The organism is Sphingomonas sp., assembly GCF_035490575.1.
Taxonomy (GTDB): Bacteria; Pseudomonadota; Alphaproteobacteria; order Sphingomonadales; family Sphingomonadaceae; genus Sphingomonas.
The window spans coordinates 1-56,751 of the sequence record NZ_DATJLI010000105.1; the positions used below are offsets into that span (position 1 = coordinate 1).

The window sequence follows — 56,751 nt, forward strand, 5'->3', positions numbered from 1 at the left end:
CCCTGGGCCTGGGCGCGGCGCTGATCCTGGCGCTGGCACTGTGGTGGACGGGCAGGCGGCAGGGGCGGGGCCGGGCGGGCGCGTTCGTGCCGGGGCTGCTGGGTGCGATGCTGGCGCTGGGATCGCTGGCGCTGGTCGGGCGGAGCGACGCCGCCGCAAAGCAAAGCGATAGCGCCGCCGTGCTGGACGCCGAACCATTCAGCGAGGCGACGCTGATGCGGTTGCGGGGCGAAAACCGCCCGGTTTTTGCCTATTTTACCGCCGACTGGTGCGTGACGTGCAAGGTGAATGAGAAAGCGGTGCTCGACACGCAAGCGGTTGCCGCTGCGTTTGACAAGGGCGGCGTGCAGGTGCTGGTCGGCGACTGGACCGATGGTGACCCGGCGCTCGGCCGCTTCATCGAACAGCATAACCGTGCGGGCGTGCCGCTGTATCTGTGGTATGCTCCGGGCGCGGCGGCACCGCGTGTGTTGCCGCAGATACTGACCCCTTCGATGCTGACCGAATTGCCGGCGGACGGCGCCGGCGCTTGAGTGGGAGCGCGACGATGAAGGCGATGATTCTGGGACTGGCGGTCGCGGCGCTGGCGCTGCCCGCCGCCGCGCAACAGACCAATGGCCGACCGGCGGGCGATTTCCGGCTGACCGACATGAACGGCCGCAATGTCCAACTGTCCGACTATCGCGGCAAAACGGTGGTGCTGGAATGGCACAACCCCGGCTGTCCGTTTGTGCGGAAGCATTACAACAGCGGCAATATGCAGCGCACGCAGGCGGCGGCTGTCGATGGCGGCGCAGTGTGGCTGACGATCAATTCGGGCGCGCCCGGCAAGCAGGGCCACATGGCCTCGGCCGAGGCGAGGGCGCAATTCGCCAAGGACGCGTCAAAGGCGACTCATTACCTGCTCGATCCGCGCGGCGTTGTCGGCAAGGGTTACGCCGCAAAGACCACGCCGCACCTTTACATCATCGATTCCAAAGGCACGCTGGTCTATCAGGGCGGGATCGATGACAAGCCGACCGCCGATCCCGCCGACATTGCCACCGCGCGCAATCATGTAACGGCTGCGCTGGCGGAGATGAAGGCGGGCAAGCCGGTGTCGGTGGCCGAAAGCCGCCCCTATGGCTGTTCGGTAAAATATTCGGACAGTTAAAGCCGCCAGTCCCAGCCCAGCGGATCGCCGTCCATCACCTCAATGCCCAGCGCGGCAAGTTCGTCACGCAGCGCGTCGGATCGAGCGAAATCCTTGTCGGCGCGCGCCTGTCGCCGATCGACAAGCCGCGCCTCGATCATGTCGGGGTCGATCGCCGCATCGGCGGGCCGGGTGCGAAGATCGGCGCGCGTGATGGTGGCGAGGTCGAGGCCCAGCACCGCATCGAAATCCGCCGCCGCCGCCAGCCGGTCGGCGGGCGACAGTGTCTTGTCGGCCAGCAATTCGTCGAGCACGGGCAGCGCGCGCGGCGTGTTCAGATCGTCCGACACCGCCGCGTCGAATCGCTCGCGATAATTGTCCACGGTCCCGCGTGACGGCTTGTCAGGGGCGGCGCGAAGCTTTTCTACCGTCTGCAGCAGCCGCTTCAGCCGGGTCTGGGCGGCGATCACATTGTCCCAGGTGAACTCAAGCTCGCTGCGGTAATGCGCCGACAGGCACATCAGGCGATAGGACAGCGGGTGGATGCCGCGATCGACCAGCGTTTGCAGGCGCAGGAACGCGCCGCTCGATTTCGACATCTTGCCACCGCGATCGACCAGGAAATTGTTGTGCATCCAGATGCGCGCGCCGGTGAAGCCGGGGTCGGCGGCGTCGCAGCCGCATTTGGCCTGGTTCTGGGCGATCTCGTTCGGGTGATGGATTTCGCGGTGGTCGATGCCCCCGGTGTGGATGTCGAACGGGTGGCCAAGCTCCGCCAGGCTCATCACCGAACATTCCAGATGCCAGCCGGGCGCGCCGCGGCCCCAGGGCGAGTCCCATTCCATCTGCCGCTGCTCGCCCGGCGGCGAGGTGCGCCAGATGGCGAAATCCTGCTGATTGCGCTTGCCGTCGACGGGGTCGAGGCGGCTTTCGCCAGCTTCCGTCGTCGCGCGGGCGAGGCGGCCGTAATCGGGCACGGTCGAAACATCGAAATACAGGCCGCTGTCGAGGCGGTAGCAATGCTTTGCCTCGATCCCTTGCGCGAACTCGATCATCGCGCCGACATAATCGGTGGCGACGGTCCATTTGGCAGGCGGTGTGATGTTCAGCCGCTGGACATCCAGCTTGAACGCGTCGGTATAATGCGCGGCAATGTCCCAGATCGATTTCTGTTGGACGCGCGCCGCCTTTTCCATCTTGTCGTCGCCTGCATCGGCGTCGCTGGTCAGATGGCCGACATCGGTGATGTTGATGATATGGCGCAGCGCATGGCCCTTCCAGCGCATGACCCGCCCCAGCGTGTCGGCAAACAGGAACGCCCGCATATTGCCGATATGCTGGTAATTATAAACCGTCGGGCCACAGGTATAGATGCGGACCTGATCCGGGTCGATCGGACGGAAATCCTCGATCGCGCGGGACAGCGAATTATATAGCCTGAGGGGTGCGCCGTTCATGTCCCGCCCCCTAGCGCGGCGGCGGGCGCATCAACAAGTGCGTTCAGGCGGCCAATGGAACGCCCTTTGCACCATGCGAGCGGAACAGGCCCGTGCCCGACATGCGGCCCGTGCGGATCGGCAGCGCGGTGCCGCAATAGGCACATTCCGCCGTCATGCGACCGACCAGCCAATGCGAGCGGGTGCAGCCGGGGCAATGGTTGGACTCGCCGATATGATAGGCCAGGCGAAATCCCGGCGTGCCGGCGGTAGCGGGGAATGCGTCGATACGCATGTTGGAGACTCCCTGAAGAAATTGTTGAATTATGAAACTTCAGAGAATGTCGATTGGTTCCGCCAGCGTTTCGACCTGCGATCGGAACGCTTGACCGCGAAAACCCGATCTAACGCGACCAGTTGCGATAACCGGCCACCATTGCGCGAACATCGACTCGGGCTTTCATGCGGGCGGCCAGCAGCGCCGTGCCGCTGATCTTGCGCTGAACGAACAGCGTTTCCGCCGGAGGCAGGTGCCAGGAAGCGCGGTCCTGTGCGACGGCCATCCCCTGTTCGCGCACCGCCCCGACAAAGGACCGGTCGCCGAAATCGAAAGGTCCCTCGCGACCCAGATTGTCGAGGATGATGGCGATCATCGAATCGATGGCCGCGCCGTGGCGTTCGGCGGCAAGCGTGCCGATAAAGCCGACCTCGATCGCCGCCTGCCGCACGCGCGCGCCGTCGCCATCCAGCCCGGCCATGAGCAGGCGATGATAGCCACGCGCGGTTTCCGGCGTCACCGCCTGTGTCGCGCCGAAATCGAGCAGCACCAGTCGGGCGTCATCGCCGCGCCAGCGATAGTTGGCGAAATTGGGATCGGTCTGCATCAGGCCCCAATCGAACAATTCGCGCAGGACCAGTGCAATCAGCCGCGCCAGCACGTCGTCGCGCACCGCTTGGGGTTCATGTTCCAGCGCGTCGATCGGGCGACCGTCGACATATTCCATGGCGAGGATGTGGGGCGTGCTGAACGCGGGTTCGGGCGTGGGCACGACGAACCCGGCATCGTCGCCCACCAGGTCGCGAAAGCGCGCCAGCATCGTTGCTTCTCGCAGATAGTCGGCTTCCTCGCGCAACTGCGTCTTGGCCTTTGCCAGCAGATCGCCGATCGGCAGGTCGCGCGGCAAGAGGCCCGACAGACGCAGCAGCGTCGCGACATTGTCGACATCCGAATCGATGCTGTCGGCGACGCCGGGATATTGCACCTTGATCGCCAGCACCCGGCCATCGGGCAGTTCGGCGCGATGCACCTGTCCGATCGAGGCGGCGGCGATCGGATGCGCCTGAAAATGCCGGAAGCGAGTCCGCCAGGCCCTGCCCCATTCGTGCGCCAGCACCTGATCGAGCTGGCGCGGCGGCATATGATGCGCCTGATCGCGCAGCCGCGCGAGGATCGCTGTCAGTTCGGGCGGCAGCAGGTCGCCGGCGTCCATCGACACCATCTGCCCCAGCTTCATCGCCGCGCCGCGCAGGCCTGCCAGTTCGTCGGCCACTCGACCGGCATTGGCGGGCGTGAGCATCAGGTCACTCAGGCGCGGCCGCTCTCCCGCCGCGAACCGGCGCGCGCCTTCGCCCAACACGTTACCAGCAACGCCGCCGGCCAGACGCCCGAAAGCACCCAGCCGCGACACTCGGCCGCGCGGAATCGCACGGCCTTTTTGGCGATCATCGGTCATGGAACATCAATGCACGACGCGGGCGAGACGTTGCCTACGGGCTTTAGGGCCTACGGGCTTTGGGGCGGGCGCGTGTCGAAATGGAGGCCCGAGCCGGAATCGAACCGGCGTGCAAGGATTTGCAGTCCTCTGCGTAACCACTCCGCCATCGGGCCTCGACGCGGTGAGCGAGGGCTGATGAAGCGGACGACGCCCGCTGTCAACACTTCAGCGTCTGCGTGACAGTTCGCGCATCGCGTCGTCGAGGCCGGAAAGCGTCAGCGTATACATGCGATCGCGCATCGCCTGACGCACCAGTCCCACCGAGTGGGTATAGCCCCAATGCGCCTGGGGCACCGGGTTCAACCAGGCTGCCGCCGGATAGGTGTCGGTCAGGCGCGAAAGCCAAGCGATACCCGCTTCCTCGTTATGATGTTCGACCGAACCACCGGGATGCGTCAGTTCATAGGGACTCATCGACGCATCGCCGACCAGGATCAGTTTGTAATCGGGTCCGAAGCGATGAAGCACCTCGGTCGTCGGTGTCCGGTCGGTGAAGCGGCGGTGATTGTCCTTCCACACGCCCTCGTAAATGCAATTGTGGAAATAGAAGAACTCCAGGTGCTTGAACTCGGCGGTGGCGGCGGAGAACAGGTTTTCGACCAGCCGGATGAACGGGTCCATCGAACCGCCGACGTCGAGGAACAGCAGCAGCTTGACCGCATTGTGCCGTTCGGGCCGCATCCGCACATCCAGCCAGCCCTGCCGCGCGGTCCCGGCGATGGTGGCGTCGAGATCGAGTTCGTCCGCCGCGCCCTCTCGCGCGAACCGCCTGAGGCGTCGCAGAGCAACCTTGATATTGCGGGTGCCGAGTTCGCGGTTGCTGTCCAGATTGGCGAATTCGCGCCTGCCCCACACCTTGATCGCGCGCTTGTGCTGGCCGGAGCCGCCGATCCGTATGCCTTCGGGATTATAGCCCGAATGGCCATAAGGACTGGTGCCGCCGGTGCCGATCCATTTGCTGCCGCCCTGATGCCGGCCCTGTTGTTCCTCCAGGCGCTTTTTCAGCGTCTCCATGATCTCGTCCCAGGAGCCGAGCGAATCGATCTTCGCCATTTCCTCCGGCGACAGATATTTCCGTGCGACGGCGCGCAGCCAGTCCTCCGGGATCGCCGCGCGTTCGTCGGTGGACGCCTCCAGACCGCGAAAGACGTGCGAGAACACACGGTCGTAACGGTCGATCAGCGTCTCGTCCTTCACGAAGATCGCGCGGGCGAGGTAGTAGAATTGTTCGGGCGTGCGCTCGATCACTTCGGCATCGAGCGCCTCAAGCAGCAGCAGATGCTCTTTCAGGCTGGCCGGGATACCGGCGGTCCGCAGTGCTTCGACAAAGCCGTGAAACATGATCCCGATCTGGCCGACCTACCGCGCCGGCGCAAGCGCCGAGCCGCGTCAGCGGGCGTAAGCGTCGATCAGCGACCCCACATAATCCGGCGCGCGGCTGGTCAATTCGGGCAGTGGTCGCGCCGCCGGCGCTTCGCCGCCCGCCGGATAGATGAAGCCATAGGTGGGATAGGTGCTGCCCCCAAGACCCTTGCTGTCGCGATACCAGACGCGAACCTGGCTCCAGTCGCCGCGCGGCGACACGTCGAACAGCGTCACATCCTGTTCGGCGCGACCGCGCTCGCCATCGAAACGGGACCAGTTGGCGTGGGTGAGCATCAGCACGCGGTCCTCGACAATGCGGCTGACGACGGCGACATGGCCAAGCTTGAGCTGCTGCGTTTTGGAAAAGACCAGGACCGACCCGATGCGCGGCTTGCGTCCGCGGTCGTAACGCTCGCGCGCCTGATCCCACCAGGTCCAGGCATCGCCCCAGATGTTGATGCCCGATACCGCCCGCGCGAACGGCACGCACTGACCGCTATATTGCTCGATGATGTTCGCGGCTGCCACGCCGGGGGCGCACATTGCCCCGATGACGCAGGCCGCACTTGCGAAAATACGCATCGCCAACCGTCCCAAGTCCCTGATGCAGGCAGCCTAGAGCGGGGAGGTAGGCATTAGGTTGATCGGAATGGTTAACGAAATCAGCGTTTCAACGCTCACGACGCGCCATGAAGGCAAGCCGTTCGAACAGCATCAGATCGGCCTCGTTCTTGATAAGCGCCCCGTGCAGCGGCGGGATGGCCGAGCGGGTGTCGCGCGATTGCAGCACGTCGAGCGGCATATCCTCGGCCAGCAACAGCTTGAGCCAGTCGATCAATTCGCTGGTCGAAGGCTTTTTCTTGAGGCCCGGCACATCGCGCACTTCATAAAAGAGGTCGAGCGCCCGGTTGACCAGAACACGCTGGATACCCGGAAAATGCACGTCGACGATCGCCTGCATCGTGTCTCGATCGGGGAAGCGGATATAGTGGAAGAAACAGCGGCGCAGGAACGCGTCGGGCAGTTCCTTCTCATTGTTCGACGTGATGACGACGATCGGCCGTTCGCGCGCTTCAACCCGCTCACCGGTTTCGTAAACGTCGAAGCTCATCCGGTCGAGTTCCTGAAGCAGGTCGTTCGGAAACTCGATATCGGCCTTGTCGATCTCGTCGATCAGCAGGACGGGCAGGGTCGGGCTGGTGAACGCATCCCACAATTTGCCGCGGCGGATGTAATTGCCGATGTCGTGCACGCGCGGATCGCCGAGCTGACCGTCGCGCAGCCGCGCCACGGCATCATATTCATACAGCCCCTGCTGCGCCCTGGTTGTCGATTTGACGTGCCATTCGATCAGCGGCGCGTCGGCGGCGCGCGCGATTTCATGCGCCAGCACGGTCTTGCCGGTGCCCGGCTCCCCCTTGACCAGCAACGGACGGCGCAGGCGCACGGCGGCATTCACCGCCACCTTCAGATCGTCGGTCGCAATATAATCGCTGGTGCCTTCGAAACGCATCGGTCGCTATCCCTGCTCGGTCTGATGGGGATATGGCCCGAACGCCGTGGCGGCAAGGTCGCGGCGCGCCCTCAGCCGTCGTTGCGCGCGCTGGCCCGTGCCTCCAGCAGGTCCCACATGCAGTGATGTTGCGCCAGCAATTGCTGCGCGCCGAACCGGGTCGCGCGTTGCACCGACGCACTGGCGGCGAAATCATCAAGCGCGATCGCGGTTTCAATTGCCGATGGCAGGGTCGCGGGATGTATCGCCATGCCCAGCCGGACGGCGGCGCCGTTGAGCAGTTCGCGAAAGCTCGTCCAGTCAAGCGCCAACGCCGCCGCCGCGCCGACCGCGCAGCCGATCCGGTCGGACTGGACCAGCGTGTCGAGCGCATGGCGCTGCGCCGATACGGCGGCCTCGCTCTCGGCCTGACCGGGGGTGCTGGGCAGCGGGCCGACGGCGGCCACCAGCGTCGTCAGCCAGTGGCGCTCGCCGGCAAATCCCTGTGCCGCCGCCGTCAGCCAGGGAATGACCGCATCGGGTTGGCCATGGGCCAGTGCGTGGTCGAACAGGCCGGGATGGCGGCCATGCAGCATCCCGATGAGATGAAGCGCGTCGGCCAGATCGCGTATCTGGGCATCGGGCCGCGTCAGCAGAATCGCATGGCGGTGCGAACGGGTGCCGTCGGTATGCAACAGGCCGACGATGGCGGCGGTCGCGCCAACGTTCCCGTTCATCCCCAGACTCGTCGTTGCCATCGAAATCCCCTTGGACCCGTGCGGCCCGATCATGATGGATCGTGCTCGATGCGGCGGCTTACACCCGCAGTTGTAAAGAGGTGGTTGACCGATGATTCATTCCATACGGCTTTTCAGCGGCGTTCGGGCGGGGCGGCGGGGGCGAGCAGCGCGATGAGGAACCGGACGCCCGGCCCGGCCTGTTCGGGCGCAAGCGACAGGCGCACCGCCCGTTCGCTGCCGTCGCGCAGGGTCAGGTGAACGTCCAGCCGCCGGGCCTTGCCATCGGTGACAACGGCGTCGATCGCATCGCCGACCGCGCTTCGGTCCCCTGCTGACAGAAACGACACGAACCGCACCGTGGCCAGAATGGCGCGTTCGACGCCGGCCATACGTTCGAACGCGGCGCTCGCCGAGGCCACATAGCCGCGCGCGTCGATCAACGCCCAGGCCAGGTCGCCCATCAGGTCGATCGCGCGATCGATTGCGACAATGCGCGCATGGGCGGTGAGGGCATCCTCTTCGCTGGTCGAATCCTCCGCCACCAGCAGGGCGCCGGCGGCGACCGGCACGACCGCGACCCGGTATCGGCGCTCGCCGATCGCCAATTCGGTGTTGCGCGGCGCGCCCGCGCGTCGGACGCGACCGCAAAGTTCGCTTAGGAAACGCGCCGACGCTTCCGGCAACAGGCCCGACAGCGAATCGTGCCGCCGCGGTTCACCAAATGCCAGGCGAGCGGCGCGGTTGATCCGGTCGACCTGTCCGTGGGAGTCGGTGACGATCACGGGCGAGGGCATGGCGTCGAGCAGCCGCTCAAGCAGGTCGTCGTCGGCGGCCCCATGCGGCGCGCACAGGCGACGCATCAGGTCGATCGACGTCAGGACCAGGCTGGGTCGGCCGCGCCGCATGATGAACACCGGCTGTTGCAGCGCACGCTCCTGCCACGGCCCGAATTGCCGGACCAGTTCGGACGCGGTGACACACGCCTCGGAATTGAGAGCGAAAGGTTCGGTCTCACGCATGGATGCAGCATGTCGCGACATGGCGGTTAGGGGAATGCGATTACACGACAATGGATCAAGTCATGCTGGGTCGAGGGCGCCGTGCCGCCGCACAACCTTCGTCGCGCCGATAAAAATGTCATAAATTGGTCACATCCATACGACAGGGCGCGGACATGGCCACCGCCGCACTTGACCCCGCCGACCCCCTCAGTTCGAGCGGCGACGGCCCCGACCTTTCCCAACGCCATCACCCGTTCGCCAAGCTGATCTTCCTGCTGCTGCTGGCGGGCGGTTTCGTCTATGCCTGCGCCAGCGTGCTGATCGACACGCAGCAGGTCGGTGAAGAGTTGGCGATGGGTGTGTTCGCCTTCCTCGCGCTGGCGCTGGTGATCGCGCTGGGCTTCGAGTTCGTGAACGGCTTTCACGATACGGCCAATGCGGTGGCGACGGTCATCTACACCAACTCGATGCCCGCACATTTCGCCGTCGTGTGGTCCGGCTTCTTCAACTTCCTGGGCGTGATGTTTTCATCGGGCGCGGTTGCCTATGCAATCATCACATTGTTGCCGGTCGAACTGATCCTGAACGTCGGATCGAATGCCGGTTACGCGATGATCTTTGCGCTGTTGCTGGCGGCGGTCCTGTGGAATCTCGCCACCTGGTATGTCGGCCTGCCCAATTCCTCCAGCCACACACTGATCGGATCGGTGCTGGGCGTCGGTGTCGCCAACCAGTTGATGGCGGCGGGATCGACGGCGGGCACGGCCGGTGTCGACTGGAGCCAGGCGCAAAAGGTGCTGACGGGACTGGCGATGGCGCCGGTGATCGGCTTTTTCGCGGCGTTCCTGCTGCTGACGGTGATGCGTCGTATCCTTCGCAATCCAAAGCTCTATTCACCGCCGGAGCGCAATGCGCCGCCGCCGCGCGGCATTCGCGCATTGCTGATCTTCACCTGCACTGCCGTTTCGTTCAGCCATGGGTCGAATGACGGGCAAAAGGGCATGGGCCTCATCATGCTCATCCTGATCGGCTGTGCGCCCACCGCCTATGCCCTCAACCGCACCATGCCCGAAAGCACGACGCCGGCCTTCGTCCAGTCGGCCGAACGTGCGGCGACAGTGCTGGGCGCGCGGGGCGGTCCCGCGCCGCTGCCGGTCGACAATGCCCGCACGATCCTGACCGGTGCACTGCAGTCGCGCCGGGTCGATACGCCCGACAGCTATGCCGCGATGGCGACCCTGTCGCGCGATATCAGCACCCGCGTCAGTGAATATGGCGCGCTGGCCAAGGTGCCGGCGGCGGCCACGCCCAACCTTCGCGCCGACATGTATCTGGTGCTCGATTCGACCAAGCTGGTGATGAAGAGCGACGGCGCGGATCGACGGTTCAGCCCGGCCGAACTGGGCGCGCTGAACGCGTATCAGACACAGCTCGAATCGGGCACACGCTATATTCCGCTATGGGTGAAGATTACCGTCGCGCTGGCACTGGGCCTTGGCACCATGGTCGGCTGGCGGCGCATCGTCATCACTGTGGGTGAGAAGATCGGCAAGCAGCACCTGACCTATGGCATGGGCGCTTCGGCCGAACTGGTGGCGGCGGTCACGATCCTGGCCGCCGACCGCTTCGGTTTGCCGGTATCGACCACGCACATCCTGTCATCGGGTGTCGCGGGTGCGGCGGTCGCGAACGGGCAGGGTCTGCAGCCGCGCACGTTGCGGAACATGGCGCTGGCGTGGGTGCTGACCCTGCCGGTCGCGATGACGCTGTCGGGCGGACTTTACTGGTTTCTGCTGACGATCGTGCGGGCGACCGGCAACAACTGATCCAGCCGGGCGCGGGTGTCGGATGCAATGTCGGCACTGGCGCCGCGGACCAGTTGCGCGATTTCACGGCGCATCGCCTCGGACGAACGCTGATCGGGTTCGGCCCATGCGGTCAGCAATCCGGCCAGCATCGCCGCAGCGACGGCCAGCGTGAGGCGATGTTGGGTGCGACGGTCGCGCATCTTCTCTCTCCCGTGAACGCTGTCTGGTTCACCGGGCTATGAATCGTCGGCTGACTCCGCGATGAACGATGTTGCCGGTTCGCGGCGCAACAAGGTGAGCCGCGCCTTGCCGTGGACACGCGACACATTGACCGCGAAGCCCTTGACCGCCACGACTTCGTCGCGGGCGGTTTCAATGCTGATCCAGGTCGCGTCATTGACCCAGCCCAGCCGCGCCATCCGCTCCAGCGCCACCGATCCCGCGCTGGTGCCGTAAGGCGGGTCCATCAGAATGAGGTCGAGGGCGGCGGTCGTAGGGCCGAGCGCCAGCACCGATTGCGCGCGCACGTCGATCCTGCGTCCGAGTTTGGCGGCATTGGCGCGCAGTGCGTCGAGCGCGGCGCGGTCCTGTTCGACGAACAGGCAGGTTGCGGCCCCGCGCGACAGCGCCTCGAAACCCAGCGCGCCCGAACCGGCGAACAGGTCGGCGACGGCCAGCCCGTCGAAACTGCCGATGCGGCTGGCAAGCATCGAGAACAATGCCTCGCGCACGCGGTCGGCGGTGGGGCGGGTGGCGTCACCCTTGGGCGCGATCAGGGGGCGCCCGCGATCGGTGCCGGCAATGATCCGCATCAGCGCGGCCCTTTCCGCGGGGCTGGGCGTCCGCCGGGGCGGGGGCGTTGCGGCCTGGACGTATCGCGAGGCGCTTCGGGCTTGCCACCGGAACGGGCCGGGCGGGGACCTGCACCGGGCTGGGTTGATATTGCGGCGCCGGAGCGTCCGGGCTTTGCAGCGCCGGGGCGGGCCGGTTTGGTCGCGCCAGGCCGAGCGGGTCCGGCCGCGCCAGGCCGCGCAGGTCTGGCGGTCAGGCGCTTGCGGTCGGTTTCCAGCACTTCGCGCACTTCATGCTTGCGGACGGCGGCTTTCTTTGGGGCGCCGCCGGGTGTTCTGGCCGGTGCGTGCGATGGGGACGCGCTTGGCCGTCGGGTGCGCTCCGACTGTTCCTCGGTCGCTTTTGGCACGGATCGCGGCGTGCTGGGGCGCGTGACCAGCGGCGTTTCGCTGCGCCTGTCGGCGGGCAGACGCAACTCGCGCCGGAACTGGATCAGGTCGTGCTGGCGCACTTCATCCACGCCGCCGACGGGCATGTCGGAAAGCGGAATGGGGCCATAGCTGGTGCGGATCAGGCGGCTGACGGTCATTCCCAGATGTTCGAGCACACGGCGAACCTCGCGATTCTTGCCTTCGGTCAGCGTCAGTTCGATCCACACATTGGCGCCGGTGCGGCGCTCCATATTGGCGTCGATCGAGCCATAGCGCACGCCGTCGATCTCGATTCCCTCAATCAGATCCTCAAGCTGAGCCTGGCTGACTTCGCCAAAGGCGCGGGCGCGATAGGTTCGCTTGACCTGTGTTGCCGGCAATTCGAGCTGACGCTTCAATTCGCCATCGGTGGTGAGCAGCAACAGCCCCTCGGTATTCAGGTCAAGGCGACCGACGGGGATCACGCGCGGCAAATCAGCCGGCAGCACGTCATAGATCGTCCGCCGCCCCTTGGGATCGCGCTCCGCCGTCAGCACGCCCGCAGGCTTGTGAAAACGGAACAGGCGCGCGGGCGCGGGGGCGGCCACAGGCTTTCCGTCGACGGTCACGCCGCGCAGGCTGGCCAGCAGCGTGGCGGGCGTTTCAAGGGCAACGCCGTCAATGGCGATGCGGCGTTCGGCGATCATGCGCTCAATCTCTCGCCGCGACGCGATTCCGGCACGGGCGAGCAGCTTTGCGATGCGCTGCGTTTCTGGGGGCTTGGACACAGTGTCGGCTGATAGTGCAACCATTGCGATCCCGCAAAAAAATCTCGCGGCGGGATCGACCGCGCAGCGTAGAGGGTTTTGCGGACGCGCGGATCGTTTCGCGAGTCGAACAGGGAAGTCGAACGTCACCATGTTGTTCGCACGAAAGAAGCGGCGCATCACCCGCATCCTCATCGTCGAGGACGAGCCGCTTGTCGCGTTCGACACCGAACATTTCCTGACCGAATCGGGGTTCGAGGTGATCGCGACGCTGGACCGGGTGGACGACGCGGTGGCGTTGCTGGCCGGGGATGCGGAGATCGACCTGGTGCTGGTCGATGTCCAGCTTGCCGATGGCAGCGGCATCGATGTCGCGCGCGCCGCAAGCCTGCGGAACACCCGCGTATTGTTCGTGACCGGCAATTGTCCCGGCGATGCGCGCTCACTGGCGGTCGGATGTCTTGCCAAGCCCTATCCGCAGCGCGACCTGCTCGCCGCGATCGACACACTGGAGACGGTGCTCGACGGCCGCGCGCCCAAGCGGCTGCCGCAAAGTTTCAGCCTGTTCGATCAGGCGTCCTGAACCCGCGGTGCGGCCGGTTCAGCTTCGATAATCGGCGTTGATCGCGATGTAACCATGCGTCAGGTCGCACGTCCACACGGTCGCGCGTCCTTCGCCCAGGTTCAGGTTGACGGCGATATCGACCTCATCGCCCTTCAGATGCGCGGCGACGGGCGCTTCGTCATAACCGTCCACCACCATCCCATTGCGGGCGACCTCGATCCCGCCAAATGCGATCGACAGCCGGTCGCGATCCGCCGGTTCGCCGGCTTTGCCCACGGCCATGACGACGCGGCCCCAATTGGCATCCTCCCCCGCGATTGCGGTTTTGACGAGGGGCGAGTTGGCGATGCTCATTGCCACACGGTGGGCGCTCGAATCGCTGTCGGCGCCCTCGACGTCGATACGAATGAATTTTGACGCGCCCTCGCCGTCGCGGACCACCAGATGGGCCAGTTGACGGCACATATCGGCCAGTGCCGCGCGGAAGGCGTCGGCCCCGGCATCGTCCTCACGCGACAGCACCCGGTTGCCCGCGCGCCCGGTAGCAAAGGCGAGCACGGTGTCGCTGGTCGAGGTATCGCCATCGACGGTGATGCACGAGAACGTCGTGTCGTTGGCGTCGGCCAGCGCCTTTTGCAGAAAAGCCGGATCGACGGCGGCGTCGGTAAAGATGAAGCCCAGCATCGTCGCCATGTCGGGTGCGATCATGCCTGAGCCCTTGACGATGCCGTTTATCGTGATGGTGCGGCCATCGACCACGGCGGTCGCCGACGCGCCCTTGGCAAAGGTGTCGGTGGTGGCGATGGCGTTGGCGGCATCCTCCCAGCCCGCGACGGGGGCGGCGAAGGCGGCGTCCAGCCCGGCTTCGGCGCGGTCGATGGGCAGCGGCACGCCGATGACGCCGGTCGATGCGACGAACACGTCGGAGGGCTGGCAGCCCATCTGGCCCGCCACCCGCGCGGCAATCGCCTCGACCGCCGCGCGCCCGCGATTGCCGGTGAAGGCATTGGCGTTGCCCGCATTGACGACCAGCGCGCGCGCCCGGCCCAGCACCAGCGCGCGCCGGCACCATTCGACTTCCGGCGAAGGGCATTTGCTGCGCGTCGTCACGCCCGCGACCACGGTGCCCTCGTCCAGCAGCGCGAGCGTCAGGTCGGCGCGGTCCCATGCCTTGTAACCGGCACGCGCGACATGAAGCGTCACGCCATCAACCGGGGGCAGGGCGGGAAAGGCGGCGGGCGCGAGCGGGGAGCGGTTCATGGCTGTGCGATAGCGCGGCGATCGCGGCATTTCCATGGGGGAGGCAATCGTATTCGTGCCGCTATGTGCGGTGCATCGACGCTACAACGTTGCGCCCCGCCGACTTTCGCGATTATAGGCCGCGGTCAAGGCTTAAAGCTCCCCCCAGGAACGAGGTTTCATCATCGTGGCCAAGGCACCGGCGCGCACCGCCCAGAGCGACCCCGCAATCCCCAATCGCGAACGGCCGGCCGAGCCGACGCGGTATGAGGCCTCGAAAGAGGAACTGCTCGACTTCTACAAGCAGATGCTGCTGATCCGCCGGTTCGAGGAAAAGGCCGGTCAGCTTTACGGCCTGGGCCTGATCGGCGGTTTCTGTCACCTGTATATCGGTCAGGAAGCGGTTGCGGTCGGGCTTCAGTCGGCGCTGGAGGTCGGCAAGGATTCGGTCATCACCGGATACCGCGACCATGGCCACATGCTCGCCTATGGCATCGATCCCAAGATCATCATGGCCGAGCTGACCGGCCGCGGCGCCGGCATCAGCAAGGGCAAGGGCGGGTCGATGCACATGTTTTCGACCGAGCACCGTTTCTATGGCGGCCACGGCATCGTCGGCGCACAGGTTTCGCTGGGTGCGGGCCTGGCGTTCAAGCACAAATATGCCGAGGACGGCGGCGTCTGCATGACCTATTTCGGCGACGGCGCCGCCAATCAGGGTCAGGTATACGAAGCGTTCAACATGGCCGAGCTGTGGAAGCTGCCGGTCATCTTCGTGATCGAGAACAATCAATATGCGATGGGCACCAGCGTCAATCGCGCCTCATCGGAAGATCAGCTCTACAAGCGCGGCGAGAGCTTCCGCATTCCGGGCATCCAGGTCGACGGCATGGACGTGCTGGCGTGCCGCGGCGCCGCGGAGGAAGCGATCGCATGGGTCCGCGCGGGCAAGGGTCCGATCATCCTCGAGATGAAGACCTATCGCTATCGCGGCCATTCAATGTCCGACCCGGCCAAGTATCGCAGCCGTGACGAAGTGCAGGCGGTTCGCGACAAGTCCGACCCGATCGAGGCGGTGAAGCGCGAGCTGGAAAAGCAGGGCGTCACCGAAGCCGATCTGAAGTCGCTGGATCAGGACATCCGCAAGGTAGTGAACGAGGCGGCCGACTTCGCCGAAAATGCGCCGGAACCGGAACCCGCCGAACTATACACCGAAGTGCTGGTGGAGAGCTATTGAGATGGCAATTGAACTGAAGATGCCGGCACTTTCGCCCACGATGGAAGAAGGCACGCTGGCCAAATGGCTGGTGAGCGAGGGCGATACCGTCAAGTCGGGCGACATCCTTGCCGAAATCGAAACCGACAAGGCGACGATGGAGTTTGAAGCCGTCGACGAGGGCACGATCGCCAAGATCGTCATTTCCGAGGGCACCGACAATGTGAAGGTCGGCACCGTGATCGCCATGCTTGCCGAAGAGGGTGAGGACGCCGGTTCGATCGACGCGCCCGCCGGTGCCGCCGCGACCAAGGAAGACACGGCCAAGGCCGATGCTGCTGCTGACGACAAGAAGTCGGACAAGGTCGAGGATTCGGCCCACCCGGCGCAGGAAAAGGTCGACACTGGCGCGCGCAAGCTGTTCGACGCCGCCGATAACGAAGGCGAAACCGCGCCCGAGATTCCCGAGGGCACCGAGATGGTCAAGACGACCGTCCGCGAAGCGCTGCGCGATGCGATGGCCGAGGAAATGCGCGCCGACGACCGCGTGTTCGTGATGGGCGAGGAAGTCGCCGAATATCAGGGCGCCTACAAGGTTACGCAGGGCCTGCTTGAGGAGTTCGGGGCGAAGCGCGTCATCGACACGCCGATCACCGAATATGGCTTTGCCGGTGTCGGCACGGGCGCGGCGATGGGCGGCCTCAAGCCCATCGTCGAGTTCATGACGTTCAACTTCGCCATGCAGGCGATTGACCACATCATCAATTCGGCAGCCAAGACCAACTACATGTCGGGCGGCCAGATGCGCTGCCCGATCGTGTTCCGTGGTCCCAATGGTGCGGCCAGCCGCGTCGGCGCGCAGCACAGCCAGAATTATGGTCCCTGGTATGCCAGCGTCCCCGGCCTGATCGTCATCGCGCCTTATGACGCGGCCGATGCCAAGGGTCTGTTGAAAGCCGCGATTCGCAGCGAAGACCCGGTCGTCTTCCTCGAAAACGAGCTGATGTATGGCCGCAGCTTCGACGTGCCCAAGCTGGACGATTTCGTGCTGCCGATCGGCAAGGCGCGGATCATGCGTTCGGGCACGGACGTGACGATCGTGTCCTATTCGATCGGCGTCGGCGTCGCACTGGAAGCGGCCGACAAGCTGGCGGCTGACGGTGTGGAGGCAGAGGTCATCGACCTTCGCACGCTGCGCCCGCTCGATACGGCGACGGTGCTGAAAAGCCTGAAAAAAACCAACCGCATGGTCGTGGTCGAGGAAGGTTGGCCGACCTGCTCGATCGCCAGCGAGCTTGCGGCGGTCGCGATGGAGAAGGGCTTTGACGACCTCGACGCGCCAGTGCTGCGCGTGACGAACGAGGATGTGCCGCTGCCCTATGCCGCCAATCTCGAAAAGCTTGCGCTGGTCGATGTCGCGCGCGTGATCAAGGCGGTCAAGAAGGTGACCTACAAGGCGTGATTGACGGGGCGGGCGGCGTTTCGGCGCGGCCCGCCCCGTTTTCTCAGGCGGTAAAGCGCTTGGTAAAGCCCTTGGCGCTGCGTTCTTCGTTGTCGGGGCGGGCATCGACCGTATCGACCCGCGCCAGTGGCGGCCCGGAGCGGCATGCCTCTACAAACTGCGCCAGCGCTTCCTCTTCGCCGGACGCCAGCATTTCCACCCGCCCGTCGCGGGTGTTGCGAACCCAGCCAGTGACGCCAAGTGTCCGTGCCTGTCGGGTCGCATAGTCGCGATAGCCGACGCCTTGAACCCGACCCGATACGAACAGCCGCTGCGTCGTCATTACCGTCATTCAATCTTTCCTGCGCGTGAAACCCGCCGCATTCGCGACCGTCACGATCCTAGCACCCATGCGCCGCGGCGGATCGGGCAATCATCACCGCTCGCCGCACGCACGGGCGCTTCGGTCGCAGCCTAATCAGCCTCCGCGCGCCTTGTCGACCTCGTAACGTTCGCCGTGCCGCGTCGCATCGGCCTTGTTCACGCCCGTGCTGCCATCCGGATCGTCTATCCGCGCCTGTTCGGCCTGGGTCGCAACGTCACGGGCCAGGTTGCCGCCCGACCGGCCGGCGGTGTCGGGCGCGTTGGCCGCCGCGTCGATGATATCGCGATCGTCATGGTCGCGCGCGCTGGTGGTGCGGGGATTTTCCATTTTCGCTCTCCTTCACGCGATCAAGCGTGTGAAGCGCGGCACCGTTCCATCAGGCCTCGGGATAAGTGATTGCCAGCACTTCATATTCGCGCGCGCCACCCGGCAGTTGAACGGTGCGGAGATCGCCAACCGATGCCCCTTTCAGCGCGCGCGCAAACGGGGCGTGCCAACCGATGCGGCCGCTGGCGGCGTCGGTCTCGTCATCGCCGACCAGCGTGACGACGCGCCGCTCGTCATCCTCGTCCGCGACGGTCACGGTGGCGCCGAAGAACACGCGGCTTCGATCCTCCGCCCGCGCCGGATCGATCACGCGCGCGGCCTTCATCCGCCGCGCGAGAAAGTTCAGCCGCCGGTCGATTTCCCGCATCCGTTTTCGACCATAAAGATAGTCGCCATTTTCGGATCGGTCGCCATTGCCCGCGGCCCACGACACGATCTCGACGATCGCCGGGCGCTCGGTGCCGAGCAGCTGGTCATATTCGGCCTTCAACGCCGCATAGCCCACGGGCGTGATGTAATTCGGACGATCCATGATGGTGCGCTCAGCCGGGGCGCGATTTGCCGAGGTAGAAGGACAGGTTCGCCGGTCCGCGCGACCGGGCGCGATCCGGATAGAGCAGGTCATAGACGACCGCATTCTCCAGCACGCGCTGAACATAGTTCTTGGTCTCGAAAATCGGAATATCCTCGACCCATTCGAGCACGTCGACACCCTGTCGCGGGTCGCCATTGGCACGCAGCCATTTGTTCACATTGCCCGGCCCGGCATTATAGGCAGCCACCGCCAACGGATAGCTGCCGCCATAATAATCGAGCATCCGCTGGAAATAGGCCGAACCAAGCTGGACGTTGTAACCGGGATCGCCGGTCAGCGAGGCGAGGTTATAGCCCAGCCCCAGCTTGCCCGACTGTTCGCGCGCGGTGCCGGGCATCAATTGCATCAGCCCACGTGCGCCCGCCCGGCTGACCGCATTGCGGTCGAACTGGCTTTCCTGCCGCGTGATCGCATGGATCATCGTGAAATTGGCCGAAGCCGCGCCCGTCGTCGGCAACGTGGGAAAGCCCGTCGACACCAGCGCCCGGTGCCCGTTCAGCGACGCGCTGCGCCCGATCATCACGCGCAGGTCGGGGCGGACGATCTGGTTCGCGAACTCGGCCGCCAGCGCGTGGTCGGCATCGCTCTTGGCGTCATTGGCGATCTGTCGGACGAACAGGCTCTGATCCTGCGTCCGGCCCATCTGCCCCAGCAGGCGCGCGGCGCGCACCACTTCGCGCTTGAAAAAGGCGTCGCGGATCGCGGGGTCGAGCGCGGGCGGCGCGGCCTGTGCCACGCGCGGGACAGCGCGCCCCATCCGTTCAATGGCGAGTTGCCCATAATAAAGATCGGGCCACGCGGCGGCGCGTTCGTAATGCGATCGCGCGGTCGCCTGATCGCCTGCCGCCTCCGCCGCGCGGCCCGCCCAGTAATAGCCCTTGGACTGCGTCTGCGGCGTGCGCGAACCGCCGGCATAGCGCGCATACATGCCAACCGCGTCCTGCGGCCGCCCCAGATCGCGCCTTGCAACCTGTCCCGCCAGCCAGGCAAGCGAGGTATAATCGTCGCGCTCGCCATAAGGGCGCGTTGAAACGTCGGTGCCCGCGGGATATGCATCGTCAAGCTGCCGCGCGATATCGAAGGCGAGCTGATACTGCCGATCCGCCTCAGCCGCGCGGGCGTTGGTCAGCAGGACTTCATACCATTCCTCGACATCGCCCGGCCGGTTCAGGCCCGATCGCGCCTGCGCCAGATAGGCGCGTGCCGCCGGGCTTTGGCCCCCGTTCCGCAGCCATTGCGCGCGGTCGGCGATATAGCCGGCATCGGCGCGGTCCGATGGCGGCACCGAGGCGTCGAGGGTCGCGGCATCGGCGGCACGCGTGCGGAACGCCAGTCGCGCCGCGAACAGGGCGCGCTTTGCCGGGGAGGTCAGGGCAAGCTGTCGCTGCGCGGCGCTGGTCGCCCCCGCCCACAGCAATGCGTCCATTCGCGCGTCATGGTCGGCGGGTCCGATGGCGCTCGCAAAGCCCGTCATCAGCCGCGCTTCATCAGCGGGACGCAACACGCCGCGCCGCCACGCATCACGCGCCTGTTCCAGCGCTTCATTCCGGCGGCCGCTGACTTGCAGCGCCTCGGCAAAGCGCACGCGGCCTGCGGCTGACACTGGCGGAAAACGCTCGAAAAAGCGCAGCACCAGTGCGGGGTTGCTGGTGCCGCTGTCCAGCGTCGCTTCCGCCGCCTGACGCCGCCCGGCCTCGCCCGGCCAGCCGGGATGGGCGAGGAGGAAATTGGCGTAATCGGTGAAGGCGAAGCTGTCCGATTGCTGCAGCCGTTTCCACTGCTCGATCGTCGCGACCAGCGGATCGCCATAATAATCGGGCAGCGGCTGAACGGTGGCTGATTGCGGCTGCGCCGGCTGAACGCGATCCAGGCCGCGCGGCGGCCATGTCTGGCGCTGCTGCTGCGATGATGGCAGCGGCTGCACCATCGTCTGCGCGGCAAAGGCGGCACCCGATACGCTGGCACCGATAAGGACGAACTTGGAAATCATACCCGACATGCTGGACAGGATATGCTTGGCCGCCCTATCTGTCGCCCCCGAAAATCCTCTTGACGGGCAGTTTTCATCGCATGTTCTCGGGTTCGATTCCGGCGCTTCCCACGCCGTTCCATGATGGCCGTTTCGACGAGCCGACTTACCGCGCGCTCATCGACTGGCAGATTGCGGAAGGATCGTCGGGTCTGGTCCCGTGCGGCACCACGGGCGAAGCGGCAACGATGTCGATCGCCGAGCATAATCATGTGCTGGCGGTATGCATCGACCAGGCGGCGGGTCGGGTGCCCGTGATCGCCGGATGTGGATCGAACGACACATCGGTGGCGCTGGAACATATGCACGCCGCGCGCGAAGCGGGCGCGACGGCGGCGTTGCTGGTCCCGCCTTATTACAACCGTCCCAACCAGGAAGGGGTGTTCCGGCATTTCGAGCGGCTGGCGGGCGAGGGCGGCTTGCCGATCATCCTGTATAATGTCCCCGCGCGCACCGTCACCGATATCGCGGTCGAGACGATGGGTCGTCTGGTCGCCGCCTTTCCGGGCAAGTTCGTGGGCGTGAAGGATGCAACGGGCGTGCTGACGCGCGTGTCGATGCAGCGCGCGACGTGCGGCACCGATTTCTGTCAGTTGTCGGGCAATGACGACACCGCGCTGGGTTTCATGGCGATGGGCGGGCGCGGCTGTATTTCGGTTACGGCCAATGTCGCGCCGCGATTGTGCGCCGAGTTTCAGGCGGCATGTGCCGCTGGGGACTACACAACCGCGCTGTCGCTTCAGGACCGGCTGTTTCCGCTGCACGCGGCGCTGTTCAGCGACGCGTCGCCCGGCCCGGTCAAATATGCGCTGTCAAAGCTGCGGCCCGGTTTTTCGCCAGAACTTCGTTTGCCGATGACCGAGCCGTGCGAGGCTTCGCGAACACTGGTCGATGCGGCGCTCGCACATGCCGGGCTGATCTGACCCGGCCTGTGCGAGCGTCCTGCGATCAGGGCATCAGCACCGTGTCGATGACATGAATCACGCCGTTCTTCTGACGGACATCGGCGATGGTAATGTTCGCCGCGTTGCCCTTGGCGTCGGTCACGGTGTAGCCCGATCCGGCCTTGGCAAAGGTCAGGTCGCCGCCAGCGACGGTCGGATAGGTCGCGGTGCCACGGGAAGCGACCTTGGCCGCGATGTCGGCGGCCATGATGGTGCCGGGCACGACATGATAGGTCAGGATGCCCGTCAGCATCTGCTTGTTCTCAGGCTTGACCAGCGTGTCGACGGTCCCGGCGGGCAGCTTGGCAAAGGCGGCATTGGTGGGTGCAAAGACGGTGAAGGGACCATCGCCGCTCAGCGTCTCGACCAGGCCCGCTGCCTTGACGGCGGCGACCAGCGTCGTGTGATCCTTTGAATTTACGGCGTTTTCAACGATCGTGCGATTGGCATACATTGCAGCGCCGCCGACCTGGGGATTGTCCTGTGCAACGGCGGTGCCGCCAATCGCGACGGCGGCCGACATCATCAGAATGCGAAACTTGGCGTGCATGATCTGGCTCTCCTCGATACGATCCGGGCCGGATCGTCGGCAGCAACTACGATAGAGCCGCGGCGATAGTTTCGGCAGTGGACCAAAGCAGGTGCACGGCCTTTAGCCCATGCGTGGTCCTTTCCTTTCGTCGCGATCGAGCCTATCTCGCGCCTCCCATGTCACGCCCGCGCCCCACAACATTCGACAAGAAGAAGGTCGTCGCCGAGAACCGGCGCGCGCGCTTCGAATATTTCATCGACGATGTGTATGAGGCGGGGCTCGCCCTGACCGGCACCGAGGTGAAGTCGCTACGTTTCGGCGAGGGTTCGATCGCGGAAAGCTATGCTGAGGTGAAGGGCGAGGAAGTGTGGCTGGTCAACGCCAACATTCCCGAGTTCAGCCATGGCAACCGGCACAATCACGTGCCCAAGCGGCCGCGTAAACTGCTCCTTCACGCGCGTGAGATAGGCAAGCTGCACGGCGCGGTCGCGCGGGAGGGCATGACCCTTGTGCCGCTGAGCATCTATTTCAACGGACGCGGGCGGGCCAAGGTCGAGCTGGCGCTGGCCAAGGGCAAGAAGGCGCATGACAAGCGCGAAACGATCAAGGAACGGGACTGGAAGCGTGAGCAGCAGCGGCTGCTTCGCGACCGCGGCTGAAATGAAGCGTCCGCCCAGGGACTGGCTGGCCCGGTTCATCGCCGCCAATGTGCCGACCCGCGAGCAACTGGAGCAGGTCAGGATCCTGCGACCGGTCGCGCACCGGGTGCTGGCACCCGAATTGTGGCGTTTCACGCGCCGGTCGGTGCCGCGCGGCGCGGCGCTGGGCCTGCTGGTCGGTATATTCCTGATGATACCGGGGCTGCAGATCGCGGGCGCGGCGCTGCTGGCGCTGCCGTTCCGCGCGAATATTCCGATCGCGGCCGGGATGACGTTCCTCAGCAATCCGGCGACGACGCCGTTCATCCTCTACGCCTCGGTCTGGCTCGGTAATTTCCTGCTGGGGCGCACGGCGGATGCGTCGGGCTTCATGGCGCTGGTCAATTCGCACGCCGGTGTCAGCGAATGGGCGGCATGGCTGTTTTCAGAAGCGGCACCGGCGATGCTGGTCGGGCTGGCGGTCATCTCGATCGCCGCCGCCGCCATCGGCTATGGCATCGCGGCGCTGTTCTGGCGCGTCCGCACCGCCGCCAAATGGCGGCGGCGGCACGTTCGCGAGGATTGAGGATCAGCCCCCCAGAAAGGTGAGCAGGTCGCGTGTCAGGCGGTCGCCTTCGGTCGCGAACAGGCCGTGCGGTGCGCCCGAATATTCGACCAGTTGATGGCGGGCGATCCCCTGCGCCGCGCGGTGCGCCGTTGCCTTGATCGGCACGGTCGCGTCGCTGGTGCCGTGCACGATCAGCGTCGGCACCTGAAACGCGGCGAGGTCGGGCGTGAAATCGGTATAGCCCCAGGCCTTGGCCGCTTCGATCGTCGCATGATGACTGGCCATCATGGCGACGTTCCGCGACCATTCCAGATAGGCGTCGCTGACCGGGTGCGAGATGACGCCGACGCCGTAGAAATCGCGGAAAAACCCTTGGAGGAACTTCGCGCGGTCATCCTTCAGCTGTCCTGCGATTTCGGTCAGTTGCGCTTCGGGCACGCCGTCGGGATTGGCATCCGATTTCAGGATGCCGGGCACGACCGATCCGATCAGCGCGGCATGGGTGACGCCGCGCCCACCGTGGCGGCTCATGTAACGCGCGACTTCACCGCCGCCCATTGAAAAGCCGACCAGACCGACACCCCCGGTCGCGTCCGCCGCTTCGAGCACGGCGGCGAGATCGTCGGCATAGGTGTCATAATCATGGCCGCTCCACGGCTGGCCCGAACGGCCAAATCCGCGCCGGTCATAGGCGATGGCGCGATAACCCGCCTCCGCCAGCGCGATCGCCTGTGGTTCCCAGCTGTCGGCATTGAGCGGCCAGCCGTGCACCAGCACGACGGGGCGGCCGCTGCCCCAGTCCTTGACGTAAAGGTCGGTGCCGTCCTTGGTCTTTACATAGGGCATGGTGGGTCTCCTTGAGGTCTGCCCGCGGAACGAGCCATGACCGGCGTCGTTCCGGGCATGTGCGTCCGAAAACGGGCAGGCCGATCGAAGCAGCCGGTTGCCGCATGATGCCCAAGGCGATAGGCGTGCGCGTAACCGAATGACCTTTGAGGACATTGACCGCGTGACCGATTCCGCCGCCCCCAGCGGCCCAGCCCCGATTGTTTTTGAAGCCATCGTCCGCCGGACGTGCGTGACGGCCGTTTACAACCGCACCGACGTGCTGCTTGCGCCGCACGCCATCTGGACACGCCATGGCGACATGTTCGTCGATGCGGTGACGGTCAGCCTGAACGGCAAGCCGCCGCGCGAGACCAAGCTCGGCACCTTCAAGTTGATCGGCCTGAACGATCTGGGCCGCACCGACACCGTGTTCGCGCCCAGCGAATTGTTCGATCCCGCCGACGAGAAATATGGCGGCGAGGTCGTTTTTTCGGTCGAGCGCTGAACCGTTCAGGCGGGCGATCGCCTGCCAGCGGTGCGGCGCATCAGCCAGGCGCGAAAGGCGCCGGTTCTGGCTTCGGTCGGTCTCGCGAACAATGCCGCCAAGATGATGCTTGCACCCAGTAACAGCGCGACGATCGCCACTGCGTGAACGCCGGGCGACAGGCGCTGCGGCCCGACGATCAGGCCCGCGGCCAGCATCGCGATGGGAAAATGGATCGCATAGAGCGAAAAGCTGCCGCTCGCGCCGAAACGGGCAAGCGGGGCCAAAAAGCGCGGAAACAGCGGATCGCGTGCGGTCAGCGCGACAAGGAACGCAGCCGCCACCCAAGCGAGGACCAGATCCTCACCCCGATATTCGCCGGTGCGAACCCATATGAGTGTGAGGCCGAGCAGGAAGCCGAGCGGCACCAGCGCGCGCGCGCCGAACCGCCCGCGCAGATGAAAGGCGGCGGCGCCTGCCAGCCATGCGAGAAATCCATATACAAGGTCGAGCGACAGTATCGCCACCGCCAGCGCGATCAGCATCGGGCCGGCGCGGCGGCGACGGGCCGCGATCCACAGCGCCGCGAACCACAAGTAATACCAGAACTCGAACGCTACGCTCCACAGCGGCCCGTTGCTGCCGAATGGCGGCACGACGATATGTTGAAGGAACAACAGGTTCCCCAACGCAACCGATGGCGACAATGCGGTGGCGACATCGGTTTCGATGAACCACACCTGCGTCTGTCCCAGATGCGTGGGTGTTCGCAACAGCCACAGCCCGGTCGCGTCCAGCACGCCGCCCAGAACCAGTGCGGGGATGACGACGATCGCCAGCCGCGACCAGCGGGCGATGACGAACGCGCGCCACGACCAGCCGCTCCGGTCGAGCGCCTGAACACTCTTGGCGATCCAGAAGCCGCTGAGGACGAAGAAGAGGATGACCGCGGGATGGGCATATCCCGCCAGAAAGTAGAATGGCCGCCCCACGATCGCGTCGCCCGGCCGGTGATCGGCGACGACCAGCCCCCAGATGTGTGAAAAGGCGACGACCATTGCCAGCACCGCCCGCAACGCGTCCATCCAGCGCGCGGCGTCGGCGGGAACGGGCCGGGCGGGTGTCGTCATTGCCGAGCGGTATCACCGATCATGGTGTGCGCGCGCCAGCCGCCAAATAGAGTCAATGCCCCGAAACGGCACGCGCGTGACGATCAGCCGATGGTGACGAAACTGTCCATCACGCGCTTGCGCCCCGACTGCTCGAACTCGACCTCCAGCTTGTTGCCCTCGATCGCGTCGATCACGCCGTAACCGAATTTCTGGTGGAAAACCCGCATTCCCAGAGACAGGTCGCCGCGTCCCTTGTTGCCGAAACTGACGGCGGAGGCGCGCGATTCGATGACGCGCGGTGGTTCGCGAGTGAAGCCGCCAGAGGCCGCGCGCTGCCACCCCGGACCACGCCCGGTGCCGCGCCCGACGTCGGCGAACGGATCGGCACGTTCCGACCAGTTGGCGCGCCACAGGCTTTCGCCACCCGACATGGTGGTTTCGGCATGGATATGCTCCGGCGGCAATTCGCCGACGAAGCGGCTGGGCAGCGAGCTGGTCCACTGGCCATAGATGCGGCGATTGGCGGCGTGCAGGATGGTCGCCCGGCGCCGGGCACGCGTGATCGCGACATAGGCCAGGCGGCGTTCCTCCTCCAGACTGGCGGTCCCGCCCTCATCAAGGGCGCGTTGCGAGGGGAACAGCCCTTCTTCCCATCCCGCCAGGAACACGGTGTCGAACTCCAGACCCTTGGCGGCGTGGATTGTCATGATCGTGATCTCAGGCGTGCGGGGACCGCCCTCGCGTTCCATCACCAGGCTGACATGTTCGAGGAACGCACCCAGCGTTTCATATTCCTCCATCGCGCGGACCAGTTCGGTCAGGTTCTCCAGCCGCCCTGCTGCTTCTGCCGATTTTTCGTTCTGGAGCATCGCGGTATAGCCGCTTTCGTCCAGCAATTGCCGCGCGAGTTCGGGGTGGGGCAGCTCCTGTCCCATCTGTCGCCAGCGCGCGAGATCACCGATGAAATTGCCGAGCGAACGGCGCGCCTGCGGCGTCAGTTCGTCGGTGTCGAGGATGCGCGCGGCGGCGGTGGTCAGCGGCAGCCCCTCGGCACGGGCGAGCTGGTGGATCTTCTGCACCGCCTTGTCGCCAAGGCCGCGTTTGGGCGTGTTGACGATCCGCTCGAACGCCAGATCGTCGGCCGGTTGCGCGACGACGCGCAGATAGGCCAGCGCATCGCGGATTTCGGCGCGCTCGTAAAAGCGGAAACCGCCGATGATGCGATAGGGCAGGCCGATCGATATGAAGCGGTCCTCGAACTCGCGCGTCTGATGCTGCGCGCGGACCAGGATGGCGACATCGTCAAGGCTGGTGCCGCGCCCTTGCAGGCTCTCGATTTCCTCACCGACCCGGCGGGCCTCTTCGGGGCCGTCCCACACGCCCAGCACGCGGACCTTTTCGCCCGCGTCGAGTTCGGTCCACAGCGTCTTGCCCAGTCGCCCGCCATTATTCGCAATCACGCCCGCAGCGGCACCGAGGATATGCGGCGTCGAGCGGTAATTCTGTTCGAGGCGAATGATCTTGGCGCCCGGAAAATCGCGTTCGAACCGCAGGATGTTCTCGACCTGCGCGCCGCGCCACGAATAGATCGACTGATCGTCATCGCCCACGCAGCACAGGTTGCGCCGCGTCTGCGCCAACAGCCGCAGCCACAGATACTGGACGCTGTTGGTGTCCTGATACTCGTCCACCATGATATAGCGGAAACGCTGCTGATATTGCTCCAGCACTTCGCGATGCGTCCTGAGCAGGGTCAGCGAATGCAGCAGCAGGTCGCCGAAATCGCAGGCGTTCACCGCCAGCAGGCGCGCCTGATACTGGCGATAGAGGTCCTGGCCGCGGCCATTGGCGTAACGCTCACTCTCGCCGGCGTCGATGTCGGCGGGGGTCAGGCCCTTGTTCTTCCATTCATCGATCAGCCCGGCGAGCGAGCGGGCGGGCCAGCGCTTTTCATCAAGGTCGGCGGCAAGGATCAGTTGCTTGAGCAGGCGAAGCTGGTCGTCGGTGTCGAGGATCGTGAAGTTGGACTGGAGACCCATCAACTCGGCATGCCGGCGCAGCAGCTTTGCGCCGATCGAATGGAACGTGCCCAGCCACGGCATCCCCTCCACCGCGTCGCCCACCAGCCGTCCGACCCGTTCGCGCATTTCGCGCGCCGCCTTGTTGGTGAAGGTGACGGCAAGGATCTCTGACGGCCAGGCCTTGCGCGTATAGATCAGGTGCGCCAGCCGCGCGGTCAGCGCCGCGGTCTTGCCCGTGCCGGCACCTGCCAGCACCAGCACGGGGCCATCGGTCGTCAGCACCGCGTCCCGCTGTGGCTCGTTCAGGCCGTTGAGATAGGGCGGGTCGGTCGCGACGGGGCGGAAATCGGTCATCGGCTCGCACGTAGGGAAGGGGGGATGGAGCGGCAAGCGGGGGACTTGCCATCAAGGCGGCGCCATGAGAACATAGTCCGAACATTCAGGGAGTCAAAGTCATGGGGTTTGCAGGGGGATGTCAATGCGGTGCGATCCGCTATTCGGCGGCGGGGGAGGCGGCGCACCATGCGCTGTGCCACTGTGCCGATTGCCGGAAATCGTCCGGGGCACCGATGGTCGGCTGGATCGCCTTTGCCGAGGATGCGCTGGCGGTCGAAGGGGCACCGTTCGTTTACGAATCATCGCCCGGCGTCACGCGCACCTTTTGCGGCACCTGCGGCACGGGCCTGTTCTATCGCAACCCGGCGATGCTGCCGGGCATTGTCGATGTGCAGTCCGCCACGCTCGACGATGCCGCCGCGCATGCGCCGGGCATCGAGATCATGGTGGCCGAGCGGCTGCCGTGGCTGGATCAGGTCGGGCAGTTGCGCCGGTTCGAACGCTATCCGGGCATGGATTGACCGGGCCGAAGCTGAACCATGAAGGCGCCCATGCGACGCCTTGCGACAGTTTTGCGGGGTTCGCGCGAAACGTCGGTGACAATCGGTGCTCATATCTCCTTTCATCGACCGATCGGGTCGTATCTGGAGGAGACAGATGATGAAGACCTTTTCACTGATGCTCGCTGGCCTTGCCGTTTCGGTCGCAGCGCTGCCCGCCGCCGCCAGCGCCCAGTCGTGGCAGTCGATCAATTCGCGCCAGAACCGGATCGAAACACGGATCAACCAGGGCATCCGTTCCGGCGCGCTGAACCGGAACGAGGCGGTTCGGTTGCGGACCCAGTTTCGTGACCTTGCCGGTCTGGAAAATCGCTATCGCCGCACGGGCGGCGGGTTGAGCATGGGTGAGCGCCGCGATCTCGACCGCCGCTTCGATGCGCTGTCGCAGCGGGTCCGGGTTCAGAAGAACGACCGCCAGCAGCGCTGGTGACGGAATGGATGGGGTGGCCGCAATGCCGCCCCGCCCGCCCGATCAGCGGATTGGCCGGCCCGAATCCTTCCACTTGTCGAGGATCTGCGATTCACCCGACAGCGGCACCAGCGCGGTGCCGCTGTCGGCATAGGGCGCCTGCACTTGCGACAGCACCGGCGCCGTGGGTGCGACCGGCGCGGCGGCGGGCGGCGGGACCGGTATCGGCATCACCGATGCCTCGGCCGCAGCAACGTGAGCGACCGCACCCAGCGGGCCGGGTTGCGGCTCGCCACCGGCATGGCGGTCCTGAAAGGCGGCGGGGGTGCCCCACCAACCTTTCCACCGATGGAAGAAATGCGCGCCCTGTGCGTCGGTCATCACCAGCGACCGGTTCCACGCCGGGGTGACGGCATAAGTATGGTAATGGGTCGCCAGACCGACGGGCGCGAATACCTGACCGTTCAGTGCCGCCGCCGCGACGCGTTGTGCCCGGTCCCAATAGCGGCGCATCGGCGTGCGGGCCATCGATCCGTCGCACGCGAAGCTGAACTGGCAGCCGCGCTTGTCCGAACCCTGAAACACCACGCCGCAAACGGTTGCGGGAAAGGCCGGGTGGCGCACGCGGTTCAGCACGACTTGCGCCACCGCGCGTTGGCCGGCGTCCGGCTCGCTCGCGGCTTCGTAATAGATCGCCGTCGTCAGGCATTGCAGCGCCCGCGATTGGTCCAGCGTCGAGCCACGAAGCCGGAATGGCTGCGCGGCAGGCGTGCCCGTGGTGAGGGCAGCGGTTTCCGGGACGGGCAGGTCGGGCAGCGTCGTCGTGCCGGTCGTGCCGCGCGCGGGGGCGGAAAGCTGGGCCTGTGGGATCGTTGCCGAAAGCGGCGGCAGCGGCGCATCGGCATGGCTGGCGATCGTGGCATGTGCGGTAAAGCCCGCCAGCGCCATCAGGCCGGCGAATCCCGCAACCCAGCCGATCCGTTGATGCGCCGTCGCCATGGCGCGCCGTTAGCGCAATTCGCGGTCGGGCAGGAGTCGCTCAATCCGGGGTGTCCGATTGCGGGACGGCCCGTCCGCGCGGTAACTTTCGACCGGCAATCGCTGGCGGGCGATTGACACCCGTCGCGCGTCGGGCACAACCCGCCGATCCCTTGACCGGAGTTGTCGATGCCCCGTTTCGCCGCCGCGCTGCTTGCCGCCACCCTGCTGTCGCCGGTCCCGGCGCTGGCCCAGTCCCGGCCTGCGCCCGCCGCCGCCGCAACGGCGGTCGAGCCGATCGGCTTTACCGAGCGCACGCTGGCCAACGGCCTGCGCGTCTATGCCATCCGCGATCCCAATACGGCGAATGTGTCGGTCCAGGTCTGGTATGATGTCGGGTCAAAGGACGATCCGGCGGGGCGTTCGGGCTTTGCCCACATGTTCGAACATCTGATGTTCAAGGGCACGCGCAATCTGGTCGACGAACAGCTCGACCGGTTGACCGAGGATGTCGGCGGATACAACAACGCCTCCACCAACGACGACTATACCAATTATTTTGAAGTCGTGCCCGCCAACCACCTCCAGCGGCTGTTGTTCGCGGAGGCCGATCGCATGGCGTCGCTGGTCGTCGACCCAAAGACATTCGCGTCCGAACGCGACGTGGTGAAGGAGGAACTTCGCAGCCGCGTGCTGGCGCAGCCCTATGGCAAGCTGTTCTACGTCTATCGACCGATGAGCGCGTATCGCGTCCACCCTTATGCGCGGCCCGGCATCGGCAGCATCGAGGATCTGGACGCGGCGACGATCGAGGACATCCGCGCCTTTCACTCGACCTATTACCGGCCCGACAATGCCGTGCTGGTGGTCGCGGGCAATTTCGATCCCGCGCAGCTCGACCAATGGGTCGACCAGTATTTTGCGCCGATCAAGCGCCCCGCGCGCCCGATCCCGCGGGTGACGGTCAGCGAACCCGAACCGCAGGGGCCGCGCCGCTTCAAGGTTTACGAACCCAATACCCCGTTGCCGGCGGTGCTGGTGAATTACCCGCTGCCCCCGGCGGGCAGCGCCGACGAACCCGCGCTGACCGTGCTGGACACGGTGCTGGCGGGCGGCGACAATTCGCGGCTCTACCAGAGCCTGGTCTATCGCGACCAGCTCGCCGCGCAGGCCGCGAGCTTTTACGAAGCCAAGCAGGGCGTCGGGCTGTTCAGCGTCTATTCGATCATGGCGGGCGGCAAAACCTCCGCCGAGGGGGAGGCGGCGATTGCGCGTGAAATCGCCCGGTTCCGCGACGAGTTGGTGACCGATGCCGAGCTGACTGAGGCCAAGAACGAATTGCTGACCGACGCGCTGCAAAGCCGAGAAACGGCAGAGGGCAAGGCGTTTCAGGTCGCGCAAGGGCTGATTGTCGAGAATGATCCGCGCGCCGCCGACAAGCGGCTGGCGGCGATCGCGGGGGTTACGGCGGCGGACGTGCAGCGGGTCGCGCGGCAATATCTCACACCCGCGCGCGCTTCCACCGTGCTCTATGATGCGGCGGAGTCGGCGCCGGCCGGACAGGCGGGTGACAGGATCGCCGTTGCATCGACGGTGCGGGTTGCGCCGCTGACGCCGCCGCCCGGCATCGTCATTCACCAGCAGGCATCCGCCGGTGAGCGCATCCTGCCGCCCGAACCCGGCCCGGCGATCCGCCCGACGCTGCCGCAACCGGTCGAGACGCGGTTGGCGAACGGGATGCGCGTGATCGTCGTCGACCGGCCCGAACTGCCGCTGGTCAGCGCGCAGCTGGTGGTCGAAGGGGGCGCGGCGCTCGATCCGGCGGGCAAGTCGGGCCTGGCCGAAATGGCGGCGTCGCTGCTGACCAAGGGCACGACGACGCGCAGTGCGACGCAGATCGCACAGGCCGTCGAATCGCTTGGCGGCTCGATCGCGAGCGATGCCGATTGGGACGGCGCGGGCGTGTCGCTGTCGGTCAAGTCGGACCAGTTGTCACCGGCGATGGAAATCCTGGCCGATGTCGCACGCAATCCTGCCTTTGCCGCCGAAGAACTCGACCGCGCGCGGGCGCAGGCGATCGACGGGCTGACCGTCCAGTTGAAGGACCCGGCGGCGCTGTCGCAACTGGTGGCCGCGCGGGCGGTATTCGGCGCCCATCCCTATGGCGCGGTCGAGGGCGGGACCCCGGCCAGCCTGAAGGCGCTGACACCCGCCGATCTGCCCGCCGCCTATCGTGCGACCTGGCGCCCCGATCGGGCCGCTTTGGTGCTGGTGGGTGATGTTCGCGTCGATCAGGCGCGCGCGCTGGCGGAAAAGCTGTTCGGCGACTGGCGTGTGAGCGGCACGGCGGCACCGGCGGCAAGGCTGGGGGCCGCGCTGCCGGCGCCGCGCGTGGTGGTGGTCGACCTGCCCGGCGCGGGACAGGCGGGCGTCGTGGTCGCGCGTTCGGGCCTGTCGCGCGGGGACGCGCAATTCTATGCCGGACAGGTCGCCAATGCCACGCTCGGCGTCGGCTTTACCTCAAGGCTGAATCAGGAAATCCGCATCAGGCGCGGTCTGGCCTATGGCGCGCGCTCGTCGCTGGATGCGCGGCGCGGCGTGGGACCGTTCACCGCCGCGACGCAGACCAAGAACCCCTCTGCCCCCGAAGTCGTCGCGATCATCGCGGCGGAGATGCAGCGCCTTGGCCGTGAAGCCGCGCCGGAGAGCGAACTGGCAACGCGCAAGGCGGTGCTGATCGGCGGCTTTGGCCGCGCGATCGAGACCAACAGCGGGGTCGCCGACCTGATCGGCGATTATGTCGTCGAACAGGTCGGCGTCGATGAACTGGCCCGTTATATTCCGTCGGTCGAGGGCGTCGATCCCGCCGCGGTTCGGGCGGCGGCGGCGCGGCTGTTCGACACGGCGGGCGCGAGCATCGTCGTGGTCGGCGATGCCAATGCCTTTGTCGAGCCGCTGCGCGCGACCTATCCCCAGCTTGAGGTCATTCCGGCTGCTTCGCTAAACCTCGACACGCCGGGCCTGAAATAATGTCGGGATCGGGCGCGGCGTTGCTGCGCCCGGTCACGCCATGCGGCGCAACAACCCGTCTTTCAGCAGGAAGTGGTGGCGAAGCGCGGCGGCGATGTGCAGCGCGGCCAGCGCCAGCATGGTCAGCCCCATCACTTCATGACCCTGACGCGCGACGCCCCATAACGCGTCGTCGCGCGTGACGGCAAATTTGGGTACTTCGAACAGGCCATAGAAGCTGATCGGATATTGCCCGCCCGAACTCATGATCCAGCCGCTGATCGGCATCGCCAGCATCAGCGCATAAAGCGCCATGTGCACTGCATGGGCGCTGCCGCGCTCCCACGCAGCCGAGGAAGCGGGCGCCGGCGGCGGCCGATGGGTCAGGCGCCAGCCGATCCGCACCAGCGTCAGGGCAAGGATCAGGATGCCGGTCGCCTTGTGCAGCGGCATCACCTCCACAACGCCTTCCAGCGCATCGTGGAACAGACCGGCCAGCAGGTTCAGGATAATCAACGCCGCCATCGTCCAGTGCAGCGCACGCGCAACCCCGTCATATCGCAGATTACCGTCCATCACGCGCCTTTCCGTGTCCCCAGTCCATGGCAGCATGGATCGCCGCCGCCACCGGGGCAAGCGCCCAGATCAGGTGCTGGCGCGGATGGTCAGGTGCACCGGAACGCGTTGCTGCGAATGCGGCACGCCCGACAGGCGTTGCAGCAAGGCGTCGACCAGCGCCGTACCGGCGGCTTCCACATCCTGTGCGATGGTGGTCAGCGCCGGATCGCAGTGGCGCACGCCCTGAATGCCGTCAAAGCCGATGACGGCGACATCCTGCGGCACGCGCCGCCCGGCGACACGCAAGGCCCTGAGCGCACCCAGCGCCACCAGATCGCTGGCGGCGAACACCGCGTCGGCATCCGCCGCTTCGCGCGCCAGCCATTCGATCGCCCCGGCGCCCTGCTGTTCGCGGTCGCCCTCGACATCGATCGATATGTCGATCGGCGACAAATCGTGGGCGGCGAGTGCAGCCAGATAGCCGTCGCGCCGTTCGGCATAGGCGGCATGTTGCTGCCAGCCAGGCCCCGCAAAGGCGATGCGGCGGCGGCCGATCGCGATCAGATGCTCGATTGCCTGGCGCGCCCCGTCCTGGTTGTCAGCGCGCACCGTTGGCAGGTCGTCATGCGGCGATCCCCAGGCGACGATCTGGCGGCCCTGTGCGGCAGCTTCGGTGAAGTGGCGCCAACCCTCAACATGGGTCGCGCTGCCGATGACGATCATGCCATCGGCTTCGCGCCGCTGCTCGAACTCGGCGTCAAAGCCGACCGATTCCTGAAACGACAACAGAATGCGGCGGCCTTGTCGCATGGCGGCGGCTTCGATTGCGGCGACCAGATCGTAGTAGAATGGATTGAGCGCGCCGCGCGCGACGCCGGTTGGCACCAGAATGACCAGCGCGATACAGCCGGTGGTGGCCTGTCGCAGACGGGCGGCGCGCAGGTCGGGCAGATAGCCGAGCTGCGTCGCGGCATCCATCACGCGGTCGCGCGTCTCGCGACTGACACTATCGAGGTTGCGAAGCGCGCGCGATACGGTGGACTGCGACACTCCGGCGGCGGCGGCCACGTCGAACGACGTCACCACGCCGCGCGCTGGGGCAGGCATGGCGATATCCGGTTCGCGATCGGGGTCGGCGGCATCATTGGCCATTGTGCGGATGTCGTTATCGCGCGCGGACGGGATTGGGAAGCCGTGCGAGCCGCGTGATGCGTGATGAACGGCGTTGATTGTCCCGCAAACGATCAGAATTCGATGCCGCGCTGTGCCTTTACGCCCTGTTCGCGGAACGGATGCCTGACCTGCGTCATGTCGGTGACGAGGTCGGCGGCGGCGATCACGGCTTCGGGCGCATTGCGGCCGGTAATGATGAAATGCGTCATGACCGGTTTCGCCGCGATCGCATCGAGCACTTCCTCGACCGGCAGATAATCGTAACGCAACACGATGTTGAGTTCGTCGGCCACCACCATGGCATAGCTGTCATCGGCGACCATGCGCTTGACCTCTTCCCAGGCGGCGCGGGCGACGGCGGTGTCGCGCGCGCGGTCCTGCGTGTCCCAGGTGAAGCCTTCACCCATCGGCTTGAACTCGACTTCGGGAAAGCGGTCGAACACCGCCGCTTCGCCCGTTTCCATCGCGCCCTTGACGAACTGGACGACGCCCACCTTCATGCCGTGGCCGATCGCGCGCACAACCATGCCGAGCGCAGCCGTCGTCTTGCCCTTGCCCTTGCCGGTATGGACGATCACCAGCCCTTTTTCGGCGCTGCGTTCGGCGACGATCCGGTCCTGCACGGCCTTTTTCCGCGCCATCTGCGCGGCATGTTCGGCATCGGTTCTCAAACGGACTACTCCAGGCAAGCAAGCGGGATCAGCGGGCGGGCGGTTTCATCCGCAACGCAATCCCGGCTACGACCAGATCGACGGCGTCGCAACGGGCGGCCAGATCCTGATGCAGTCGCCCGGCAGCATCGCGGAAGCGGCGGGCGAGCGCATTGTCGGGGACGATGCCGAAGCCGACTTCGTTACCGACCAGAACCACAAGCGCAGGCGTTTCGGCAATCGCGCGGACAAGCGACCGACCCGCCGCGTCGAGATCGGCGTCCGACAACAACAGGTTGGACAGCCACAGCGTCAGGCAATCGACCAGCAATATCCGCTCGGCACGGCCATGGTCGCGGATCGCGCCCGGCAGATCGACCGGTGCCTCCACCGTCCGCCAGCTTGCATCGCGGTCGGCGCGGTGGCGGGCGATGCGGTCGCGCATCTCGTCATCAAATGCCTGCGCGGTGGCGATGAACAGCCGGTCCCGGCCCATCCCCTCAGCCAGCGATTGCGCGTGACGGCTCTTGCCCGACCGTGCGCCGCCCAACACCAGAATTGACCGTGGTTTGTCGTCCATCACCGTTCCGGCTTGCCGTTCAGGGCGTGAATGGCGATGGCGGGCATGATGACGCAAGCGAAATCCACGCCCGCCAGCGGATTCGGCCGCCATGGCGGTCGGATCGATGAAGCGATGATCGCGTGGCCCGATGCGCCACGGCCGTGGATCGACCTGTCGACGGGCATCAATCCGGTGCCATGGCCGGTCCCGGCGGCGTTGAGCATCGACCCCGGCCCGCTGCCGTCCGTCGCCGCGCTCCGCGGGCTGGAAGCGGCGGCGGCGGCGCATTTCGGCCTCCAGCCGCACCGCGTGACGGCGGTGCCGGGAAGCGAGGTCGCGCTTCGCCTTCTGCCGCTCCTGGGCGTCGTCCGCCCGGTCATCGCGGCGACGCCGGGCTATGGCACGCATGTGGAAGTCGCGGACGGCGCGGTCGGGTTCGACGCATTGGCGGCGGCAGGTGCCGGCACGATCATCCTCGCCAATCCCAACAACCCCGATGGCCGGATGACGGACCTGAGCGCGCTGATCGCCGGCCATCGGGGCTGGACCGTCGTGGACGAGGCCTTTGCCGATGCGATGCCGGGCACAAGCGTGGCGTCGACGCTGTCCGATGACGCGCGCGTCATCGTGCTGCGGTCGTTCGGAAAGTTCTTTGGGCTGGCGGGGTTGCGGCTGGGCTTCGTGATCGGCCCGCCCGCCGTCGTCGCGCGCGTGCGGCAACTGGTCGGCGACTGGCCAGTCAGCACACAGGCGATTGCCTGGGGCACGGCCGCCTATCGCGACCGGCGCTGGATCGCGACGACGCGCGAGGCGCTGATGAAGCGCGCGGGGACGCTTGACACGCTGCTCGCCCGGCATGGGCTGATGAGTGAGGGGGCATGTCCGCTGTTCCGGCTGGTGCACAGCCCGGACGCGCAAGCGGTGTTCGCGCGACTGGCGCGTGCGGGCATCCTGACCCGGCCCTTTGACGGGCGGCCCGACTGGCTGCGCCTTGGCCTGCCCGCCGATGCGGCGGCGTTCGAGCGCCTGGACCGGGCGCTTGGCCGTGGTTGAGCCGGTCGCGCTGGCGGCGCTGGCGATCGATGCGGCATTGGGCTGGCCGGACCGGATTTACCGGCGGATCGGGCACCCGGTGGGCGGTTTCGCGCGCCTCATCAACCGGGCTGAACGACGCTGGAACGACCCCGCGCGGGCTGAGGCGGTGCGATGGTGGGCGGGCATCGCGACAATGGCGACGCTGATCGTCGCGACGGGGGCGGCGGCTTTCGCGATCGAACGGGCGGTCGCGGTTTCATTCGGCGAGCGGGCATGGATCGTTATCGCCGTTCTCGCATGGCCGGGCATCGCCGCGCGCAGCCTGTATGAGCATGTGCGGCCCGTCGAGCGCGCACTGGCGGCGGGCGATGCGGGCGCGGCGCGGGTGGCGGTGGCGCGGATCGTCGGACGGGACACCGAAACCCTCGACGAAGCGGGCATTGCCCGCGCCGCGATCGAAAGCCTGTCGGAGAGTTTCTGCGACGGCGTGGTGGCACCGCTGTTCTGGCTGGTCGCGGGCGGCTTGCCGGGGCTGTGGATCTACAAGGCGATCAATACCGCCGACAGCCTGATCGGGCACCCTGAGCCACGCTGGCGCGCCTTTGGCTGGGCGGCTGCCCGATCCGACGATCTGGCAAACCTGGTCCCCGCGCGGCTGTCGGGGCTGCTGATCTGTCTGGGCGCGGCGCGGGGCTGGCGCGTGATGTGGCGCGACTGCCGCCGCCATGCGTCGCCCAATGCGGGCTGGCCCGAAGCGGCGATGGCCGGGGCGCTGGGCGTCGCGCTGGCCGGGCCGGTCGTTTATGATGGCGTTTGGCATGACAAGGCGTGGATTGGCAAAGGCGGGCGGCCTGCGGTCGCGCGCGATATCCGCCGCGCGCTGTTTCTTTATCTGCGGGCCTGCCTGTTGCTCGCGATCCTGACGGGAGGGACCGCATGGCTGCGATCATGATCCAGGGCACCGGTTCGGACGTCGGCAAATCGGTGCTGGTCGCCGGGCTGTGCCGCGCCTTTGCCAATCGCGGGCTGAACGTCCGTCCGTTCAAGCCGCAGAATATGAGCAACAATGCCGCCGTCACCGCCGATGGCGGAGAGATCGGCCGCGCGCAGGCGACACAGGCACTGGCATGTCGCGCGCGCGCCAGCGTCGATATGAACCCCGTGCTGCTCAAGCCGCAAGGCGATCGCACGTCGCAACTGGTGGTGCGCGGTGCGGTTCGCGGCACGCTGGCGGCATCGAACTGGCGACAGGGACGCGCGGGGCTGCTGGACGTGGCGCTGGAAAGCTATCACCGGCTTGCCGCCGGGACCGATCTGGTCGTGGTCGAGGGTGCCGGTTCCCCGGCCGAGACCAATCTGCGCGCGGGTGATATCGCAAATATGGGCTTTGCCCGCGCCGCCCGCGTGCCGGTCGTGCTGGCGGGTGACATCGACCGGGGGGGCTTGATCGCGTCGCTGGTGGGCACCCACGCCGTCATCGATGCCGACGACGCGGCGATGATACGCGGGTTCCTGGTCAACAAGTTTCGCGGCGATCCGGCGTTGTTCGATGACGGCATGACGACGATCGAGCAGCGCACGGGCTGGCGCGGATTGGGAATCGTGCCGTGGCTCGGCGCGGCGCGCCGTTTGCCGAGCGAGGATGCGGTGGTGCTGGAGCGACCCGCCGCCGGTCGTGATGGGCGCATCGTCATCGCCTGTCCGGTCACGCCGCGCATCGCCAATTTTGACGATTTCGATCCGCTGAAGCTGGAGCCGGGCGTTGAGCTGGTCATGGTGCCGCCGGGCCGCGCGATCCCCGACGCTGCCATGATCGTGCTGGCGGGGTCGAAGGCGACTTGTGCCGACCTGTCGTTCCTGCGGACGCAGGGGTGGGACATCGACATCGTCGCCCATCATCGAAAGGGGCGTCCGGTGCTGGGCCTGTGCGGCGGATACCAGATGCTGGGGCGCAGCGTCTCCGACCCCGCCGGGATCGAAGGACCGCCCGGCAGCATCGCGGGGTTGGGATTGCTGGCGGTCGATACGGTGCTGGGCGGCGACAAGGCGCTGTCGCGGGTGACGGGCACAGCGCTGGGCGCGCGGTTCGAGGGGTATGAGATCCATCTGGGCCGCACAGCGGGTCCCGACACGGCGCGGCCCGTCGGGCGGTTGCACGACGGCCGGGCGGAAGGCGCCGTCAGCGCCGATGGTCTGGTGGCGGGAAGCTATGTCCACGGATTGCTGGGCCTGAAGGCGCAGCGGGCGGCGTGGCTGGCGCGCATCGGCGTCGCTGCGACGGGTCCTGACCACGCCGCCGATATAGACGCGGCGCTGGACGAGATCGCAGCCGCGCTTGAGGTTGCGCTCGATCTGGAGGCGATGCTGGCAATCGCTCAAGGCTGAGCGAGCAGCGCGACCAGCAATGCGGTCTCGGTCAGTTCGATCCCTGCACCGTGCACGTCGCCGGTGACACCGCCGATCCGGCGCTTGAACCACGCGCCGAGGGCCAGCAGCACCAGGGGCGTGATCGCCAGCGGGGGCAGCACGACGCACAGCGCGATCAGGCCGCCCGCCCATGCGAACAGGTCGCGCGGCCGCACCGCACCCGCGATCGACGCGCCGAGCCCGCCGGGGCGAAGCGGTGGCAGACGCCATGCCCAGACAAGCGGACCGATCCGCGCCGCCGCCGGGACCGTCATGACGGCAAGTGCGCCGTGCGGCAGCAACAGGCATAGCAACACCAGCTTCGCGGCGATTTGCAGGACCAGGGCGACGACACCGAAACTGCCGACATGAGGATCGGCCATCACCGTCAGCAGCCGATCGCGATTGCCATGCGCTGCGCCCAGGCCGTCGGCCAGATCGGCCAGCCCGTCCAGATGCAGCGCGCCCGTCACCCATGTCCACGCCAGCACGCCCGCCAGCGCGCCGAGCCACGGATCGACCAGAGCACCGGCCCATGCCACGCCCGCGACCAGCGCGCCGATCAACAGCCCGACGAACGGATATAGCCGGACGGCCCTTGCGAAATCGGCGGCAGACGCGTCGATGCGCGGGACCGGCAGCCGGGTCAGAAAGGACAGGGCGATCAGAAACGACCTCACGCCCGAAGTCCCCTGATCTGGCCACGCCGCGGCGTCCCGGCCCACAACTCGAACGTCAGGACCGAGGCACAGGGCAGATCGAATGCCCAGGCCTGCAGATGCGACATGCCGCACAGATGGGCCAGCGCCGCGCGCATCGCGCCACCATGTGTGACGACGAGCGTCGGTTGGGGCACCAGCGCCGCGATCGCCGCGCCAACACGCTCGACCAGCGCCGACCACCGTTCTCCGCCCGGCGGGGCGTGATGGTCGGGGTCTTGCCAGAAGCGGCCGAGCGCATCGGCATCGATCTCGGCGGCGGCCAATCCGTCCCAGTCACCGAAATCAAGCTCGCGCCAGCGCGCGTCGACCACCGGCGTTCCGATGGCATCCGCACATCGCCGCGCGCGACGCAGGTCGGATGCGATCAGGCACTTGGCATTCAGTCCCGTGGCATTGGCGACGCAGGCCGCGATGCCCGCATCGGTCACGTCACAATCGGTGCGGCCCAGCATCCGGCCGGTCAATTCGGGCGCGCCGTGGCGCATCAGGTGCAGCGTGAAGCCAGTCACCCGCCGCTCACACCCGCTTCGGCAAAGGTCGCCATCCCGTCATGGGTGGCAAGCGCCGCCCGCACGATATGCGCGGCAAGCGCCGCCCCGCTACCTTCGCCCAGCCGCATGTCCAGCGCCAGCAGCGGCCGCAGCCGCAGCCGCTCCAGCAGGCGACGATGGCCCGGTTCGGCGGAACAGTGACCGGCCAGGCAATGTTCGGTGATGGCGGGGGCATCGCGGGCAAGCGGTGCGATGGCCGACGTGCCGATAAAGCCGTCCAGGATCACCGGCACCTCCGCGTGCCGGGCGGCCACGATCGCGCCCGCGATCGCCGCGATTTCCCGCCCGCCGACACGACGCAGGATTTCGAAGGCGCCGCGCAGATGTTTGGCGTGTCGGGCAAGCGCGGCGTCGACGGTCTCGACCTTTCGCGCAACGCCGTTGGCATCGACGCCGGTGCCGGGGCCGACCCAATCGGCCCCGGTGCCACCGAAACTGGCGGCGCAAAGCGCGGCGGCGGCGGTCGAATTTGCGATGCCCATCTCGCCCAGCACCAGCAGGTCGGCGTCGCCCACCGCCGCCGCGCCCGCGTTCAGCGCGGCGAGGCATTCATCCTCGCTCATTGCTGGTCCTCGCGTGAAGTCGGCGGTCGGTCGGTCAAGGTCAAGCGGCACGACCGCCAGCGTCAGGCCCGCCGAGTCCGCCAGCGCATTGATCGCCGCGCCTCCCGCCGTGAAATTGGCGACCATCTGGACCGTGACGGCAGCCGGAAAGGCGCTGACGCCGCGTGCCGCAACGCCGTGATTGCCGGCAAACACCACCGCGCGGCCGCGTTCGATCCGGGGCCGCTCGACCCCGTGCCATCCAGCGATGAACACGGCGATGTCCTCTAGCCGACCCAGCGATCCGGGCGGCTTTGTCAGGCGCGATTGCCGCGCGGTCGCGGCGGAGCGGGCCGCAGTGTCGGCGACGGGCAGGGCGGACAGCGCGGCCTCGAATGCGGCGATATCGGAAAAACGGGTCACTCGACGACAAAGCCGGCAGGCGGGGTGCGGGTGATGAAATGTCCCTTCACCCCATCGGGCCATTGCCGGAACGGCACTTGCCCCCATTCGCTGGCGGCATAGGCGCGGGCGTAATCGAGGATGGCGCGCGCAGCCTCCATCCCCGGCTCGAACCGCCCCAACACATAGCCGACCTTGCCCGGCGCACGCAGATGGACAGTGCAGAAATCCTGACACGCGAACAGGCACGGCATTTCCTGCACGGCGATGCCCGCGAACGCGGGGTCCATGACCTTTACGCGCCGCAATGCATCGACCAGCAGTGCACCGCCACGGCGGCCTTCACCGTCCTCGCGCGCGTCGGCGGAGCGGCGGCAGCTGTTGCAAGCCACCACCGCCGCCCCGCTGTCGACCGGCCTCAACATCGCAAGGCCCGGACTTGCGGCGCGGCGGGAAGTCCGACCGCCCGCAGCCCATGATAAAGCGCATACAGACCGAGCAGGATCGCACCGTTCCGCACGAACTGGCGCAGGTTGATCGAAGGCGACAGCACGATGTCGATGCCGCCCAGAGCGGACGACCAGCACAGGATCACCAGTTTGAACGCCAGTGCCGCCGCCACATAAGCGCCGGCGATCCGCAGCGCATCCGCCCGGTCGCCGAGCCGTCCGGCGACCATGCGCGCCGCGATGAGACCGGCGATCGCCGCCGTTCCCAGGGCGATCGCCCAGCCAAGGGTGCTGGCGTCACGGGGATAGTCCAGCACGCAAAAGCCGACGACCTGGCTGGCTACCCACGCCGCGAGCATCAGCAACATGCCGTCGCGCGCCCGCAGCTTTGTCGCCGCCAGTGCCGCCAGCGCGGTAAAGGGCGTGGCACAGGCCAGCGCCAGTGTCGTCACGGTGCTCGCAAGCGTGAACAGCATGATCCACAGCGTGGATGCCGGCGTGCCGGATGCTTCGGACCCGCTCATTTTCCCGTTCCCGCGCATCAGAAACGCCCCCGCAAACCGGCATAGATGCTGCGGCCCAGCGTGCCGTAGCGGTAGACCGTTTCATAGTGCTCGTCGAAAATGTTTTCCCCGCGCACGAACAGGCTTACCGTTTCCGACACAGGCGTCTCGGCGCGCAGGTCGACCAGCGTATAGGGCGCCAGCCGCACCGAATGGCTGGCATCGTCGAACGCTTCGCCCGACCAGCGCACGGCCGCGCCGAACGACGGACCGGCGGGGAGGCTGTAACTGGCGCTTGCGTTCCACGCGTGCCGCGGCCGGCGGGCAAGTTGCTTGCCGAAATTCGCCGATCCGGTGGACCGGTCCTCCGACGTTATCCAGCTGTAATTGCCGTCGATCGTCACCCGCTGGCCGAGCGCGACGCGACCCGCCGCTTCGATGCCGTTGGCGAACGCGCGCGAGACGTTGTCGTAATAGCCGAAGCGGCGCTCGGTCGTGCTGCCGGGCACGAAACAGCGCGGATCGACGCTGGTGCCGGTGCACCCGGCATAGATGATGAGGTCGGTCGATCGCCGTTCGAAATAGGTTGCGCCAAGCGTGACCGCACCGTCCAGGAAACGCTGCTCGGCACCCGCTTCCCATCCACTGGCCTGTTCGGGACGCAGCGCGTCGTTCCCATATTCGGAAAACAGCTGATACAGCGTCGGCGCCTTGAACCCCTCCGAATAGCTGGCGCGCAGCAGCGTGCCCGTCGGCAACGCCCAGACACCGCCCGCCGCGAACAGCGTCTTGCCGCCGAAGCGGCTGTGGTCGTCGTTGCGAACGCCGCCGGTCAGCGTCAACCCGGCCAGTGGCGACAGGTTGAGCTGGCCATAGAAGCTGGTGATTTCGGCACGCCCGGTGGCGGGGGCGGGGACGGGCACGCTCAGGCTGGCCGACGGCGACACGCTTTCGAACCGGCTGATTTCGTTCTCGGCGCCGAACACCGCGTCGATGCCCGATGCGATCGCCACGCTGCCCTGATATTCGGCGCGGTGATTGGTGCCCGCCGCATCGAAGGTCTGCGCCCGTTCACGCGTGGGGTTCAGGTTTTCACGGTCGGTATCGGTATAGCCATAGCCGAAGCGGTTGCGGAACCGCCCGTCGAACAGCGCGACGTTCAGCCCGGCGTAGCCGACAAACTCCTCGTTGCGCGAATATTCGGCGGTGTCGCCGCTGAACCCGTCAATCTCGGTGCGGCCGTTCGAATAATAGCCGCGCACTTCGGCGCTGACATCGTCGATGATGTCGAGCATCGCGCGACCCGCGATCGACTGGTTGCGATAGCCGTCGGCCTCTTCCCCGCCGAACGCGGGTGCGATGGCGGAAATGCCGCGCGTGGTGAACGTCTGTGCGCCGACGCGCCAGCCCAGCGGTCCCGTCCGGCCACCGATCCCGGCGCGACCGCTGACGGTTTCGCGGCTGCCCGCCTCGATATCGAAACTGCCCTCAAGATCGGCGGTGGGCAGGGGGGTGACGATGTTGACCACGCCGCCGATCGCCTGGCTGCCCCACAGGATCGACTGGGGACCGCGCAGCACCTCGATCCGGCTGGCGTCGCCGGTCAGCAGGTTGGCAAAGTTGAAGCCGCCGCCGGGCGATGACGGATCGTTGATCTTCACGCCGTCGATGACCACGACGGTCTGGTCGCTTTCGGCGCCGCGGATGCGAAGCTGGGTCGCGGTGCCATAACCGCCATTGCGGGTCAGGGTCACGCCGGGGGTGCGGACCAGCAGGTCGGCGACCGACAGGTCGCCCGCGCGGTCGATCGTTTCCTTGTCGAGCAACGTCACCGATGCCGGGACGCGGTCGATCGCGGTCGGGCTGCGCGTGGCGGTGACGAGGATCGGGCCGGATGGCGCATCGTCGCCGGGCGTCGCCGCCGCATCGGGCGCGGATGCCCGGTCGGGCTGCGACTGTGCGAGCAAGGGTGCCGGCGCGAACAGCGCGATCCCGGCGAGCAGATGGATGTTCTTCATTCAAACCCCACGTCAAGACGCCCCGGACGGCTGTGCCATCCAAGGGACAATTGGCTTGTCGTTTCGCGGGTTTACCCCCGTCCGTCCGGCGCACCCTGGCCGGTCGAAGAACGACCGCGACGGGCAGGTCTCCTGGCTCACGGGTCAATGCCGGATCGCGCCGCCTTCTCAGGACCAATGGTCCCAATGGCATGTGGCGCGGTGGCTCACCGTTCACAGTTGCAGGGGCAGCCGGGGTCTTGAACCCCGTTCCCTTTCAATCCCCGGCTAAGGGGAACCTGTCGCAGCGCCGCCCTTAATCCCGGAATGACGGCGGCGTCAACGCACGCGGTCGAGTGGGACGAGCAACGGTAACGCCCCGGTGCCGCGATAGGCGGTGATGCCATAGACTTCGGCCAGCAATTCGGGAGTCAGCACGTCACGCGGATCGCCATCGGCGACCAGCGCACCATCGGCCATCACCAGCACCCGGTCGCAAAAGCGCGCGGCAAGCGTCAGGTCGTGCAGCACGGCGGCGACGAGGCCGCCCCCGTCCGCTTCGGCCCGCAGCAATTCCATGCCGTGGATCTGGTGCGCGGGGTCCAGGCTGGCGAGCGGTTCGTCGGCGATCAGCGCGGGCGCCTCCACCGCCAGGGCGCGGGCCAGCAGCGCGCGCGCGCGCTCGCCGCCCGACAATTCGGTGGCAGTGCGATGGGCAAGATGCGCGATATCGGCCCGCGCCATCGCCCGCTCGATCGCCGCGCGGTCGGCATCATCCGGCCGGGACAGCGGCGCCAGATGCGGCAGGCGGCCGAGCGCGACCAGCCGCTCGACCGAGATCGGCCAGTGCAGCGTCTGTCCCTGCGGCAGATAGGCGACCTGCCGGGCAATTGCGGCGCGCGAAAGCGACGATAGCGGCGCGCCGTCCAGCATCACCGATCCTTCATGCGGGATCAGGCCCAGCAGTGCGCGGACCAGAGTCGATTTGCCCGCACCATTGGGGCCAAGCACGCCGACCAACGCACCCGCATCCAGCCGCGTCGAGACGTCGCGAACCACCGTTCGCCCGCCGAGCGCGACCGTGACATTCTGGGTGACGATGCTCACCACAACCGGCGCTCCCGCATCAGGTGGACCAGGAACACCGGGACGCCAAGGAACGCCGTCACCACGCCCAGCTTCAATTCGTTGGTCGACGGAATCACCCGCACCGCCACATCCGCCAGCGTCAGCAGCACGGCGCCCGCCAGCGCGCTTGGCCACAACACCGCCGACGGGCTGCGGTCGGTCAGCGGGCGGATCAGATGCGGCACGATCAGTCCGACAAAGCCGATTGCGCCCGAGACCGCCACCGCACCGCCCACGCCGACCGCGATTCCGACAAGCAGCCGGATGCGGGTGCGGCGCAGATCGACGCCCAGCGCCGCCGCGCCATCCTCTCCCAGCGTCAGCGCGTCGAGTGCACGGCCCTGTCCGGCCAGCAGCGCCATGCCCAGTGCAATGCACGGCATCGCCAGCAGCACATGTTCGAACGATCGATCCTCCATGCTGCCGAGCAGCCAGGTCATGATCTCCATCGCCGCGAACGGATTGGGCGACAGGTTCAAGGCAAGGCTGATGCCCGCGCCCGCCAGCGTCGCCACCGCGATGCCCGCCAGGATCAGCGTCAGCGGGCTTTCGGATCGCCCCGCCAGCACGAACAACAGCGTCAGCGTGGCCAGTGCGCCTGCGATCGCCAGCAGCGGCAGCACCGCCGGATGCCACGCCGCCAGCCCGAAATAGAGTGCAACGACCGCGCCCAGCGCCGCGCCGTTCGATGCGCCGAGCACCGATGGTTCGGCCAGCGGATTGCGGAGATAGCCCTGCAGCGCCGCGCCGCCGAGGCCGAGCATTGCGCCGACCGCCAGCCCAAGCAGGGCGCGGGGCAGGCGAAGTTCGATCAGGATCGCCCGCTCCACCGGGTCGCCTTGCCCGGCCAGCGCAGTCAGTGCGCGCGCGGGCGGGATCGAAGTCGTGCCGATGCCGACGCCGAGCACGCCCGCCACGACGACGGCGAGGATCAGAGCAGGCCAGAGCCAGCGGCGGGTCACGGTCGGTTGGCCTCGATTTTCAACGTCGGTCGATTCGCGCCTAGCGCGGATGGTGCCGCCAAGGCAAAGGGCGTCGATGCGCCGCCTGTTCGCCCTGCCACTGATCGCCGTTCTGCTGGGCGCGTCGTCGCCGCGGCCGGCTGTGCGCCCGCAGCGGATCGTGTCGCTGAATCTCTGCGCAGACCAGTATCTGCTGGCGCTGGCCGATGCCGACCAGATCGCCGCGCTGACGCAGTTCGCGCATGATCCCGAAATCTCGGCGGCGGTGCGGCGCGCACGTGCATTCCCGACCAGCCGTGGTTCGGCGGAGGACGTGCTGGCGCTGCGACCCGACCTGATCCTCGCGGCGCCGGGGCGGCGACAGGCGACGATGGCGCGGTTGCAGGGGCGCGATATCGCGACGCTCGATGTCGATTTCGCCAACAGCTATGCCGATATCGTCACGCAGATCCGCAGCGTCGCCGCCGCCATCGGTCATCCGGCGCGCGGTGAGGCGCTGGTCGTCAGGATGAACCGTGACCTTGCCGCGATTCCGCGCAATGCCGGACGCGGCGCGACCGCGGCCTATTATCAGCGGCGCGGATATCTGACGGGCACAGGCACGCTGATCGACGACCTGATGCAGCGCGTGGGTCTTCGCAATCTGGCCCGAACGCTTGGAAAACCGTCGCTCGCCCGCGTCGGGCTTGAGGAGATGGCACGGGCGCGTCCCGATTATCTGATCGTGGAAACCGCCACCGACCGGGTTCAGGACCAGGGAACCGAGATGCTGCACCACCCGGTGCTCCGCCCGATCGCGCGCCTGCGCTTGCCACAGGCATGGACCGTATGCGGCGGACCCGCTTATGTCCGCGCGGCAGCCGCGCTCGCCAGGCAATTGCGGTCGCACCCGGAAGATGGGGACTGACCAGTTTCTATCGTTGCCGCCCTAAATCGCGGGATCGACCAAATTCGGGCTGTCGCTTCGCACCCCTGGAGGTATCGCAATAGGACCGCCGATTAATGGATCCTGTGTTCGCGTCATCCAGTCTTTGAGCCAGATCCTCATCCGGGCGATGATTGCAGCCGCTTCCGGCCGTTGGCTTATGTTCGTCCGCTCGTTGGGATCGAACATCAAGTCGTAAAGTTCCTCTCCGGTCGAGTCGCTTGTCAGCGGTTGGTTTGCCCAGCCGTTCCGCACCCATAAAGTCTTGCTGGCCCCCGCATCGGTATTGGGAAGGACGGGCGTTGTGCGCCCGTCGAAACGACGGATATATTTATATCGCTGCGTCCTGACCGAACGTGCCGGTTCATAGGCTGAGTGAAAGTTGGTTTCGGCAAAGATACACTCATGAACCTCCGCCCCGGTCCCCCTGACGATCGGCATGAAAGATTGCCCTTCAAGCCATTCCGGCGGTTCGATCCCGAGATACTCGGTAAGCGTCGGGAAAACATCGATCTGCGAAAGCAAGGCGTCATAAGCGCGTGGACGGGCGAACGCGCCCGGCCCGCGCATTATCATTGATACGCCGGTGCCGGTGTCACGCAAGCTATGCTTCATGGCCGGAAAAGGCAGCCCGTGATCGGTCGTGCTGATGACCAGCGTATTCTCGGCTAGTCCCGCAGCCGCCAACGCGTCCAACACCTGCCCGGTTCCGGCATCCATGGCGCGTGCGCTCGCATAATAGCCTGCCATGTCTTCCCGCGTTTCGACCGTGTCGGGTATCGGGGACGGGGGCTGCACAAATGCCGGATCATCGACGGCGGGTGGAAAGGCGCGATGGGTCTCGAAGAATCCGACGTCCAGAAAGAAGGGCGCTTCGCTGGCGGCCGGGCTTCGCAGGAAATCGGCGGCGGCCGGGGCCACAACATGCGCTCTCGCGCTGGCCCGCTGAAGGATCGCATCGTAACCGATCGTCACGGGATCGACGGCCACATGCTGAAGTCCGGCAAGCACGGTGCGATAGCCGTTGGCGCGTAGGGTATGCACGATATGTCGCCGTGGTTCGCGAAGCCGCCACCCCCGGTGCGCGAGGCCCAGCATCCCGCTGCTGTGCGCCGATTGCCCCGTCAGCATTGCCGCTCTGCTCGACGAGCATGTGGGCGATGCACAATGCATTTGCCGGAACAACGCACCCTCGCGCGCAAGTCCGAGCAGCCGGGGTGTCGGTGTGGCGTAGCCATATGGCGACAGATACCGCCCCGAATCGTGCGAGTGGATATACACGATATTCGTCGCGCGCGACGGCTTGATACGCATTGCCCGGGCCGCGTCGAACGCACCCGTTGCGCCTGCCACCGCGACCGTGCTTGCGGCCTGTATGAAGCTTCGTCGCGACCAGCTCATTCGCATCACCCCTGGAACACTATGGGCCGATAAAGTCTGACAATCTATGCCAATCCTGTCAGACACATATACACAATAAACGGCCTGACGGCGCCCGTCGCAGGTCGTCGGGCGTCATTTAATGCCAAATCAGCGGCCTCATGCAAGCCGATTTAACATACAAATACGCTATTGACATATTTTTCGTTCATATCGATAAAGCTGTCAGGCAGGATTGTCGGGCAACGACAGCTGCGTGTCAGGGGACGGGGAATGATGCAGCTTCGCATATGGTTGCTGGCCACAACGCTTGTGCCGCAAGCGGCACTGGCACATGCTGGCGCGCTGGAAACGCCCGAAACCCCCAGGGTGCAAACCGGAACCCCGCCGCCGCCGTCCGGTCAAGCATCTCCGCCCGCAGAGGATCCCGCGCCCCCTGGTCAGACGCCGCCCGAACAGGCGCCCGTTCAGCCTGGGGCGCCGGACGGTTCCTCGGGTGAGGATATCGTCGTCAGCGGCATCCGCGCAAGTTACGCCGATGCGGTCGAGACCAAGCGAAGCGCGATCGGCATCACCGATGGCATCTCGCTTGAGGGTGTCGGGCGCTTCCCGGACCTTAATCTGGGCGAGGCGCTTCAACGCGTCGTCGGCGTGCAGATCAACCGTGAGGCGGAGCGTCGCGATGCCACGATCAATCTGCGCGGTTTGCCAAGCGTGTTCGCCCGCCAGACGCTGAATGGCCAATCGTTCGCCGAACCCTTTATCGATTCCTCCAGTCCGCTTGGCATCTACGAGTCTGACGTGTTCAGCTCGATCCAGATCATCAAGTCCCCATCCGCGGCGGACCAGCCGGGCGGGCTCAGTGGAAATGTCGACTTCCGGCTGGCAGGGGCTTTGACGCGAGACGAAGGCTATTCGGTGCGGCTGGGTGCCGCCTATGAAGAACTTACCGATGCCGTCGTGCCGAACGGCGGCGTTTCAATCGCGAAGCGGTTCCTCGACAACTCGCTCGGCGTCTATTTCGTCGGCGCATATTCGCGCCAGAATTTTCGTCGTGATACGGTATCCTTCAATCAATATACTCCCCTCTCACGCACCACGACACCGAACTATGTCGCGCGTTTCGGAACAAGCGACGTGTATTTCCCGTCTCAGATCCGACAGTTCGCAAGAACATCGGAGGGTGATCGCTATTCCATGTCTGGCGGTATCGAATACGAAATGACAGAAGAGCTGTCGTTTGCCGTCAATAGCCTGTATACCCGGCGAAATCTGGACGGCGCGTCGCTCAACCTGTTCCTGCTCGACTTTCGGAATGCGGCGACGGTAATTGACCCAACGGGTGACACGTTTACCGCGCCGAATGGTCGGACATATATAGACCAGTATGAGGCAACGAACTATATTACCGAGGTAAACAGCCGCAACGACCCTATCGACAACGATACGTTCGTGCTGAACGGGGACGTGACGTTCAAGAACGATATGTGGCGCGCGGTAAATACGTTCGTCTACACGCGGGGTTCTTCCAACCTGGGGGGAATTCAATTCGGCCTGACCGAGCAGACCCGCGCCGGGGGGAACGGCCTTGGCGCCAGCGTTTATACCGGGGGTCGCGACATCGAAGATTATTCGGTGGTAACGACGCCCAGCCCGTTCCCGTCGCTGGTCGCGGGCAACTACGTTCAAACCGGCCCGAACGCACTTGCCATTCCGGGCAGCACGACTTCATTTCAGGGTTTCGGCACGCAAGCGGTGGTCGAAAACGAAGTCCTTGCCACGCAAAGCGATTTGGAACGCACCATCGAGTGGGGCCTGCTTCGTTCGCTCCAAGCCGGCGTTCGGTTCGAACACAACGTCTTCAACTCCGAACAAACCCGTTTGACACTCACGGGCATCAACACATCGGCCATCGGCCCTGGTTTCGTGCAGCCGGGCAACCCCGCTCCCGGCTTCATGAACGGTATCGCGTCCGGCTATGATCGCAACTGGATCGCGTTTCAGACGGCCGCAATCGATCAGGCGATCCGGCCCATCACCGTGCCTGCGGGGGCCGGCCTGACCAGCAACGGCTATGTGAATGATCTGGGCGACGGCGGCGCGCGCGGGCAGAATTACGATGTCACGAGAAACATCATCTCTGGCTACGGTATGCTGAACCTGGACGGCGATCTTTTCGGCGTTCGCGTGCGGGGCGCTGCCGGACTTCGTTATGAGCGCACCGACAGCACGGTCGTCGCCGATCAGTATAACGCCGCGCGTCAGTTGTCGGTCACCCGCGTCCAGCGCGACTATGAAAACTGGCTGCCGTCGGTTCTGCTGTCGGCCGATCTCAGCGAGCGGCTGGTCCTGCGCGGCGCTTATTATCAGACGTTCGTGCGCCCGCAGCCGCGTGAACTCACGCCAGTCAACCTGATTTCGGGCAGTGGCGCCACGTATAACGTCACGCTCGGCAATGCGGACCTGCGCCCGTATCAGGCGGATTCGTTCGACGTGTCGGTGGAATTCTATCCCAGCCGTGGAAACGTCATCTCGGTCGCGGCCTTCACCAAACGCGTGAACGGCCTCATCGCGCCTGAGCAGGACCCCGCGCGCCGTTGCCCGGCCGATGGCGGCGGCTTCGGGTTCGGTCCGCTGACGCTGGTGGGCGACGTTTGCGAAACGGGGCTTCAATTCCAGGGACAGACCGTTCGCGTCGTCGCGACCGGCAACACCAACTCAAACCAGCCGATCACGGTGCGTGGTATCGAGGCGTCGGTGCAGCAGGACCTGACCTTCCTTCCCGCGCCGTTCGACGACTTCGGCACGGTGGTGAACTATTCCTTCACCGACGTGTCCGGCCAGTCGACGACCGGCCAGGGCGAGGCGATCCTCCCCGGTGTGTCGGACCACGTGGTGAACCTGATCGGCTATTACGAGAGCGACCGTTTCGGAATCCGCCTCGCCTACAATTATCGAAGTGAATATGATCTTGCCGACGGCGGCACATTCGCCGGCGCCGCCCGCTCGGTTCGGCCAAGGGGGCAACTCGACGCGTCGCTGTCGTTCAAGCTGACGCCGAACATATCGATTACGGCCGAGGCCTTCAATCTCACCGACGCGCGACGCATCGAATATGAGAGTGACGAGCGGGTGATCCGCCGCGTCGATGTGGAGGGCCGCGTCCTTCAGACCGGTATCCGGGTCGCGTTCTAGGCGCGCGCCGATTTGGCGAAGGTTCCAACGGAATCCTGCCGGTTTCCGATGTGGCTCCGGCGCAGGGGCGGTGGCCATCGTTGCTGAGCTTGTGGATATCGTCACGCCAGGTCATGACAGCGGAGAACATCGACATGGGCACTAGATACAGGCTCGTTTCGCATGGCGCGGCGTTGCTGGCAGCGATCGCCACGGCGGCCGCTCCCTGTATCGGCGCGGGGCGTGCCGGCGTCGATGATTTGCCTGAACGGCAGCCCGCCGATCGTCACGACGTCGACCTGCCTGACTGGGGTCCTTATTCCAATGCCTATCTGGGCCTGTCGCATGTCGCCGATCTGTCATCCGGGATGCGGTTCGATCTCACCGTGTTCGCGGGGCCGCACACGACGTCGACGCCGGATGTCCCCAACGCCTCGCTGAATACCGGATTCGTCGCCTGGGAAGCGGCACCTGACCTTTCCTACTACAGCTATCGACAGAAGCTGGACGGGCAGAAGCTGTTTGCCGAGATCAGTTTTGCCGAGCTTGATGCCCGGTCGCGACTGGTCCGCGTCGATCTGGTCAACCAAGGCTCGCGGGCGCGAACGCTGACACTGAACATGCTGGCGTCCATGCAGTTGCCAAATCGCGGCCCCGGCAACGTTCTCACGCCCCGACGCATCTTGCGCGCCAGCCTTCCAACGGGTGCGCGGTGGATATCGGGGGTGCATTATCGCCAGCACCGCCGCGCGGTGCCGACGCCGCAGGATAATCTGGTCTATGATGGCTGGCTGCGCGGCGAAGTGCGCGACGACGGGCTTGTCGATGGGCGTGCGTTGCGGATGGCGGCGGGCGACGCGGCAACTTATCCGGTTGATGGAGGCGGCAACGCCTTGTTGCTTCGCTACCGTGCCAAGGCGCCATTGAAGCTGGTGCTTGTGGGCGCCAGGGACGAGGCCATCGCCCTGCCTGCGGCGCCGGGTGGTGCGACACGATTGCTGCCGCTCATGCCGGGTTCGGCATCGGTGCGACTGACGCCCGATGCCGACGTCGATCTCGAAGGACTGGTGCTGATCGACGCGGATCAGGCGAGCGAAGTGCGCTTCATTCCAGAGGATGACGACCTCACACCACAGATGGCCCAAGGACCGAATGCGAACTCGCTCATCCTGAAATACCGCCAGTCTCCAGCATATTACGGGTTGCGGTGGTTTCGTAGCGATGGAGCGATACGCGAATTTCAGAATAGCACGCTGGACTTCTTCTTTGCGCGACGCAGCCACAGCAAGACGTTGAAAGTCGCCAAGGGAGACGGGCGCGGTCATTACGCCAACCTGCTACTCGGCGGTAACATGGTGCCGGTCAATGGCCGCAAGACGATCTGGGCGGTCGTAACGACCGGGACGCGGCAGGCAGTGGAGGCCGAGTTGGGAGAACCGGTCGAAGATGCCGTGTTGATGCGCACCTGGTCGGCGGCGCGCGCGCGGGTGCGCCTCCCGGAAACGCTGCCGGCGGGCCGGCAATTCGGCCTCGCGCGTCAATTGATCGCGGCGAACATGCTGATGAACGTGGTCTATCCCGTCTATACGCAAGACCAGTTCATTCGTCATTTTACACCCGGCAAATGGTGGGATTCATTATATACCTGGGACTCGGGTTTCATCGGCCTGGGACTGGCGGACGTGGCGCCGAAACTCAGCGCGGACGTGCTTCACGCCTATACGACGCAGCCGGGCGCGCAATCGGCCTTTATTCATCATGGCACGCCGCTGCCCGTGCAGCACCACCAGTTTCTGGAATTGTGGAACCTGACGCGGGACCGGAAAATGTTGTCGGACGCGTATCCGCGGCTCCGGAAATATTATGCTTTCCTGATGGGCCGGGTGCCACATTCGACCATGGCGACATTACCCTCAGGGCTGCTCAAGAGTTGGGATTATTTCTATAATTCCGGTGGCTGGGACGATCTTCCGCCGCAAGTGCATGTGCATGACGCAAAGCTTGAGCCGCGTGTCGCGCCGATGGTCACCACGGCACATGCGATCCGTGCCGCCAAGACACTCCGCATGGCTGCGATCGAGCTTGGGCAACGCGACGACATTGCGGGATACGACGCCGACATTGCGCGGCTTGCATCGGCAATACAATCCAGCGCCTGGGATGCGAAGACCGGCTATTTCGGCTATGTGCTTCACGACGGAGAAGGGCGAGCACAGGAACTGCTACGCACCCGGTCGGGCGAGAACTGGAACCAGACGCTTGACGGAGTCCAGCCGCTGATCGCGGGGATCACGACACCGCAACAAACGGCGGCCATTATCGCGAACCTGCGAGACCCGAACCGGCTGTTCAGCCCGGTCGGCATCACCGCGGTCGATATGTCAGCAAGCTATTACAGGCCGGACGGCTATTGGAACGGAACCGTGTGGTTTCCGCACCAATGGTTCATCTGGAAAGCCATGCTGGACCAAGGGCAGGGCGACTTTGCATGGCAAATCGCGCGCACCGCACTGGCCGCATATCAGAATGAGGCGGAGGCAAGTTGGGTCTCGGCCGAGCATTTCGAAATTGCAACCGGCCAGGGAACGGGGTGGCATCAGTTCTCTGGTCTGTCGTCGCCAATCGCCAACTGGTTTCACGCGTATTTCGTGCCAGGCCGACTAAGCACAGGGTATGACGTCTGGATAAAGCGGCTTTCCGAGCGGCCAGGGCATCGCGGCATGATGGCGGAGTTGGCAATCGATTCAACACGCACCGATGGAACGATCAGCGTTCTTGTCACGCTCGCGCCCGACCAGCGATACCGTGCGACCTGGGGTGACCGGACGATCTCGATGGTGATGCTGCATCCCGGCGCCTATGAACTGCGTATCCCGCTTACCGGCCGCCGCGACGGGCAACTCAAGATCGTCCCACAGTAATCCCGCTTACGAGGCTCCAACTGATGCGAAAGTCGGGTAGGCGCCGATGCCGAAAGGTCCAGCACGCATTGCGGCGTGGTGCCACGGCCGGCGCCGGCAGTAACGTCGGTCGCCGAATACGGCCTGTTCAATGCCGGCGTTGACGTCGTTGCTGACGCGTGGGTGGTGCACCTTCGGCCCCCGCTTCGCTGATCTTGCCGCCCCAGTCGGTGCGACGTTGGTCGTCGGTCCAGTCGTCAACATATGTGCGCGCCGCCCATGCTTCCCACGTCGCGGCCATGTTGGCCAGGCGAGCGGGTTGACCTGAAGACAGGTCCGTTCGCTCCGTCCGATCCGTATCCATATCGAACAACTGCCATGGATAGCCAAGGCGCTTGACTGCCTTCCAACGACCATCGCGAATCGCACGATTTCCCTCATGTGCCCAGAACATCGGCTTGGACCGGGTTACCGGTCGCCCCCTGAACAACGGCGCCAGACTGACGCCTTCGTATGGAAGGATATCGTGCCCCTGAAGCTTCTCCGGGTAGCGGGCACCGGTCAGCTCCATCAGCGTTGGCATGATGTCGATCATGTGGCCCGGCGCTCGCTCGAGCGCGCCTTGGCGTTTGCCGGTAATCCCCGCCGGCCAGTGCGCGATCAATGGGGTGGCAATGCCACCTTCGTGGGTGAAATGCTTATAGGCGCGAAAGGGCGTGTTTTGCAGCGTAGCCCAATTCATGCCCACAAATATGTTGCTCGTCGGACCTCCCCAAGGTGCGGCGCCAGTGCGCCCAGGAGGGCCTGATTCAGCGTTTCCGCCGTTATCCGACATGATGAGGATCAGCGTGTTGTCGAACTGATCGATTGACTTGAGGTGCGCGGCTAACCGTCCCACGGACTGGTCGACACGCGAAATCGATGCGGCATAAACCGCCATCATATAATCGAAGCGCGACTTGTCTTCCTCGCTCAGCGCGTCCCACTCGGTTTGATATTCGGATACGGGGCCGAGGCCGGTATTGGGTCCGATCAGGCCCGTTTCCTGTTGCCGCCTGTATCGCGCGACACGCAGTTTCGCCCAGCCATCGCGATATTTGCCGACGAATCGGTCAATATCCGCCTGTGGCGCCATGATCGGAAAATGCGGAGCGACATGGGCGAGATAAAGAAAGAACGGCTTATGTTGTCGCTGCGCTTCGTCGATGTAGCGCATTCCCCAGTCAGTCCACAGATCGGTCCCATACCAGTTGCGACCGAGGACCGGATCATCAAGTTCGATCCGCTTTCCGTCACGAAGCAGAAAGCGACTTCCATGCTGGCGGAAACGTTGATTGGGGAAATAGATGCCCCCGGCCACGGCTGAAAGCGAACGGTCGAAACCCCGCGTGGCGGGGGTGGATCCCGATTGGTTGCCCATATGCCACTTGCCCGTCATCGCGGTCATATAGCCGGCGCCTTTTAGAACCTGCGCCATGGTGACGCTGCGCTCGTGAAGTCGCCCGAACGTGCCCCTGGAATTCGGCTCGATCGTGCCGGACAGATATCCCATCCCCGCCTGATGTGGATTAAGTCCAGTCAGCAATGCTGCGCGGGTCGGGCTGCATCTTGCGCTGTTATAGAATTGCGTAAAGCGAAGACCGTTTCGCGCCAGCGCATCGATATTTGGTGTCGGGATCTCTCCGCCATAGGCGCCGAAGTCTGAAAAGCCCATGTCGTCCACCATAATAACAACGATATTAGGCGCGCGCGCATTTTTCAGATTCTGCGTCTGAGCTTTTGAGGCGCCAAGTGGCGC

Annotated in this window: 54 protein-coding genes, 1 tRNA gene and 1 riboswitch (1 of these 56 only partly in view); of the genes, 19 read left to right on the forward strand and 36 right to left on the reverse strand. The window is 65.8% G+C overall.

What is annotated here, in order from left to right; all coding sequences use genetic code 11:
• Both VL973_RS07910 and VL973_RS07915 read left to right on the forward strand, forming a co-directional pair.
• A partial coding sequence (locus tag VL973_RS07910; RefSeq protein WP_325283484.1) for a thioredoxin family protein occupies positions 1-533 on the forward strand: 533 nt, incomplete at its 5' end.
• A 14-nt stretch (positions 534-547) separates the two neighbouring features.
• Positions 548-1,153 carry a redoxin domain-containing protein gene (locus VL973_RS07915; protein ID WP_325283485.1) on the forward strand — a complete coding sequence of 202 codons (606 nt, stop codon included), beginning with the start codon at positions 548-550 and terminating at the stop codon, positions 1,151-1,153.
• Here VL973_RS07915 and cysS read toward each other — a convergent pair.
• From cysS to VL973_RS07960, 9 genes are all read right to left on the reverse strand, one after another.
• On the reverse strand, positions 1,150-2,589 hold the full coding sequence (cysS, locus tag VL973_RS07920; protein WP_325283486.1) for a cysteine--tRNA ligase: 1,440 nt from the start codon (positions 2,587-2,589) through the stop codon (positions 1,150-1,152). The genes VL973_RS07915 and cysS overlap by 4 nt on opposite strands.
• A gap of 43 nt (positions 2,590-2,632) precedes the next feature.
• Positions 2,633-2,863: a hypothetical protein gene (locus tag VL973_RS07925; protein ID WP_325283487.1), complete on the reverse strand. Its 231-nt coding sequence runs from the start codon at positions 2,861-2,863 to the stop codon at positions 2,633-2,635.
• 109 nt (positions 2,864-2,972) lie between these two features.
• Positions 2,973-4,301, reverse strand: coding sequence for an ABC1 kinase family protein (locus VL973_RS07930; protein ID WP_325283488.1), 1,329 nt, complete (start codon positions 4,299-4,301; stop codon positions 2,973-2,975).
• Positions 4,302-4,382: 81 nt separating this feature from the next.
• Positions 4,383-4,456, reverse strand: a tRNA-Cys gene (locus VL973_RS07935).
• Positions 4,457-4,508: 52 nt separating this feature from the next.
• Positions 4,509-5,684, reverse strand: a complete 1,176-nt coding sequence (locus VL973_RS07940; RefSeq protein WP_325283489.1) for a vWA domain-containing protein — start codon at positions 5,682-5,684, stop codon at positions 4,509-4,511.
• A gap of 48 nt (positions 5,685-5,732) precedes the next feature.
• Positions 5,733-6,251 carry a CHAP domain-containing protein gene (locus VL973_RS07945; RefSeq protein ID WP_414712213.1) on the reverse strand — a complete coding sequence of 173 codons (519 nt, stop codon included), beginning with the start codon at positions 6,249-6,251 and terminating at the stop codon, positions 5,733-5,735.
• A gap of 127 nt (positions 6,252-6,378) precedes the next feature.
• Positions 6,379-7,221 (reverse strand): AAA family ATPase, encoded by an 843-nt coding sequence (locus tag VL973_RS07950; RefSeq protein WP_325283491.1) that lies wholly within the window; start codon positions 7,219-7,221, stop codon positions 6,379-6,381.
• Positions 7,222-7,292: 71 nt separating this feature from the next.
• Complete coding sequence (locus VL973_RS07955; RefSeq protein ID WP_325283492.1) at positions 7,293-7,958, reverse strand: DUF6975 family protein; 666 nt, start codon at positions 7,956-7,958, stop codon at positions 7,293-7,295.
• 113 nt (positions 7,959-8,071) lie between these two features.
• The gene (locus tag VL973_RS07960; protein ID WP_325283493.1) at positions 8,072-8,959 is read right to left on the reverse strand and encodes a PAS domain-containing protein; all 888 of its coding nucleotides are present in this window, start codon (positions 8,957-8,959) and stop codon (positions 8,072-8,074) included.
• A 155-nt stretch (positions 8,960-9,114) separates the two neighbouring features.
• Here VL973_RS07960 and VL973_RS07965 point away from each other — a divergent pair, with 155 nt between their 5' ends.
• Positions 9,115-10,767 carry an inorganic phosphate transporter gene (locus tag VL973_RS07965; protein ID WP_325283494.1) on the forward strand — a complete coding sequence of 551 codons (1,653 nt, stop codon included), beginning with the start codon at positions 9,115-9,117 and terminating at the stop codon, positions 10,765-10,767.
• Here VL973_RS07965 and VL973_RS07970 read toward each other — a convergent pair.
• Genes VL973_RS07970 through VL973_RS07980 form a run of 3 tightly spaced genes read right to left on the reverse strand, consistent with a single transcriptional unit; the run spans position 10,722 to position 12,739 of the window.
• Positions 10,722-10,949: a hypothetical protein gene (locus VL973_RS07970; RefSeq protein ID WP_325283495.1), complete on the reverse strand. Its 228-nt coding sequence runs from the start codon at positions 10,947-10,949 to the stop codon at positions 10,722-10,724. The genes VL973_RS07965 and VL973_RS07970 overlap by 46 nt on opposite strands.
• A gap of 36 nt (positions 10,950-10,985) precedes the next feature.
• Positions 10,986-11,561: a 16S rRNA (guanine(966)-N(2))-methyltransferase RsmD gene (gene rsmD, locus VL973_RS07975; RefSeq protein ID WP_325283496.1), complete on the reverse strand. Its 576-nt coding sequence runs from the start codon at positions 11,559-11,561 to the stop codon at positions 10,986-10,988.
• A complete protein-coding gene (locus VL973_RS07980; RefSeq protein WP_325283497.1) occupies positions 11,561-12,739 on the reverse strand; it encodes a pseudouridine synthase in 1,179 nt (392 codons plus the stop codon). The genes rsmD and VL973_RS07980 overlap by 1 nt, the downstream gene beginning before the upstream one ends.
• Positions 12,740-12,869: 130 nt before the next feature.
• On the opposite strand from VL973_RS07980, the gene VL973_RS07985 reads away from it, so the two are divergent.
• Positions 12,870-13,301 (forward strand): response regulator, encoded by a 432-nt coding sequence (locus VL973_RS07985; protein ID WP_325283498.1) that lies wholly within the window; start codon positions 12,870-12,872, stop codon positions 13,299-13,301.
• Positions 13,302-13,319: 18 nt separating this feature from the next.
• Here VL973_RS07985 and argJ read toward each other — a convergent pair whose 3' ends face one another.
• Positions 13,320-14,543, reverse strand: a complete 1,224-nt coding sequence (argJ, locus tag VL973_RS07990; RefSeq protein ID WP_325283499.1) for a bifunctional glutamate N-acetyltransferase/amino-acid acetyltransferase ArgJ — start codon at positions 14,541-14,543, stop codon at positions 13,320-13,322.
• 166 nt (positions 14,544-14,709) lie between these two features.
• On the opposite strand from argJ, the gene pdhA reads away from it, so the two are divergent.
• Together pdhA and VL973_RS08000 are read left to right on the forward strand one after the other, a co-directional pair.
• A complete protein-coding gene (pdhA, locus tag VL973_RS07995) occupies positions 14,710-15,759 on the forward strand; it encodes a pyruvate dehydrogenase (acetyl-transferring) E1 component subunit alpha (protein WP_325283500.1) in 1,050 nt (349 codons plus the stop codon).
• A gap of 1 nt (position 15,760) precedes the next feature.
• Entirely contained in the window at positions 15,761-17,200 is a 1,440-nt protein-coding gene (locus VL973_RS08000; protein WP_325283501.1) for a pyruvate dehydrogenase complex E1 component subunit beta, read from the forward strand.
• A gap of 43 nt (positions 17,201-17,243) precedes the next feature.
• Here VL973_RS08000 and VL973_RS08005 read toward each other — a convergent pair whose 3' ends face one another.
• From VL973_RS08005 to VL973_RS08020, 4 genes are all read right to left on the reverse strand, one after another.
• Complete coding sequence (locus VL973_RS08005; protein WP_325283502.1) at positions 17,244-17,531, reverse strand: acylphosphatase; 288 nt, start codon at positions 17,529-17,531, stop codon at positions 17,244-17,246.
• A 126-nt stretch (positions 17,532-17,657) separates the two neighbouring features.
• Positions 17,658-17,891 carry a hypothetical protein gene (locus tag VL973_RS08010; RefSeq protein WP_325283503.1) on the reverse strand — a complete coding sequence of 78 codons (234 nt, stop codon included), beginning with the start codon at positions 17,889-17,891 and terminating at the stop codon, positions 17,658-17,660.
• Positions 17,892-17,940: 49 nt separating this feature from the next.
• Positions 17,941-18,423 (reverse strand): transcription elongation factor GreB, encoded by a 483-nt coding sequence (gene greB, locus VL973_RS08015; RefSeq protein WP_325283504.1) that lies wholly within the window; start codon positions 18,421-18,423, stop codon positions 17,941-17,943.
• Positions 18,424-18,433: 10 nt separating this feature from the next.
• Positions 18,434-20,485, reverse strand: a complete 2,052-nt coding sequence (locus VL973_RS08020; RefSeq protein ID WP_325283505.1) for a lytic transglycosylase domain-containing protein — start codon at positions 20,483-20,485, stop codon at positions 18,434-18,436.
• Between the two features lie 71 nt (positions 20,486-20,556).
• Here VL973_RS08020 and dapA point away from each other — a divergent pair, with 71 nt between their 5' ends.
• Entirely contained in the window at positions 20,557-21,438 is an 882-nt protein-coding gene (gene dapA, locus VL973_RS08025; RefSeq protein WP_325283506.1) for a 4-hydroxy-tetrahydrodipicolinate synthase, read from the forward strand.
• 25 nt (positions 21,439-21,463) lie between these two features.
• Here the strand turns inward: dapA and VL973_RS08030 are convergent, their stop codons facing one another.
• Positions 21,464-21,985, reverse strand: a complete 522-nt coding sequence (locus VL973_RS08030) for a fasciclin domain-containing protein (RefSeq protein WP_414712214.1) — start codon at positions 21,983-21,985, stop codon at positions 21,464-21,466.
• A 182-nt stretch (positions 21,986-22,167) separates the two neighbouring features.
• On the opposite strand from VL973_RS08030, the gene smpB reads away from it, so the two are divergent.
• Together smpB and VL973_RS08040 are read left to right on the forward strand one after the other, a co-directional pair.
• Positions 22,168-22,650, forward strand: coding sequence for an SsrA-binding protein SmpB (gene smpB, locus VL973_RS08035; protein ID WP_325283508.1), 483 nt, complete (start codon positions 22,168-22,170; stop codon positions 22,648-22,650).
• A 1-nt stretch (position 22,651) separates the two neighbouring features.
• On the forward strand, positions 22,652-23,215 hold the full coding sequence (locus VL973_RS08040) for a DUF2062 domain-containing protein (RefSeq protein ID WP_325283509.1): 564 nt from the start codon (positions 22,652-22,654) through the stop codon (positions 23,213-23,215).
• A 3-nt stretch (positions 23,216-23,218) separates the two neighbouring features.
• Here VL973_RS08040 and VL973_RS08045 read toward each other — a convergent pair whose 3' ends face one another.
• The gene (locus VL973_RS08045; protein ID WP_325283510.1) at positions 23,219-24,043 is read right to left on the reverse strand and encodes an alpha/beta fold hydrolase; all 825 of its coding nucleotides are present in this window, start codon (positions 24,041-24,043) and stop codon (positions 23,219-23,221) included.
• Positions 24,044-24,206: 163 nt separating this feature from the next.
• Between VL973_RS08045 and VL973_RS08050 the strand changes: the two genes are divergently transcribed.
• The gene (locus VL973_RS08050) at positions 24,207-24,530 is read left to right on the forward strand and encodes a hypothetical protein (RefSeq protein ID WP_325283511.1); all 324 of its coding nucleotides are present in this window, start codon (positions 24,207-24,209) and stop codon (positions 24,528-24,530) included.
• Positions 24,531-24,535: 5 nt separating this feature from the next.
• Here VL973_RS08050 and VL973_RS08055 read toward each other — a convergent pair whose 3' ends face one another.
• Positions 24,536-25,639 (reverse strand): acyltransferase family protein, encoded by a 1,104-nt coding sequence (locus VL973_RS08055; protein ID WP_325283512.1) that lies wholly within the window; start codon positions 25,637-25,639, stop codon positions 24,536-24,538.
• A gap of 83 nt (positions 25,640-25,722) precedes the next feature.
• Positions 25,723-27,996, reverse strand: a complete 2,274-nt coding sequence (locus tag VL973_RS08060; protein WP_325283513.1) for an ATP-dependent helicase — start codon at positions 27,994-27,996, stop codon at positions 25,723-25,725.
• Positions 27,997-28,097: 101 nt separating this feature from the next.
• Here VL973_RS08060 and VL973_RS08065 point away from each other — a divergent pair, with 101 nt between their 5' ends.
• Both VL973_RS08065 and VL973_RS08070 read left to right on the forward strand, forming a co-directional pair.
• Positions 28,098-28,499, forward strand: coding sequence for a GFA family protein (locus tag VL973_RS08065; protein WP_325283514.1), 402 nt, complete (start codon positions 28,098-28,100; stop codon positions 28,497-28,499).
• A 136-nt stretch (positions 28,500-28,635) separates the two neighbouring features.
• Positions 28,636-28,968, forward strand: a complete 333-nt coding sequence (locus VL973_RS08070; protein ID WP_325283515.1) for a hypothetical protein — start codon at positions 28,636-28,638, stop codon at positions 28,966-28,968.
• A 42-nt stretch (positions 28,969-29,010) separates the two neighbouring features.
• On the opposite strand, the gene VL973_RS08075 is transcribed toward VL973_RS08070, so the two are convergent.
• Positions 29,011-29,946, reverse strand: a complete 936-nt coding sequence (locus VL973_RS08075; protein WP_325283516.1) for a cell wall hydrolase — start codon at positions 29,944-29,946, stop codon at positions 29,011-29,013.
• Positions 29,947-30,114: 168 nt separating this feature from the next.
• Between VL973_RS08075 and VL973_RS08080 the strand changes: the two genes are divergently transcribed.
• Positions 30,115-32,955, forward strand: a complete 2,841-nt coding sequence (locus VL973_RS08080) for a M16 family metallopeptidase (protein WP_325283517.1) — start codon at positions 30,115-30,117, stop codon at positions 32,953-32,955.
• A 33-nt stretch (positions 32,956-32,988) separates the two neighbouring features.
• On the opposite strand, the gene VL973_RS08085 is transcribed toward VL973_RS08080, so the two are convergent.
• The 4 genes from VL973_RS08085 to cobU all read right to left on the reverse strand — a co-directional run bounded on the left by VL973_RS08085 (position 32,989) and on the right by cobU (position 35,895).
• Positions 32,989-33,510, reverse strand: coding sequence for a cytochrome b (locus tag VL973_RS08085; RefSeq protein WP_325283518.1), 522 nt, complete (start codon positions 33,508-33,510; stop codon positions 32,989-32,991).
• A gap of 69 nt (positions 33,511-33,579) precedes the next feature.
• Positions 33,580-34,644 (reverse strand): LacI family DNA-binding transcriptional regulator, encoded by a 1,065-nt coding sequence (locus tag VL973_RS08090; RefSeq protein ID WP_325283519.1) that lies wholly within the window; start codon positions 34,642-34,644, stop codon positions 33,580-33,582.
• A gap of 92 nt (positions 34,645-34,736) precedes the next feature.
• Positions 34,737-35,336, reverse strand: a complete 600-nt coding sequence (gene cobO / locus VL973_RS08095; protein WP_325283520.1) for a cob(I)yrinic acid a,c-diamide adenosyltransferase — start codon at positions 35,334-35,336, stop codon at positions 34,737-34,739.
• A gap of 28 nt (positions 35,337-35,364) precedes the next feature.
• On the reverse strand, positions 35,365-35,895 hold the full coding sequence (gene cobU, locus VL973_RS08100; protein ID WP_325283521.1) for a bifunctional adenosylcobinamide kinase/adenosylcobinamide-phosphate guanylyltransferase: 531 nt from the start codon (positions 35,893-35,895) through the stop codon (positions 35,365-35,367).
• Positions 35,896-35,940: 45 nt separating this feature from the next.
• On the opposite strand from cobU, the gene VL973_RS08105 reads away from it, so the two are divergent.
• The 3 genes from VL973_RS08105 to VL973_RS08115 are packed head-to-tail and all read left to right on the forward strand — an operon-like array spanning position 35,941 to position 39,297.
• The gene (locus VL973_RS08105) at positions 35,941-36,930 is read left to right on the forward strand and encodes an aminotransferase class I/II-fold pyridoxal phosphate-dependent enzyme (protein WP_325283522.1); all 990 of its coding nucleotides are present in this window, start codon (positions 35,941-35,943) and stop codon (positions 36,928-36,930) included.
• Positions 36,923-37,864 carry an adenosylcobinamide-phosphate synthase CbiB gene (gene cbiB, locus VL973_RS08110; protein WP_325283523.1) on the forward strand — a complete coding sequence of 314 codons (942 nt, stop codon included), beginning with the start codon at positions 36,923-36,925 and terminating at the stop codon, positions 37,862-37,864. The genes VL973_RS08105 and cbiB overlap by 8 nt, the downstream gene beginning before the upstream one ends.
• Positions 37,849-39,297, forward strand: coding sequence for a cobyric acid synthase (locus VL973_RS08115; protein ID WP_325283524.1), 1,449 nt, complete (start codon positions 37,849-37,851; stop codon positions 39,295-39,297). The genes cbiB and VL973_RS08115 overlap by 16 nt, the downstream gene beginning before the upstream one ends.
• On the opposite strand, the gene cobS is transcribed toward VL973_RS08115, so the two are convergent.
• From cobS to VL973_RS08155, 8 genes are all read right to left on the reverse strand, one after another.
• Positions 39,288-39,998: an adenosylcobinamide-GDP ribazoletransferase gene (gene cobS / locus VL973_RS08120; protein ID WP_325283525.1), complete on the reverse strand. Its 711-nt coding sequence runs from the start codon at positions 39,996-39,998 to the stop codon at positions 39,288-39,290. The genes VL973_RS08115 and cobS overlap by 10 nt on opposite strands.
• Positions 39,995-40,549, reverse strand: coding sequence for a histidine phosphatase family protein (locus VL973_RS08125; RefSeq protein ID WP_325283526.1), 555 nt, complete (start codon positions 40,547-40,549; stop codon positions 39,995-39,997). Before VL973_RS08125 ends, cobS begins: the two co-directional genes overlap by 4 nt.
• Positions 40,546-41,556 (reverse strand): nicotinate-nucleotide--dimethylbenzimidazole phosphoribosyltransferase, encoded by a 1,011-nt coding sequence (gene cobT / locus VL973_RS08130; RefSeq protein ID WP_325283527.1) that lies wholly within the window; start codon positions 41,554-41,556, stop codon positions 40,546-40,548. Before cobT ends, VL973_RS08125 begins: the two co-directional genes overlap by 4 nt.
• Positions 41,553-41,960: a DUF1636 domain-containing protein gene (locus tag VL973_RS08135; protein WP_325283528.1), complete on the reverse strand. Its 408-nt coding sequence runs from the start codon at positions 41,958-41,960 to the stop codon at positions 41,553-41,555. The genes cobT and VL973_RS08135 overlap by 4 nt, the downstream gene beginning before the upstream one ends.
• Positions 41,954-42,508, reverse strand: a complete 555-nt coding sequence (locus VL973_RS08140) for a hypothetical protein (protein WP_325283529.1) — start codon at positions 42,506-42,508, stop codon at positions 41,954-41,956. Before VL973_RS08140 ends, VL973_RS08135 begins: the two co-directional genes overlap by 7 nt.
• 17 nt (positions 42,509-42,525) lie before the next feature.
• Entirely contained in the window at positions 42,526-44,505 is a 1,980-nt protein-coding gene (locus tag VL973_RS08145; RefSeq protein WP_325283530.1) for a TonB-dependent receptor plug domain-containing protein, read from the reverse strand.
• A gap of 105 nt (positions 44,506-44,610) precedes the next feature.
• A riboswitch (cobalamin riboswitch) is annotated at positions 44,611-44,802 on the reverse strand.
• Positions 44,803-44,823: 21 nt separating this feature from the next.
• Entirely contained in the window at positions 44,824-45,594 is a 771-nt protein-coding gene (locus tag VL973_RS08150; RefSeq protein WP_325283531.1) for an ABC transporter ATP-binding protein, read from the reverse strand.
• Entirely contained in the window at positions 45,588-46,574 is a 987-nt protein-coding gene (locus tag VL973_RS08155; protein WP_325283532.1) for a FecCD family ABC transporter permease, read from the reverse strand. Before VL973_RS08155 ends, VL973_RS08150 begins: the two co-directional genes overlap by 7 nt.
• A gap of 76 nt (positions 46,575-46,650) precedes the next feature.
• Between VL973_RS08155 and VL973_RS08160 the strand changes: the two genes are divergently transcribed.
• The gene (locus tag VL973_RS08160) at positions 46,651-47,481 is read left to right on the forward strand and encodes an ABC transporter substrate-binding protein (RefSeq protein ID WP_325283533.1); all 831 of its coding nucleotides are present in this window, start codon (positions 46,651-46,653) and stop codon (positions 47,479-47,481) included.
• A gap of 21 nt (positions 47,482-47,502) precedes the next feature.
• Here VL973_RS08160 and VL973_RS08165 read toward each other — a convergent pair whose 3' ends face one another.
• Positions 47,503-48,906 (reverse strand): sulfatase family protein, encoded by a 1,404-nt coding sequence (locus tag VL973_RS08165; RefSeq protein ID WP_325283534.1) that lies wholly within the window; start codon positions 48,904-48,906, stop codon positions 47,503-47,505.
• Positions 48,907-49,152: 246 nt separating this feature from the next.
• Between VL973_RS08165 and VL973_RS08170 the strand changes: the two genes are divergently transcribed.
• Positions 49,153-52,074 carry a TonB-dependent receptor gene (locus VL973_RS08170; protein ID WP_325283535.1) on the forward strand — a complete coding sequence of 974 codons (2,922 nt, stop codon included), beginning with the start codon at positions 49,153-49,155 and terminating at the stop codon, positions 52,072-52,074.
• Positions 52,075-52,187: 113 nt separating this feature from the next.
• Positions 52,188-54,974, forward strand: a complete 2,787-nt coding sequence (locus VL973_RS08175; RefSeq protein ID WP_325283536.1) for an MGH1-like glycoside hydrolase domain-containing protein — start codon at positions 52,188-52,190, stop codon at positions 54,972-54,974.
• A 127-nt stretch (positions 54,975-55,101) separates the two neighbouring features.
• Here VL973_RS08175 and VL973_RS08180 read toward each other — a convergent pair whose 3' ends face one another.
• On the reverse strand, positions 55,102-56,751 hold the 3' portion of the coding sequence (locus tag VL973_RS08180; protein ID WP_325283537.1) for an arylsulfatase. 60 nt of this gene lie beyond the right edge of the window; 1,650 of the gene's 1,710 nt are visible here — the last part of the coding sequence; its start codon lies off the right edge, out of view; the stop codon is at positions 55,102-55,104.

Bases quoted from the DNA above. Each gene is read 5' to 3' on its own strand.
- VL973_RS07915 (WP_325283485.1), top strand. From the start codon at position 548: ATGAAGGCGATGATTCTGGGACTGGCGGTCGCGGCGCTGGCGCTGCCC.
- cysS (WP_325283486.1), bottom strand. From the start codon at position 2,589: ATGAACGGCGCACCCCTCAGGCTATATAATTCGCTGTCCCGCGCGATC.
- VL973_RS07925 (WP_325283487.1), bottom strand. From the start codon at position 2,863: ATGCGTATCGACGCATTCCCCGCTACCGCCGGCACGCCGGGATTTCGC.
- VL973_RS07930 (WP_325283488.1), bottom strand. From the start codon at position 4,301: ATGACCGATGATCGCCAAAAAGGCCGTGCGATTCCGCGCGGCCGAGTG.
- VL973_RS07940 (WP_325283489.1), bottom strand. From the start codon at position 5,684: ATGTTTCACGGCTTTGTCGAAGCACTGCGGACCGCCGGTATCCCGGCC.
- VL973_RS07945 (WP_414712213.1), bottom strand. From the start codon at position 6,251: ATGTGCGCCCCCGGCGTGGCAGCCGCGAACATCATCGAGCAATATAGC.
- VL973_RS07950 (WP_325283491.1), bottom strand. From the start codon at position 7,221: ATGCGTTTCGAAGGCACCAGCGATTATATTGCGACCGACGATCTGAAG.
- VL973_RS07955 (WP_325283492.1), bottom strand. From the start codon at position 7,958: ATGGCAACGACGAGTCTGGGGATGAACGGGAACGTTGGCGCGACCGCC.
- VL973_RS07960 (WP_325283493.1), bottom strand. From the start codon at position 8,959: ATGCGTGAGACCGAACCTTTCGCTCTCAATTCCGAGGCGTGTGTCACC.
- VL973_RS07965 (WP_325283494.1), top strand. From the start codon at position 9,115: ATGGCCACCGCCGCACTTGACCCCGCCGACCCCCTCAGTTCGAGCGGC.
- VL973_RS07970 (WP_325283495.1), bottom strand. From the start codon at position 10,949: ATGCGCGACCGTCGCACCCAACATCGCCTCACGCTGGCCGTCGCTGCG.
- rsmD (WP_325283496.1), bottom strand. From the start codon at position 11,561: ATGCGGATCATTGCCGGCACCGATCGCGGGCGCCCCCTGATCGCGCCC.
- VL973_RS07985 (WP_325283498.1), top strand. From the start codon at position 12,870: ATGTTGTTCGCACGAAAGAAGCGGCGCATCACCCGCATCCTCATCGTC.
- argJ (WP_325283499.1), bottom strand. From the start codon at position 14,543: ATGAACCGCTCCCCGCTCGCGCCCGCCGCCTTTCCCGCCCTGCCCCCG.
- VL973_RS08000 (WP_325283501.1), top strand. From the start codon at position 15,761: ATGGCAATTGAACTGAAGATGCCGGCACTTTCGCCCACGATGGAAGAA.
- VL973_RS08005 (WP_325283502.1), bottom strand. From the start codon at position 17,531: ATGACGGTAATGACGACGCAGCGGCTGTTCGTATCGGGTCGGGTTCAA.
- VL973_RS08010 (WP_325283503.1), bottom strand. From the start codon at position 17,891: ATGGAAAATCCCCGCACCACCAGCGCGCGCGACCATGACGATCGCGAT.
- greB (WP_325283504.1), bottom strand. From the start codon at position 18,423: ATGGATCGTCCGAATTACATCACGCCCGTGGGCTATGCGGCGTTGAAG.
- VL973_RS08020 (WP_325283505.1), bottom strand. From the start codon at position 20,485: ATGTCGGGTATGATTTCCAAGTTCGTCCTTATCGGTGCCAGCGTATCG.
- dapA (WP_325283506.1), top strand. From the start codon at position 20,557: ATGTTCTCGGGTTCGATTCCGGCGCTTCCCACGCCGTTCCATGATGGC.
- VL973_RS08030 (WP_414712214.1), bottom strand. From the start codon at position 21,985: ATGATGTCGGCCGCCGTCGCGATTGGCGGCACCGCCGTTGCACAGGAC.
- smpB (WP_325283508.1), top strand. From the start codon at position 22,168: ATGTCACGCCCGCGCCCCACAACATTCGACAAGAAGAAGGTCGTCGCC.
- VL973_RS08040 (WP_325283509.1), top strand. From the start codon at position 22,652: ATGAAGCGTCCGCCCAGGGACTGGCTGGCCCGGTTCATCGCCGCCAAT.
- VL973_RS08045 (WP_325283510.1), bottom strand. From the start codon at position 24,043: ATGCCCTATGTAAAGACCAAGGACGGCACCGACCTTTACGTCAAGGAC.
- VL973_RS08055 (WP_325283512.1), bottom strand. From the start codon at position 25,639: ATGACGACACCCGCCCGGCCCGTTCCCGCCGACGCCGCGCGCTGGATG.
- VL973_RS08060 (WP_325283513.1), bottom strand. From the start codon at position 27,996: ATGACCGATTTCCGCCCCGTCGCGACCGACCCGCCCTATCTCAACGGC.
- VL973_RS08065 (WP_325283514.1), top strand. From the start codon at position 28,098: ATGGGGTTTGCAGGGGGATGTCAATGCGGTGCGATCCGCTATTCGGCG.
- VL973_RS08070 (WP_325283515.1), top strand. From the start codon at position 28,636: ATGATGAAGACCTTTTCACTGATGCTCGCTGGCCTTGCCGTTTCGGTC.
- VL973_RS08075 (WP_325283516.1), bottom strand. From the start codon at position 29,946: ATGGCGACGGCGCATCAACGGATCGGCTGGGTTGCGGGATTCGCCGGC.
- VL973_RS08080 (WP_325283517.1), top strand. From the start codon at position 30,115: ATGCCCCGTTTCGCCGCCGCGCTGCTTGCCGCCACCCTGCTGTCGCCG.
- VL973_RS08085 (WP_325283518.1), bottom strand. From the start codon at position 33,510: ATGGACGGTAATCTGCGATATGACGGGGTTGCGCGTGCGCTGCACTGG.
- VL973_RS08090 (WP_325283519.1), bottom strand. From the start codon at position 34,644: ATGGCCAATGATGCCGCCGACCCCGATCGCGAACCGGATATCGCCATG.
- cobU (WP_325283521.1), bottom strand. From the start codon at position 35,895: ATGGACGACAAACCACGGTCAATTCTGGTGTTGGGCGGCGCACGGTCG.
- VL973_RS08105 (WP_325283522.1), top strand. From the start codon at position 35,941: ATGATGACGCAAGCGAAATCCACGCCCGCCAGCGGATTCGGCCGCCAT.
- VL973_RS08115 (WP_325283524.1), top strand. From the start codon at position 37,849: ATGGCTGCGATCATGATCCAGGGCACCGGTTCGGACGTCGGCAAATCG.
- VL973_RS08135 (WP_325283528.1), bottom strand. From the start codon at position 41,960: ATGTTGAGGCCGGTCGACAGCGGGGCGGCGGTGGTGGCTTGCAACAGC.
- VL973_RS08140 (WP_325283529.1), bottom strand. From the start codon at position 42,508: ATGAGCGGGTCCGAAGCATCCGGCACGCCGGCATCCACGCTGTGGATC.
- VL973_RS08145 (WP_325283530.1), bottom strand. From the start codon at position 44,505: ATGAAGAACATCCATCTGCTCGCCGGGATCGCGCTGTTCGCGCCGGCA.
- VL973_RS08160 (WP_325283533.1), top strand. From the start codon at position 46,651: ATGCGCCGCCTGTTCGCCCTGCCACTGATCGCCGTTCTGCTGGGCGCG.
- VL973_RS08165 (WP_325283534.1), bottom strand. From the start codon at position 48,906: ATGCGAATGAGCTGGTCGCGACGAAGCTTCATACAGGCCGCAAGCACG.
- VL973_RS08170 (WP_325283535.1), top strand. From the start codon at position 49,153: ATGATGCAGCTTCGCATATGGTTGCTGGCCACAACGCTTGTGCCGCAA.
- VL973_RS08175 (WP_325283536.1), top strand. From the start codon at position 52,188: ATGACAGCGGAGAACATCGACATGGGCACTAGATACAGGCTCGTTTCG.